The sequence below is a fragment of the Pseudomonas putida genome (genome assembly GCF_028682175.1).
Taxonomy (GTDB): Bacteria; Pseudomonadota; Gammaproteobacteria; order Pseudomonadales; family Pseudomonadaceae; genus Aquipseudomonas; species Aquipseudomonas putida_AD.
Genome location: NZ_JANHKS010000044.1, coordinates 1 through 45274 on the forward strand (window position 1 = coordinate 1; position 45274 = coordinate 45274).

Annotated in this window: 44 protein-coding genes and 1 riboswitch; of the genes, 29 read left to right on the forward strand and 15 right to left on the reverse strand. The window is 62.2% G+C overall.

All coding sequences use genetic code 11. The features are described 5' to 3' along the window. Positions 1–80 precede the first annotated feature (80 nt). The 3 genes from NPS29_RS22960 to purM are packed head-to-tail and all read right to left on the reverse strand — an operon-like array spanning position 81 to position 2550. Positions 81–797 (reverse strand): DUF3108 domain-containing protein, encoded by a 717-nt coding sequence (locus tag NPS29_RS22960; protein WP_274135353.1) that lies wholly within the window; start codon positions 795–797, stop codon positions 81–83. A gap of 32 nt (positions 798–829) precedes the next feature. Then, positions 830–1483, reverse strand: coding sequence for a phosphoribosylglycinamide formyltransferase (gene purN / locus NPS29_RS22965; protein WP_274135354.1), 654 nt, complete (start codon positions 1481–1483; stop codon positions 830–832). Positions 1484–1491: 8 nt separating this feature from the next. Next, positions 1492–2550, reverse strand: a complete 1059-nt coding sequence (gene purM / locus NPS29_RS22970) for a phosphoribosylformylglycinamidine cyclo-ligase (protein WP_274135355.1) — start codon at positions 2548–2550, stop codon at positions 1492–1494. Positions 2551–2852: 302 nt separating this feature from the next. Between purM and NPS29_RS22975 the strand changes: the two genes are divergently transcribed. From NPS29_RS22975 to NPS29_RS23000, 6 genes are all read left to right on the forward strand, one after another. Further along, positions 2853–3908: a DUF2066 domain-containing protein gene (locus tag NPS29_RS22975; protein WP_274135356.1), complete on the forward strand. Its 1056-nt coding sequence runs from the start codon at positions 2853–2855 to the stop codon at positions 3906–3908. 55 nt (positions 3909–3963) lie between these two features. Continuing rightward, positions 3964–5037 carry an AI-2E family transporter gene (locus tag NPS29_RS22980; RefSeq protein WP_274135358.1) on the forward strand — a complete coding sequence of 358 codons (1074 nt, stop codon included), beginning with the start codon at positions 3964–3966 and terminating at the stop codon, positions 5035–5037. A 263-nt stretch (positions 5038–5300) separates the two neighbouring features. Further along, a complete protein-coding gene (gene hda / locus NPS29_RS22985; protein WP_274135360.1) occupies positions 5301–6005 on the forward strand; it encodes a DnaA regulatory inactivator Hda in 705 nt (234 codons plus the stop codon). Further along, on the forward strand, positions 6002–6787 hold the full coding sequence (locus NPS29_RS22990) for an NAD-dependent deacylase (protein ID WP_274135361.1): 786 nt from the start codon (positions 6002–6004) through the stop codon (positions 6785–6787). The genes hda and NPS29_RS22990 overlap by 4 nt, the downstream gene beginning before the upstream one ends. Positions 6788–6854: 67 nt before the next feature. Beyond that, positions 6855–7544 (forward strand): C40 family peptidase, encoded by a 690-nt coding sequence (locus NPS29_RS22995; protein WP_274135362.1) that lies wholly within the window; start codon positions 6855–6857, stop codon positions 7542–7544. A gap of 91 nt (positions 7545–7635) precedes the next feature. Then, positions 7636–8172 carry a C40 family peptidase gene (locus NPS29_RS23000; RefSeq protein ID WP_274135364.1) on the forward strand — a complete coding sequence of 179 codons (537 nt, stop codon included), beginning with the start codon at positions 7636–7638 and terminating at the stop codon, positions 8170–8172. Positions 8173–8295: 123 nt separating this feature from the next. Here NPS29_RS23000 and NPS29_RS23005 read toward each other — a convergent pair whose 3' ends face one another. After that, a complete protein-coding gene (locus NPS29_RS23005) occupies positions 8296–9642 on the reverse strand; it encodes a PQQ-dependent sugar dehydrogenase (protein ID WP_274135365.1) in 1347 nt (448 codons plus the stop codon). 122 nt (positions 9643–9764) lie between these two features. Continuing rightward, positions 9765–9982: riboswitch (cobalamin riboswitch) on the forward strand. Between the two features lie 109 nt (positions 9983–10091). On the opposite strand from NPS29_RS23005, the gene cobO reads away from it, so the two are divergent. From cobO to NPS29_RS23055, 10 genes are all read left to right on the forward strand, one after another. Continuing rightward, positions 10092–10703 (forward strand): cob(I)yrinic acid a,c-diamide adenosyltransferase, encoded by a 612-nt coding sequence (cobO, locus tag NPS29_RS23010; RefSeq protein WP_274135367.1) that lies wholly within the window; start codon positions 10092–10094, stop codon positions 10701–10703. Further along, complete coding sequence (locus tag NPS29_RS23015; protein WP_274135368.1) at positions 10700–11995, forward strand: cobyrinate a,c-diamide synthase; 1296 nt, start codon at positions 10700–10702, stop codon at positions 11993–11995. Before cobO ends, NPS29_RS23015 begins: the two co-directional genes overlap by 4 nt. A gap of 160 nt (positions 11996–12155) precedes the next feature. Continuing rightward, complete coding sequence (bluB, locus tag NPS29_RS23020) at positions 12156–12806, forward strand: 5,6-dimethylbenzimidazole synthase (RefSeq protein WP_274135369.1); 651 nt, start codon at positions 12156–12158, stop codon at positions 12804–12806. A 10-nt stretch (positions 12807–12816) separates the two neighbouring features. Beyond that, entirely contained in the window at positions 12817–13725 is a 909-nt protein-coding gene (gene cbiB, locus NPS29_RS23025) for an adenosylcobinamide-phosphate synthase CbiB (RefSeq protein WP_274135370.1), read from the forward strand. After that, positions 13718–14710, forward strand: a complete 993-nt coding sequence (gene cobD, locus NPS29_RS23030; protein WP_274135371.1) for a threonine-phosphate decarboxylase CobD — start codon at positions 13718–13720, stop codon at positions 14708–14710. The genes cbiB and cobD overlap by 8 nt, the downstream gene beginning before the upstream one ends. 20 nt (positions 14711–14730) lie before the next feature. Next, positions 14731–16200, forward strand: a complete 1470-nt coding sequence (locus NPS29_RS23035; RefSeq protein WP_425312548.1) for a cobyric acid synthase — start codon at positions 14731–14733, stop codon at positions 16198–16200. Beyond that, on the forward strand, positions 16200–16721 hold the full coding sequence (gene cobU / locus NPS29_RS23040) for a bifunctional adenosylcobinamide kinase/adenosylcobinamide-phosphate guanylyltransferase (RefSeq protein ID WP_274135374.1): 522 nt from the start codon (positions 16200–16202) through the stop codon (positions 16719–16721). The genes NPS29_RS23035 and cobU overlap by 1 nt, the downstream gene beginning before the upstream one ends. Next, entirely contained in the window at positions 16718–17770 is a 1053-nt protein-coding gene (gene cobT, locus NPS29_RS23045) for a nicotinate-nucleotide--dimethylbenzimidazole phosphoribosyltransferase (protein ID WP_274135375.1), read from the forward strand. The genes cobU and cobT overlap by 4 nt, the downstream gene beginning before the upstream one ends. Beyond that, on the forward strand, positions 17767–18348 hold the full coding sequence (gene cobC, locus NPS29_RS23050; protein ID WP_274135376.1) for an alpha-ribazole phosphatase family protein: 582 nt from the start codon (positions 17767–17769) through the stop codon (positions 18346–18348). Before cobT ends, cobC begins: the two co-directional genes overlap by 4 nt. After that, positions 18349–19086: an adenosylcobinamide-GDP ribazoletransferase gene (locus tag NPS29_RS23055; RefSeq protein ID WP_274135378.1), complete on the forward strand. Its 738-nt coding sequence runs from the start codon at positions 18349–18351 to the stop codon at positions 19084–19086. A 130-nt stretch (positions 19087–19216) separates the two neighbouring features. Here the strand turns inward: NPS29_RS23055 and NPS29_RS23060 are convergent, their stop codons facing one another. Beyond that, positions 19217–19894 (reverse strand): type 1 glutamine amidotransferase domain-containing protein, encoded by a 678-nt coding sequence (locus NPS29_RS23060; protein WP_274135380.1) that lies wholly within the window; start codon positions 19892–19894, stop codon positions 19217–19219. Between the two features lie 159 nt (positions 19895–20053). Here NPS29_RS23060 and NPS29_RS23065 point away from each other — a divergent pair, with 159 nt between their 5' ends. Then, a complete protein-coding gene (locus NPS29_RS23065; protein ID WP_274135382.1) occupies positions 20054–20605 on the forward strand; it encodes a glutathione peroxidase in 552 nt (183 codons plus the stop codon). Between the two features lie 249 nt (positions 20606–20854). Here the strand turns inward: NPS29_RS23065 and NPS29_RS23070 are convergent, their stop codons facing one another. From NPS29_RS23070 to NPS29_RS23080, 3 genes are all read right to left on the reverse strand, one after another. Beyond that, positions 20855–22153 carry an OmpP1/FadL family transporter gene (locus NPS29_RS23070; RefSeq protein WP_274135383.1) on the reverse strand — a complete coding sequence of 433 codons (1299 nt, stop codon included), beginning with the start codon at positions 22151–22153 and terminating at the stop codon, positions 20855–20857. A 139-nt stretch (positions 22154–22292) separates the two neighbouring features. Then, positions 22293–22784, reverse strand: coding sequence for a hypothetical protein (locus NPS29_RS23075; RefSeq protein ID WP_274135384.1), 492 nt, complete (start codon positions 22782–22784; stop codon positions 22293–22295). Positions 22785–23062: 278 nt separating this feature from the next. Continuing rightward, positions 23063–23287, reverse strand: coding sequence for a hypothetical protein (locus tag NPS29_RS23080; RefSeq protein WP_274135385.1), 225 nt, complete (start codon positions 23285–23287; stop codon positions 23063–23065). Between the two features lie 1102 nt (positions 23288–24389). Here NPS29_RS23080 and rmuC point away from each other — a divergent pair. The 3 genes from rmuC (at position 24390) to NPS29_RS23095 (ending at position 27883) form a co-directional block, all read left to right on the forward strand. Continuing rightward, positions 24390–25754 (forward strand): DNA recombination protein RmuC, encoded by a 1365-nt coding sequence (gene rmuC / locus NPS29_RS23085; protein WP_274135411.1) that lies wholly within the window; start codon positions 24390–24392, stop codon positions 25752–25754. Positions 25755–26111: 357 nt separating this feature from the next. Further along, a complete protein-coding gene (locus tag NPS29_RS23090; RefSeq protein ID WP_274135387.1) occupies positions 26112–27563 on the forward strand; it encodes an NCS1 family nucleobase:cation symporter-1 in 1452 nt (483 codons plus the stop codon). Positions 27564–27757: 194 nt separating this feature from the next. Then, positions 27758–27883 carry a PA1414 family protein gene (locus NPS29_RS23095; RefSeq protein ID WP_256601618.1) on the forward strand — a complete coding sequence of 42 codons (126 nt, stop codon included), beginning with the start codon at positions 27758–27760 and terminating at the stop codon, positions 27881–27883. Positions 27884–28042: 159 nt separating this feature from the next. Here the strand turns inward: NPS29_RS23095 and NPS29_RS23100 are convergent, their stop codons facing one another. From NPS29_RS23100 to speB, 3 genes are all read right to left on the reverse strand, one after another. Continuing rightward, positions 28043–28327 (reverse strand): hypothetical protein, encoded by a 285-nt coding sequence (locus NPS29_RS23100; RefSeq protein WP_274135390.1) that lies wholly within the window; start codon positions 28325–28327, stop codon positions 28043–28045. 255 nt (positions 28328–28582) lie between these two features. Then, positions 28583–29962, reverse strand: coding sequence for a sodium:solute symporter (locus tag NPS29_RS23105; protein ID WP_274135391.1), 1380 nt, complete (start codon positions 29960–29962; stop codon positions 28583–28585). Positions 29963–30136: 174 nt separating this feature from the next. Next, complete coding sequence (speB, locus tag NPS29_RS23110; protein WP_274135393.1) at positions 30137–31087, reverse strand: agmatinase; 951 nt, start codon at positions 31085–31087, stop codon at positions 30137–30139. A gap of 164 nt (positions 31088–31251) precedes the next feature. Between speB and NPS29_RS23115 the strand changes: the two genes are divergently transcribed. Continuing rightward, a complete protein-coding gene (locus NPS29_RS23115) occupies positions 31252–32145 on the forward strand; it encodes a LysR family transcriptional regulator (RefSeq protein ID WP_274135395.1) in 894 nt (297 codons plus the stop codon). 13 nt (positions 32146–32158) lie between these two features. Further along, positions 32159–32749 (forward strand): tRNA-uridine aminocarboxypropyltransferase, encoded by a 591-nt coding sequence (locus NPS29_RS23120; RefSeq protein ID WP_274135397.1) that lies wholly within the window; start codon positions 32159–32161, stop codon positions 32747–32749. Between the two features lie 3 nt (positions 32750–32752). Here the strand turns inward: NPS29_RS23120 and NPS29_RS23125 are convergent, their stop codons facing one another. The 3 genes from NPS29_RS23125 to NPS29_RS23135 all read right to left on the reverse strand — a co-directional run bounded on the left by NPS29_RS23125 (position 32753) and on the right by NPS29_RS23135 (position 35265). Next, the gene (locus tag NPS29_RS23125) at positions 32753–32971 is read right to left on the reverse strand and encodes a DUF6316 family protein (protein WP_274135398.1); all 219 of its coding nucleotides are present in this window, start codon (positions 32969–32971) and stop codon (positions 32753–32755) included. A 292-nt stretch (positions 32972–33263) separates the two neighbouring features. Then, complete coding sequence (locus NPS29_RS23130; RefSeq protein ID WP_274135400.1) at positions 33264–33878, reverse strand: NAD(P)H-dependent oxidoreductase; 615 nt, start codon at positions 33876–33878, stop codon at positions 33264–33266. Continuing rightward, positions 33871–35265 carry a class II fumarate hydratase gene (locus NPS29_RS23135; protein ID WP_274135402.1) on the reverse strand — a complete coding sequence of 465 codons (1395 nt, stop codon included), beginning with the start codon at positions 35263–35265 and terminating at the stop codon, positions 33871–33873. The genes NPS29_RS23130 and NPS29_RS23135 overlap by 8 nt, the downstream gene beginning before the upstream one ends. A gap of 261 nt (positions 35266–35526) precedes the next feature. On the opposite strand from NPS29_RS23135, the gene NPS29_RS23140 reads away from it, so the two are divergent. From NPS29_RS23140 to NPS29_RS23170, 7 genes are all read left to right on the forward strand, one after another. After that, positions 35527–36060, forward strand: a complete 534-nt coding sequence (locus NPS29_RS23140) for a DUF2059 domain-containing protein (RefSeq protein WP_274135404.1) — start codon at positions 35527–35529, stop codon at positions 36058–36060. Positions 36061–36072: 12 nt separating this feature from the next. Beyond that, positions 36073–36369, forward strand: a complete 297-nt coding sequence (locus NPS29_RS23145; protein WP_274135406.1) for a BolA family protein — start codon at positions 36073–36075, stop codon at positions 36367–36369. Positions 36370–36672: 303 nt separating this feature from the next. Further along, positions 36673–37659 (forward strand): rhodanese-related sulfurtransferase, encoded by a 987-nt coding sequence (locus tag NPS29_RS23150; protein ID WP_274135407.1) that lies wholly within the window; start codon positions 36673–36675, stop codon positions 37657–37659. 36 nt (positions 37660–37695) lie between these two features. Further along, the gene (locus tag NPS29_RS23155; protein ID WP_274135412.1) at positions 37696–38298 is read left to right on the forward strand and encodes a DsbA family protein; all 603 of its coding nucleotides are present in this window, start codon (positions 37696–37698) and stop codon (positions 38296–38298) included. A gap of 10 nt (positions 38299–38308) precedes the next feature. Then, positions 38309–40132 (forward strand): ABC transporter ATP-binding protein, encoded by a 1824-nt coding sequence (locus tag NPS29_RS23160; protein WP_274135413.1) that lies wholly within the window; start codon positions 38309–38311, stop codon positions 40130–40132. Positions 40133–40403: 271 nt separating this feature from the next. Next, positions 40404–42869: an EAL domain-containing protein gene (locus NPS29_RS23165; protein WP_274135408.1), complete on the forward strand. Its 2466-nt coding sequence runs from the start codon at positions 40404–40406 to the stop codon at positions 42867–42869. A gap of 36 nt (positions 42870–42905) precedes the next feature. Then, the gene (locus NPS29_RS23170) at positions 42906–43703 is read left to right on the forward strand and encodes a TenA family transcriptional regulator (RefSeq protein ID WP_274135409.1); all 798 of its coding nucleotides are present in this window, start codon (positions 42906–42908) and stop codon (positions 43701–43703) included. Positions 43704–43709: 6 nt separating this feature from the next. Here NPS29_RS23170 and NPS29_RS23175 read toward each other — a convergent pair whose 3' ends face one another. Then, positions 43710–44636 carry a GGDEF domain-containing protein gene (locus NPS29_RS23175; RefSeq protein WP_274135410.1) on the reverse strand — a complete coding sequence of 309 codons (927 nt, stop codon included), beginning with the start codon at positions 44634–44636 and terminating at the stop codon, positions 43710–43712. Positions 44637–45274 lie beyond the last annotated feature (638 nt).

Here is a 45274-nt window from a genome sequence, read left to right on the forward strand (position 1 = left end):
CCATTCGACGCAGGTTTGCATCGGTCATAAAAAACCCCGCCAAAGCGCGGGGTTTTCTGTACAGCGTTCGATCAGCGCAATCAGCTGCCCTTGACCGACTTGCCGTTCACCGTGCCGTCTTGCAGCATGATGTTGTATTCCTTGCCGTCAGTCTCGACCTGTTGCAGGCGAACCAGCAGGTAGTCGAAGTCCTTGGCGAACCACATCACGGTGATGCGTTTGTTCTGCGTCGGGTCACGCACGCGCTCGACCTTGATGGCATCGACCGAGCCGACCTTGGTCTCGACCTTTTCCGGGCCCAGTACGCGGAAGTCATAGGTGTCGACTTCGTCGCCATCGACCACCTGATAGCTCATGCTCTTCTTGCCGGCGGCCACGTCGTGCTGCAGGGCCAGCTGGTAAGTGGATTTGTCCAGCACGCCGGTGTTCAGCGGGATTTTCACCGCATCGTTACGGTCGGTGCCGGTGATGAACTTGGTGGGCCAGTCGAACACCAGGTCAACGGTCTTGCTCTTGCCCAGGCCGCCACGTTCGAAGTGGTAGGTCTGTGGCAGCAGCGTGTCCTTTTCGGATTTCAGGGTGCTGACTTCGGTCAGGCTGGCGATCATCATCGACGCCTTGAAACTCAGGGTCCAGCTGCCGTTGGCGTTCTTTTCCAGGCTGCGGGTAGCGCTGCCGCCGCCGACAGGGAGCTGTTTGAAATCAGCGGTGTAGCTGGCGGAGAAGGGTTGAAGGTCTGCCGCGTTGACCGCAGGAAGTGCGAACAGTGCGAAAGCGAAGAGCAAAGCGCGACGCATAATATCTCCTGACTTTAATTTAAAGGGCCAATTCAATTGGCCTGAATCACGTGGCCGCTGGGCCCCAGTGGCTGGCCGTCCAGCAGTGCGCCATCTTCGCCCAAAGCCAGTCGGCCCTCGGCGAACCAGCGAATTGCCAGCGGGTAGATCAGGTGTTCCTGGGTGTGAACCCTTTGCGCCAAGGTCGCAGGCGTGTCGTGCAACTCTACCGAAATAACTGCTTGTACGACCAGAGGCCCCCCATCGAGTTCCTCGGTGACGAAGTGCACGCTGCAACCGTGCGCCACATCGCCAGCCTCGATCACCCGCTGATGGGTGTGCAGGCCTTTATACCGTGGAAGCAGTGACGGATGTATGTTCAGCAGGCGGCCGTGGTAATGACGCACGAACGCAGGGGTGAGAATGCGCATGAAGCCGGCGAGTACCACCAGCTTCGGCGCGAAGGCATCGATCGCTTCGATCAGCGCCGCATCGAAGGCTTCGCGACCTTCATAGGCGGTGTGGTCGAGAACGCGGGTGTCGATCCCCGCGTTTCTGGCGCGCTCGAGCCCGTAGGCATCGGCGCGGTTGGAAATCACCGCGCGAATGCGAGCCGGGCCCGAACTGTTCTGGAGGCGGTCGATCATCGCCTGCAGGTTGCCACCGGTGCCGGACAGCAGCACCACTACGTCACAAGGTTGGGGCATGTCAGGCATCAATGTGCCTTGACGTTCTTCAGCTCGACTTGTGCAGCGCCTTCGGCAGCAACGCCGATCTGGCCGATGACCCAAGGCTGTTCGCCGGTTTCACGCAGCACCTTCAGGGACGCCTCGACGTGCTCCTGGGCCACGCAGATGACCATGCCGACGCCGCAGTTCAGGACACGGTGCATTTCGTGCTCGTCGACGTTGCCTTTCTCTTGCAGCCAGTCGAACACCGCAGGACGGGTCCAGCTAGCCACGTCGACCACCGCCTGCGCGCCTTCCGGCAGCACGCGCGGGATGTTGTCCAGCAGGCCGCCGCCGGTGATGTGGGCCATGGCCTTGACCGCGCCGGTGTCCTTGATGAGCTTGAGCAGTTGCTTGACGTAGATGCGGGTCGGCGCCATCAACAGGTCGGTCAGTGGCTTGCCGTCCAGCTGGATGGATTCGATGTCGGCACCGGACACTTCGATGATCTTGCGGATCAGCGAGTAGCCGTTGGAGTGCGGGCCCGAAGATGGCAGGGCGATCAGGGCGTCACCGGCAACGACCTTGGAGCCGTCGATGATCTCGGCCTTTTCCACTACACCGACGCAGAAGCCGGCCAGGTCGTAGTCTTCGCCTTCGTACATGCCAGGCATTTCAGCGGTTTCGCCGCCGACCAGCGAGCAGCCAGCCAGTTCGCAGCCAGCGCCGATGCCGGTCACGACCTGGGCGGCAGTGTCGACGTTCAGCTTGCCGGTGGCGTAGTAGTCCAGGAAGAACAGCGGCTCGGCGCCGCAGACCACCAGGTCGTTCACGCACATGGCAACCAGGTCGATGCCGATGCTGTCATGCTTGTTCAGGTTCAGTGCCAGGCGCAGCTTGGTGCCGACGCCGTCGGTGCCGCTGACCAGGACCGGTTGCTTGTAGCCAGCCGGGATTTCGCACAGCGCGCCGAAGCCCCCCAGGCCACCCATCACTTCCGGGCGCTTGGTGCGCTTGGCGACGCTCTTGATGCGTTCGACCAATGCTTCACCGGCGTCGATGTCTACACCGGCGTCTTTGTAGCTCAGGGAGGGTTGCTTGCTCATTATCCAGGCCTTTAGGGGGGATTCGGGGTAACGACCGAGGTCGACGGCTCATGGCCGTGTCATCGCCGGTCTGCGAAGGCGCGCGATTTTATCAGGATTGGACCCAAGCGGCCATCCTTGGGCCGACGGGCAGGGCCATAGATGAAGAAAAAATAACGCGTCTGTTCAGGGTTTTGCCGTTCGTCGGCAGCTATAAAGGGTGTAACTTCATCTTCAGAGTGAGCGATTCGCGCCGTGCTGCGGTCAGAGTCGAGCCAGCCATTTTTATGCAGCTATTTATAAGCATCGTTTGGGAATTTTCTATGCGCCTGAAAAACTGTCTGTTCGCGGGCTGTCTGTCCCTCTTGAGCCTCCCGGCCCTGGCCGAGACGGTGAACAATCTTTATCAGGTGCGCGAGCCGGTCAGCGGGCAAACGCCGGACGAAAGAACCCGCGCGACCCAGGCTGCGCTGGAGACGCTGGTGATTCGCCTGACCGGTGATGCCAAGGCCGCGCAGAGCCCGGCCCTTGCCGAAGTGCGCAAGGATCCGCAGCAGATCATCAGTCAGTACGGCTATGACGCAGGTCCGCCCGAGTCTTTGCAGGTGGATTTCGATCCGGCCAGCACCGAGCGCGCGCTGCGTCAGGCCGGGCTTTCGCTGTGGGGCTCCAATCGCCCGGTGATCATGGCCTGGTGGCTCAATGATGCAACCGACGGCGCCAACCTGGTGGGCGACGGTCAGGCCTCGGCCGAGCCCCTGCGCCGCGCCGCCCGCCATCGCGGACTGCCGCTGCGTCTGCCGCTGGCGGACCTGAGCGAGCAGGGTATCGGCAACGCCAAGACCCTGGACGGCAACGACGTCGCCCCGCTCAAGCAGGCCTCCGAACGTTACGGCTCCGATGCGATTCTGGCGGTGCACGCCCAGGAAAACGGCGGTCAGTGGCAGGGTAAATGGCACCTGTGGCTGGGCGACAAGTCCGAGCAGGGCAGCGCTACTGGCGCCAGCCAGGCGGAACTGGCCGATGCGGTATTGCTGGCGGTGAGTCAGCGCCTGGCCCCGCGCTTCGTGGTCAAGCCGGGCGCTTCGTCGAGCATGGCGCTGGAAGTGCAGGGCATGAACCTTGAGCGTTATGCGCAACTGGGGCGCCTGCTGGAACCCTTCGGCGGTCGTCTGAAATCGGTCGATGCCGATCGCGTTGTATTTGATGTCAGTGGCAGCCCGGATCAACTGCGTTCGCAACTGTCCCTGGCCAAGTTGCAGGAAGTGCCTGCCGGTGAAGTGGCCAGCGCGCCGGTCGATGCCGGGCAAGTGCCTGCTGCGCCTGGTGCGGCGCCGGTGCCTGCGCCTGCCGCGCAAACATTGCACTTCCGCTGGTGAGCGGGTTCATAACGACGTTGCATGAAGCAATTCATTTCGGGTTCAAGGGGCAGTAATGACTGATACGCGTCGTTGGTTCTGGCTGGGCGGGGTCGTCCTGCTGTGCCTGTTCGTCTGGCTGCTGCACGCCATCCTCACGCCGTTTCTGGTGGCGTTGCTGCTGGCGTACATGGGCGATCCGCTGGCGGACCGGCTGGAAAAACTCAAGATGTCGCGCACCTGGGCCGTGGTCACGGTATTCGTGTTCTTCACCCTGATCTTCATGGGCCTGCTGCTGGTGCTGGTGCCGATGCTCGCCAAGCAGCTGTATCGCCTGTATGAACTGGCGCCGCAGATCCTCGACTGGCTGCAGCACACCGCGCTGCCGTGGACCCAGGCCAAGCTTGGACTGGCGGATGGCTTCTGGAAGTTCGACAAGGTCAAGGCGGCGATTTCCGAGCACATGGGGCAGACCGGCGACATCGTCGGCATCGTGCTGGCCCAGGCCACCACTTCAACGCTTGCGCTGATTGGCTGGCTGACCAACCTGGTGCTGATCCCGGTGGTGTGCTTCTACCTGCTGCGGGACTGGGACGTGATGATGGCCAAGGTGCGCAGCCTGCTGCCACGCCATCGCGAGAAGAAAATCGTCGCGCTGGCCGATGAGTGCCACGAAGTATTGGGCGCATTCATTCGCGGGCAGTTGCTGGTGATGGTGGCGCTGGGCGTGATCTACGCCGCGGGCCTGATGCTGGTGGGCCTGGAGCTGGGGCTGTTGATCGGTGTGATCGCGGGGCTGGCGGCCATCGTGCCTTATATGGGCTTCGTGATCGGTATCGGTTCGGCGATTCTGGCGGGGTTCTTCCAGTTCGGCGGCGATCTGTATCCGATGCTGGCCATTGTCGGGGTGTTCATGGTCGGCCAGGCGCTGGAAGGCATGGTCCTGACGCCGCTGCTGGTGGGCGACCGGATCGGCCTGCACCCGGTGGCGGTGATCTTCGCGATCCTGGCCGGCGGCGAGCTGTTCGGCTTCACCGGCATCCTGCTGGCGCTGCCGGTGGCGGCGGTGATCATGGTCCTGGTGCGTCATGTGCACGATCTGTACAAGGATTCGGACATCTACGGCGGGATGGAAGATCCGGATTTGTAAACGTTCATTGTAGGAGTGAGCTTGCTCGCGATTGCGGTGTGTCTGTGGCGAAATTGTCGGATGACACACCGCGATCGCGAGCAAGCTCACTCCTACAGGGTCCCTGTGCGAGCCCCGTAAATCACCGCGTAACTCCGGGCCAGACGCAACCCTTTGATTTTGCAGGTCGTCTGGCGCATTGTGCGGTCCGCTTTGCGGGTATAAACTTTGCACACTTTACACAGAGGCCCCTTGGCGGTTTGTTTTCGAACCGTTTAGCCAGCATGAAACCAGTTCAGCTGCCCCTGAGTGTGCGTCTGCGTGACGACGCCACCTTCATCAATTACTACCCAGGCGCCAATGCCGCTGCACTCGGCTATGTGGAGCGCCTGTGCGAGGCCGACGCCGGCTGGACTGAAAGCCTGATCTACCTCTGGGGCAAGAACGGGGTGGGGCGCACCCATCTTCTGCAGGCCGCCTGCCTGCGCCTGACGCAACTGGGCGAACCTGCCGTCTACCTGCCCATGGCCGAACTGCTCGAAGAAGGCGTCGAACTCTTCGACCATCTCGAACAATACGAGCTGGTGTGCCTGGATGACCTGCAAGCGGTCGTCGGCAAGCCCGAGTGGGAAGAAGCGCTGTTCCACCTGTTCAACCGCCTGCGTGACAGCGGCCGCCGCCTGCTGATCGCCGCCTCCTGCTCGCCTCGCGAACTGCCGGTCAAGCTGGCCGACCTCAAGTCGCGTCTGACCATGGCCCTGGTGTTCCAGATGCGCCTGTTATCCGACGAAGAAAAACTCCGCGCCCTGCAATTGCGCGCCTCGCGTCGCGGCTTGCACCTGACCGATGAAGTCGGCCATTTCATCCTGACTCGTGGCAAGCGCAGCATGAGCGCCTTGTTCGACCTGCTCGAACAACTCGACCAGGCCTCCTTGCAGGCCCAGCGCAAACTGACCATTCCCTTCCTCAAAGAGACGCTGGGCTGGTGAACGCGCCTGCGGTCGATCCAGCCCTGGTGCTGCAGACGGCCGCGGCGCTGCGTCACGCCAAACGCATCTTGATCATCACCGGCGCCGGGCTTTCAGCCGATTCGGGGTTGCCGACCTATCGCGGGGTGGGTGGCCTGTACAACGGCCACACCGACGACGGCCTGCCGATCGAGATGGCCCTGTCCGGGCCGATGCTGCGCCGTGATCCGGCACTGTGCTGGAAGTACATTGCACAATTAGGCAGCGCTTGCCTGGGCGGACAGCCCAATGCGGCGCATTATGCGATCGCTCAATTGCAGCGCCACAAGCCCGAGTGCTGGGTGCTGACGCAGAATGTCGACGGCTACCATCGCGCTGCGGGCAGCCCGCTCGAGCGTCTGATTGAAATCCATGGCAACCTCGCGCCGCTCTATTGCCAGTCCTGCGGCGCCGAGGACCCTCAATTGAGTGAACACCTGCAGCGACCGCTGCCGCCTTTGTGCAGGCAATGCCAGGGCGTGTTGCGCCCGCCGGTGGTGTTGTTCGAGGAAATGTTGCCAGAACTGGCACTGAACGTGCTGTACGAAGAGATGGCGAAAGGCTTTGATGCGGTATTGAGCATTGGAACCACCGCCAGCTTCCCGTATATTCACGAGCCGATGCTGCGCACGCGGGTCGCGGGAGGCTTTACCGCCGAGATAAATCCCTCTTCGACCGACCACTCCATGCAGATGGACGCTTTTCTGAGGTGTAAAGCCTTAGATGTCATGGAGTCACTGGTAAGTCACATTTGTGTCGATTGAATTTGCAAATGATGACGATAGAGGGCATAGTCTCGCCTTCTTTACAAAATACGCCACGGTCGTGCCCATGCTGAATCGCTTCGCACCCCTCGTGCCTCTCGCACTCGTTACGCTGCTGTTCGGCTGCGCGGCCCAGATGCCAGCGTCGCAACAGTCGCAGAATCCTCAGATGAAGGATTCGGTCACTGCTCAAACTGCTGCCAAGCGTGCCGATTATTCGGGCTCCGTACTGGACGACGAAATCGCCACCGAAGACGAACTGGCCCAGTTCTCGGACAACAAGCCGTATCAGTTGCCGGTGCTGGCTGACAGCATCCTGGAACGTGGCAAATCGCTGATCGGTACGCGCTACCGTTTCGGCGGCACTTCGACCACTTCCGGTTTCGATTGCAGCGGTTTCATCGGCTACCTGTTCCGCGAAGAGGCTGGCATGAGCCTGCCGCGTTCCTCGCGTGAAATGATCAACATCGATGCCCCTCTGGTCAAACGCAACGACCTCAAGCCTGGCGACCTGCTGTTCTTCAGCACCGCTGGCCGTGGTCGCGTCAGCCATGCCGGTATCTACCTGGGCGATGACCAGTTCATCCACTCCAGCAGCCGCCGCAGCGGTGGTGTGCGTGTCGACAGCCTCGACGACGCCTACTGGGCCCGGACTTTCATCGAAGCCAAGCGCGCGTTGGCCATGGCACCTTCCAAGGATGCGGAAACGACGACTGCGATGACTTCGACTACAATCAAGCGCCAACACCGCAAATAACCGTTCTACCGGGCGTGCAGTCAGGGAAACCCTGATTGCACGCAGTCCCGGCTCCCGGCACAGTAAGCATCCTATAAAGGTTGTTGTGTTTATGTCGTTTACGGTTCGCCTGGCTGTTGCTTCACTGGCTGTATTGCTGGCCGCTTGTTCCAGCAATCCACCGCCAGCCCCTCCCAAGGTCGTTTCCAGGCCTGTGGTATCCGCTCCCTCGCAGTTTTCTTCGCCTCTGGCTGATGACGTGCTTTTGCGTGCCATCGGGCTGGTCGGTACGCCCTATCGTTGGGGCGGGAACACGCCTGACTCGGGTTTCGATTGCAGTGGATTGATCGGTTATGTCTACCAGGGCGCTGCCGGCATCAGCCTGCCGCGTTCGACCCGCGAGATGATCAATCTGCGTGGCCCGGACATTGATCGTAGCCAGTTGCAGACGGGTGATCTGGTGTTCTTCGCTACCAGTGGTGGCTCGAACGTCAGCCATGCCGGGATCTACGTGGGAGAAGGGCGTTTCGTGCATGCGCCGGCCACGGGTGGCACCGTCAAGCTCGACAGCCTGGACAAACCGTATTGGCAGAAAGCCTGGCTCAATGCCAAGCGGGTGATCCAGCCTTCGAATCTGGCGCAGCAGTAGTTCATGACGATTCCCGGTTCCTGTAGGAGTGAGCTTGCTCGCGATGGCGTAGTGTCAGGCGACTGATTCGTAGCAGGCACATCGCAATCGCGAGCAAGTTCACTCCTACAGGATTGCGTGGTGTCAGGGATTGGTGTTGGATGCCTGCACCGTCCGCGCCGCCGTCACCCGCCAGATCTTGTTGCCGACGTCATCGGCCACCAACACCCCGCCTTTATTATCGTTGACCACACCCACAGGCCGCCCCTGGGCTTTTTCGTCGGCATTGAGGAAACCTGTCAGCAGATCCACCGGGGTGCCGCTTGGCTTGCCGTCCTTGAATGGCACGAACAGCACTTTATAGCCGCTGTGGGGCTTGCGGTTCCACGAGCCGTGCTGGCCGATGAACAAGCCCTCGTTGAACGGCGCCGGCAATGATTTGCCATCGGCGAACGCCAGGCCCAGTGAGGCGGTGTGCGGTCCGACGGCAAAATCAGGGGCGATTGCCTTCTGCACCAGTTCGGGATTTTGCGGCGACACGCGAACGTCCACGTGCTGGCCGTAGTAGCTGAACGGCCAGCCGTAGAAGGCGCCGTCCTGCACCGAGGTGACGTAGTCGGGCACCAGGTCGCTGCCGATCTCGTCACGCTCGTTGACCGCCGTCCACAGTTTGCCGGTTACCGGGTCCCAGTCCATGCCGTTGGGGTTGCGCAGCCCGGAGGCGAAGATGCGGTGATTGCCCGTCGCGGCGTCCACTTCCCAGATCGCCGCGCGGCCCTTTTCGGCCTCAAGCCCGTTTTCGCCGACATTGCTGTTGGAGCCCACGGTCACGTAGAGCTTTTTGCCGTCCTTGCTGGCGATGACGTTCTTGGTCCAGTGGTGGTTGAGGGTGCCGCCGGGCAGGTCGGTGACTTTCAGCGGTTCGCCCTTGATCGAGGTTTCGCCCGCTACATAGTTGAAGCGCAGCAGGCGGTCAGTGTCGGCAACGTAGAAATCATTGCCCACCAGCACCATGCCGAAAGGCGAATTCAGGTGGTCGATGAACACCGTGCGGGTTTCGGCGACGCCGTCATGATCCTTGTCCCGCAGCAGAGTGATGCGGTTCGCGCTGGGCACACCGGCGCCTGCGCGGCCCATGACTTTCTCCATGACCCAGCCGCGAATGCCCTTGCTGTCGTCAGGTTTGGGCGGCGCATTGGTTTCGGCCACCAGCACATCGCCATTGGGCAGCACATACAGCCAGCGTGGATGGTCGAGGTTTTCGGCGAAGGCCGCGACTTGTGTGCCCGGCGCGGCTACCGGTCTGGCACCGGCAGGCCAGCCGACGGCCGGGGCGATGTTCACGGTGGGAAACAGGGTTTTGTTCGGTGCCGGCAACTGGGGCGAGGGGCCCGTGCCGTCCGACACCTGCAAGGTGGACGTCTCGCCGCAGGCGCTGAGCCCTGCGACCACCACCAGCACCATCACAACCTGGGGTTTGAGCGTGAACATGGTCTGTCTCCATTTGCGGGCAGTCATGCAAGGGCATGTAATGAATAGAGGCGCTGTGCGGCGCGGGGTTCAACTGCACAACAAACGCCTGTTCGATTGACGCTCCGGGGTCAACCCTCTAACCTTCGCCGATTGTTTCAGGTGCCCGCGATCTTGATCGGTCGACCGGGTGAAACAGGGAAGCCGGTGCGAACGTTCTGCGATCAATTCCGGCACTGCCTCCGCAACGGTAAATGAGTCAAGGCTGCGCACGATGCCACTGTGTCCACGGGCATGGGAAGGCGCGTAGCCCCGGTTGTCGCTCATGAGTCCGGAGACCGGCCTGATCCATCCAAACAGCATCACGGAGGGCGATGCTCTGCGCAGGCCCGGACCATTCCGGTGCCTGCTGTCAGTCCTTGCCTGCGTCCTTCGTCTGTCCTATCTGCCCCTCAAAGCGGAGAGCCGAGATGAGCGAATCCCCCGAACGTGACCAACGGCACCTGGCGCGCATGCTGCGCAAGAAAGCGATCATCGATGAGCGCATCGCCAGCGCACCCAATGAATGCGGCCTGCTGGTGGTCCTGACCGGCAACGGCAAAGGCAAGAGCAGTTCGGCCTTTGGCATGCTGGCCCGAGCCATGGGCCACGGCATGCAGTGCGGTGTGGTGCAGTTCATCAAGGGGCGCAACGCCACGGGCGAAGAACTGTTCTTCCGCCGTTTCCCGGAACAGGTGCGTTACCACGTCATGGGCGAAGGTTTCACCTGGGAGACCCAGGACCGACAGCGCGACATCGCCGCAGCGGAAGCTGCCTGGGTGGTGACTCGGGAGTTGCTGCGCGACCCGGACGTCGGTCTGGTGATCCTCGACGAGCTGAACATCGCCCTCAAGCACGGCTATCTGGATCTGGACAGGGTGCTCAGCGACCTGCAAGCCCGTCCGCCCATGCAGCATGTGGTGGTCACCGGGCGTGGCGCCAAGCAGGAACTCATCGACCTGTCGGATACCGTTTCCGAGATCGCCGTGGTCAAGCATGCGTTCCAGGCCGGAATCAAGGCACAGAAGGGCATCGAGTTGTGAGTGAGCCGCGTCGCTGTCCTGCGGTGCTGATCGCCGCGCCTGCCTCCGGGCAGGGCAAGACCACCGTCACCGCCGCACTGGCCCGGTTGCATCGCAACCAGGGGCGCAAGGTGCGGGTGTTCAAGTGCGGGCCGGATTTCCTCGACCCGATGATTCTGGAGCGCGCCAGCGGCCACCCGGTCTACCAACTGGACATGTGGATGGTCGGCGAGGACGAGAGCCGGCGCCTGCTGTGGGAAGCGGCGGGCGAGGCCGATCTGATTCTGATCGAAGGCGTGATGGGGCTGTTCGACGGGACGCCGTCCAGCGCCGATCTGGCGCGCCACTTCGGCGTGCCGGTGCTGGGTGTGATAGACGGCACGGCCATGGCCCAGACCTTCGGTGCCCTGGCGCTGGGCCTGGCGCGCTATCAGCCGGACCTGCCGTTTGCCGGTGTACTGGCCAACCGCGTGGGCACCGTGCGTCATGCGCAACTGCTAGAAGGCAGCCTGACCGAAGGTTTGCGCTGGTACGGCGCGCTCTCCCGGGAAACCGGGATCGAGCTGCCGAGCCGCCACCTGGGGTTGGTTCAGGCCAGCGAGCTGAACGATCTGGACGTGCGCCTGGATGCGGCCGCAGCCGCCTTGGCCAGCACCTGCGACGCGACCCTGCCGCCTGCCGTGACCTTTGCCGCTCCTGACGTCAAACCCGTTGAGCGTCTGCTCGACGGCGTGCGCATCGCCATCGCCCACGACGAAGCCTTCGCCTTTACCTACGGCGCCAGCCTGGATCTGTTGCGGGCGATGGGCGCCGAACTGTCATTCTTCTCGCCGATCCGCGACCGGCAATTGCCCGAGGCGGACAGCCTGTACCTGCCCGGTGGCTACCCTGAATTGCATCACCTGGCGCTGGGGCAGAACGTTTCGATGCTCAATGCCATTCGCGCGCACCACCGCGCCGGGAAACCCTTGCTGGCCGAGTGTGGCGGGATGCTCTACCTGCTCGACGCCCTGACCGATGTGGACGGCCAGCGCGCCGAGCTGGTGGGCCTGCTGGCGGGTGAAGCGGTGATGCAGAAGCGCCTGGCGGCACTGGCGCTGCAGTCGGTGGAGCTGCCGGAAGGCACATTGCGCGGGCACACCTATCATCATTCGCTGACCAGCACCGAACTGACCCCGATTGCCCGCGGCGTGAGCCCCAACGGCGGGCGCGGCGCGGAGGCGGTGTATCGGGACGGACGGATGACAGCCTCCTATGTGCACTTCTATTTCCCGTCCAACCCCCAGGCGATGGCGGCGCTTTTGTTGCCATGAATAGCCCGGAATGCCAATCCGCCTTATCGCGATCCTGTGGGAGCGAGCTTGCTCGCGAAAGCGGCGCGTCAGGCGAAGTAGAGGGTTGGGTGTGCGGGTCTCTTCGCGGGCAAGCCCGCTCCCACAGGTTTAGCGTATGCCTGGATATGGAGAGCGTCCCATGACTGACCACGCCTTCAGCCCCGATGAGCGCGCTGCGGTTTACCGGGCCATCGCCGAGCGGCGGGACATGCGCCACTTCAGCGGCGGTTCGGTCGCCCCCGAATTGCTCGCCCGGCTGCTGGAGGCTGCCCATCAGGCGCCCAGCGTCGGCCTGATGCAGCCCTGGCGCTTCATCCGCATCAGCGACCGGGCCCTGCGCGGGCAGATTCAGGAGCAGGTGGAAGCCGAGCGCGTTCGCACGGCCGAGGCACTGGGTGAGCGTTCCGATGACTTCATGAAGCTCAAGGTCGAGGGCATCGGCGACTGCGCCGAGGTGCTGGTCGCGGCCTTGATGGACGATCGCGAGAAACACATCTTCGGGCGCAGGACCCTGCCGGAAATGGACATGGCGTCTTTGTCCTGCGCCATCCAGAATCTATGGCTGGCCGCCCGCGCCGAAGGTCTGGGCATGGGCTGGGTGTCACTGTTCGAGCCGCAGGCACTGGCGGACCTGTTGAAGATGCCCGAAGGCTCCAAGCCGCTGGCGATTCTTTGCCTGGGCCCGGTGGAAGGATTTTACCCGGCACCGATGCTGGTGCTGGAGGGCTGGGCCCAGGCCCGCCCATTGCAAGAACTGGTATTCGAGAACACATGGGGAGTGGCTACATGAGCGTGGCGGTATGAGCGTGGCGTTGTTGAGCGTCGCCGGGGTTGCGCTGGATGCGCTGCTGGGCGAGCCAAAACGAAACCACCCGCTGGTGGCGTTCGGCCGGTTTGCCGAGCGCATCGAGCAACGTTTCAACGGCGCCGGTCGTGGCTGGCGCAGCCATGGCGTCACGGCCTGGTTCATCGCGGTGATTCCGCTGACTGTGCTTGCAACCTTGCTCAGTTGGCTGCCCTACATCGGCTGGCTGATCGAAGTGCTGGCGCTTTACTGCGCGCTGGGCCTGCGCAGCCTGGGCGAACACGTCGAGCCGGTCGCCCAGGCGCTGCGCTGCGACAATCTGGATGAGGCGCGCCGGCGCGTGGGTTATCTGGTCAGCCGCCAGACCTCTGAGCTAGACGCCACCGAAGTCGCCCGGGCGGCCACCGAGTCGGTGCTGGAAAACGGCAGCGATGCGGTGTTTGCCGCGATCTTCTGGTTTGTCGTGCTCGGCGCGCCGGGCGTGGTGCTCTATCGCCTGAGCAATACGCTGGACGCCATGTGGGGCTATCGCAACGAGCGCTTCGAGCGTTTCGGCTGGGCGGCGGCCAAGATCGACGATCTGTTGAATTACATTCCTGCACGCCTGGTGGCGTTGACCTACGCGCTGCTGGGCAAAACCCGACTGGCCCTGCGCTGCTGGCGCACGCAGGCGCCGAAGTGGGACAGTCCCAATGCCGGTCCCGTGATGGCGGCCGGTGCCGGTGCGCTGGGCGTTGAGCTGGGCGGCGCGGCGATTTATCACGGTGAACTGCATCAGCGTCCGCAACTGGGTGAAGGCCAGCCTGCGGACGCCAATTCCATCGATCGCGGCTGGCAACTGGTGCAGCGCGGCGTGTGGCTGTGGCTGCTGATTCTGTGTCTGGGGGTTGAGTTCTATGCTTGAGCACGGCGGACGTTTGCGGGGCGCAATCGCGAAGTACGGCATCGACGAGGCCGACTGGCTGGACCTTTCCAGCGGCATCTCGCCGTGGTCGTGGCCGATTCCGCCGATCCCTGAATCGGCCTGGGCGCGGCTGCCGGAAACCGATGACGGCCTTGAGCAGTCCGCGCGCCTGTACTACGGCGCGCCCGACGTGCTGCCCGTGGCCGGCTCCCAGGCGGCGATTCAGGCGCTGCCGCGTTTGCGACAGGCGGGCAAGGTGGGGGTGCTGTCACCTTGTTACGCCGAGCACGCCGAGGCCTGGCGCAGCAACGGGTTCCTGGTGCGTGAGGTGCTGGAGCACGAGGTCGAGCGGTTTATCGACGTGCTCGACGTGCTGGTCGTCGTCAACCCCAACAACCCTACCGGCCTGAGCCTGAAACCGACGCTGCTGCTGGAATGGCACGCGCGACTGGCCGAGCGCGGCGGCTGGCTGGTGGTGGATGAGGCCTTCATGGACAACACCCCCGCGCTGAGCCTGGCGGCTGAAACCCAGCGGCCGGGGCTGATTGTGCTGCGTTCGTTCGGCAAGTTCTTTGGCCTTGCGGGTGTGCGCCTTGGGTTCGTGCTGGCCGAATCGCGGTTTTTGAAGGTGCTGGCGCGGCAGATCGGCCCGTGGTCGGTCAGCGGCCCGACGCGAATTCTCGGTCAGGCGTGCCTCGACGATGTAGAGGGCCATCGCCTGCAACGCCAGCGCACCGAGCAGGCCAGCCAGCGACTGGTCGAGCTGCTGACCCGCCATGGCCTGGCGCCCCAGGGTGGCTGCGCGCTGTTTCAGTGGCTGATGACGCCACGGGCGGCCGAGCTGCACGAATTCTGCGCCCAGCGCGGCATTCTGCTGCGCATCTTCACCAGCAACAGCAGCCTGCGTTTCGGCCTGCCTCGCGACGAAGTCCATTGGCAGCGCCTTGAACAGGTGCTCGGCGAATTCCCACGGGAGCAGGCATGACCGTAAAGGGCGCAAGTCTCATGGTGCAGGGCGCGACGCTTATGGTGCAGGGCACCACCTCCGACGCCGGCAAAAGCACGCTGGTGACGGCGCTGTGCCGCTGGCTGACCCGCCAAGGCGTGCGCACCGTGCCGTTCAAACCGCAGAACATGGCGCTCAACAGCGCCGTCACCGCTGACGGTGGCGAGATTGGCCGGGCCCAAGCGGTGCAGGCTCAGGCCTGTGGGCTGGAACCCCACACCGACATGAACCCGGTGCTGCTCAAACCCAACAGCGACACCGGCGCTCAAGTCATCATTCATGGCCGCGCCGTCACCACCATGAACGCAGTGGCCTATCACGACTACAAGGCCATCGCCATGCAGGCCGTGCTCGCGTCACACAAGCGGCTCAGCGAAGGCTGGCCAGTGGTGATGGTCGAGGGCGCGGGCTCCCCCGCAGAAATCAACCTGCGTGCCGGCGACATCGCCAACATGGGCTTTGCCGAAGCCGTGGACTGCCCGGTGCTGCTGGTGGCCGATATCAATCGCGGCGGGGTGTTCGCCCATCTGGTGGGCACGCTGGAACTGTTGTCGCCCAGCGAACAGGCGCGGGTGAAGGGCTTCATCATCAACCGTTTCCGCGGCGACATCGCCTTGCTGCAACCGGGCCTGGACTGGCTGGAGGCGCGCACCGGCAAACCGGTGGTGGGCGTGCTGCCCTACGTGATGGACCTGCATCTGGAGGCCGAAGACGGTCTCGATCAGCGCCAGACCGACAAGGCCGAGCAGGTGCTCAACGTGGTGGTGCCGGTGCTGCCGCGCATCAGCAATCACACCGATTTCGACCCGCTGCGCCTGCACCCGCAGGTCAACCTGCAATTCATCGGGCCGGGCCAGCCGATTCCGTCTGCTGACCTGATCATCCTGCCGGGTTCCAAGAGCGTGCGCAGCGACCTCGCGTACCTGCGCGCCAATGGCTGGGACACGGCCATCCAGCGCCACCTGCGCTACGGCGGCAAGCTGCTGGGGATTTGCGGTGGCCTGCAGATGCTCGGCGAAACCCTGCACGATCCGCTGGGCCTCGAAGGCGCGGCGGGCTCGAGCGCCGGGTTGGGGCTGCTGGCCATGAGCACGGTGCTGGAGAAAGAAAAGCAGCTGCGCAATGTCAGCGGCCGCCTGACCCTGGAAGACGCTGACGTCATGGGCTACGAGATTCACGCGGGCGTGACCACCGGCCCTGCGCTGGAGCATCCGCTGGTGCAGCTCAGCGATGGCCGTTGCGATGGCGCGCGCAGTGCCGACGGCCAGGTGCTGGGCACCTATTTGCACGGGCTGTTCGAGAACCCGGCGTCGAGCAGCGCATTGCTGCGTTGGGCGGGGCTGGAAAACGTGCAGCAGGTGGATTACCACGCCCTGCGTGAGCGCGATATCGAACGTTTGGCGGACCTGGTGGAGAAGCACCTGGACGGCAAGCTGCTGCGTGAACTCTGCGGGCTGGAGAGCGCCTGATGCTGCAATTGATCCTGGGGGGCGCGCGCTCCGGCAAAAGCCGGCTGGCTGAAAAGCTGGCGAGCGAAAGCGCCCTTGATGTCATCTACATCGCCACCAGCCAGCCGCTGGATGGCGAAATGAACGAGCGGGTGGCGCTGCACCGAGAGCGTCGCCCGGCCAGTTGGGGCCTGGTCGAGGAACCGCTGGAACTTGCCCGCGTCTTGAAGCAAAACGCAGCACAGGGCCGCTGCCTGTTGGTGGACTGCCTGACCCTGTGGCTGACCAATCTGCTGATGCTGGACGATCAGCCGCGACTGGCGCAGGAGCGCGACGCCTTACTCCAATGCCTGGCGACACTGCCGGGTGAAATCATTTTCGTCAGCAACGAAACCGGGCTGGGCGTGGTGCCCCTCGGCGAGCTGACCCGTCGGTATGTCGATGAAGCCGGCTGGCTGCATCAGGCGCTGGCCGAACGCTGCCAGCGCGTGGTGTTCACGGTCGCCGGACTGCCCATGACCCTCAAAGGATCCGCACTATGAGCAATGCCTGGTGGCTCGCGCCTGCCCGTGAAATCAACCCTGAGATCAGCGAGCAAGCGCTGGCCCGACAGCAGCAACTGACCAAGCCCGCCGGTTCTTTGGGCCAACTGGAAGCCGTCGCCGTGCAACTGGCGGCGCTGCAAGGGCGGGTCAAGCCCAAGGTGGATAAGGTCTGGATCGCGATCTTCGCCGGTGACCATGGCGTGGTGGCCGAAGGTGTTTCGGCCTATCCGCAGGCGGTCACCGGACAGATGCTGCACAACTTCATCATGGGCGGCGCGGCGATCAGCGTGCTGGCGCGGCAACTGTCGGCGCAACTGGATGTGGTGGATCTGGGCACTGTGTCGCCGCTCAATCTGGCAGGGGTGCGCCACCTGAACCTGGGCGCAGGCACCGCCAACTTCGCCAAAGGCGAGGCGATGGCCCCTGAGCAACTGGAAGGAGCGCTGGCCGGTGGGCGCGACAGCGTGCTGCGGGCCAAGGCTGCGGGCACCGAGCTGTTCATCGGTGGCGAGATGGGCATCGGCAATACCACGGCCGCCAGTGCGGTGGCCTGCTCGCTGCTGAACTGCCCGGCACCGTTGCTGGTCGGGCCCGGTACCGGGCTGGATGCACAAGGGATCAATCACAAGGCTCAGGTCATCGAGCAGGCGCTGGCGCTGCACGCGCAGGTGTCGGGTGATGCGCTGGGCAGCCTGCGCGCCCTTGGCGGTTTCGAAATTGCGGCGCTGGCGGGGGCTTATCTGGCCTGTGCCCAGGAAGGCATCCCGGCGCTGGTCGACGGTTTCATCTGCACCGTCGCCGCGCTGGTGGCGGTGCGACTCAATCCATCGTGCCGCCCGTGGCTGTTCTTCGGCCATCGCGGCGCCGAACCGGGCCATCGCCACGTGCTGGAAACCCTGCAGGCCGAGCCGCTGCTGGAACTGGGCCTGCGCCTGGGCGAGGGCAGCGGCGCGGCGCTGGCGGTGCCACTGCTGCGCCTGGCGTGCGAGCTGCACAACGGCATGGCGACCTTTGCCGAAGCAGCCGTGGCGGATCGCCCGGCATGACCTTGCGTCTGGACTTGCTGCGCCATGGCGAAACCGAACTTGGCGGCGGCCTGCGCGGCAGTCTCGATGACGCACTGACCGACCTGGGCTGGCAGCAGATGCGCTCGTCGGTGGCCGAGCTTGCCCTTGAGTCACCCTGGGATCGCATCGTCAGCTCGCCTTTGCAGCGCTGTGCGCGGTTTGCCGAGGAGCTGGCCTTGAAACTGTCCCTGCCGTTGCAACTGGAGGCCGGGATTCAGGAACTGCACTTTGGTGACTGGGAAGGAATTGGCACCGCGCAATTGATGGAAACCGACGCCGAAGGCTTGGGGCGGTTCTGGGAAGACCCGTACAGCTTCACCCCGCCCAAGGGTGAGCCGGTGCTGGCGTTTGCCTCCCGCGTGCTTGGCGTGATTGAGCGTCTGCAGCAAAGCTGCGACGGCGAGCGGATCCTGCTGATCAGCCATGGCGGGGTGATGCGGCTGTTATTGGCGCAGGCCCGTGGGCTGCCCCGCGAGCAACTGCTGCAAGTGGTGGTCGGCCATGGCGGGCTGTTCGGTCTGGCCGTCGAGGCCGATGGCCAACTGACGGAGGTGTAGATGCTGCCGTTCTGGATCGCCCTGCAATTTCTCGGCAGCCTGCCGGTTCGTCTGCCCGGCATGCCGTCGCCTCAGGAGCTGGGGCGTTCGCTGCTGTTTTATCCGTTGGTGGGGGTGCTGTTCGGCTCGGTGCTGATGGCGTTGAACCTGCTGCTCGAAGGTACGCCGCAGTTCCTCCATGCCGCGCTGTTGCTGGCGGCCTGGGTGCTGCTCAGCGGCGGCTTGCACCTGGATGGCCTGGCTGACAGTGCCGACGCCTGGCTGGGCGGTTTTGGTGATCGCGAGCGCACGCTGACCATCATGAAAGACCCACGCAGCGGACCGATTGCGGTGGTGACCCTGGTCATCGTGTTGCTGCTCAAGTTTGCGGCGTTGCTGGCGCTGATCGACACCCGGCACGGCATCGCGCTGTTGCTGGCACCGGTCATTGGCCGCGCGGCGATGCTGGGGCTGTTCATCAACACGCCTTACGTGCGCGCAGGCGGGCTGGGGCAGGCGCTGGCGGACCATTTGCCACGCCCCCTGGGTGTTCAGGTGCTGGGCGTGACCGCACTGGGTTGCGTGCTGGTGTCGGGCTGGCCTGGGCTGTGGGCCGTACTGATGGCGACGGTAGGCTTTTTCTGGCTGCGGCAGGTGATGATCCGCCGCCTGGGCGGCTGCACCGGCGATACGGCCGGGGCGATGCTGGAGTTGCTCGAAGTGCTGGTGTTGGTGGGGTTGGCGCTGATCCAGCGTTGAATCCATATAGATGATTCTGTCTCGGTACGAACTGTGGGAGCGAGCTTGCTCGCGAAAGCGGACCATCAGTTATTGATGCTGTGTCTGACACGACGCTTTCGCGAGCAAGCTCGCTCCCACAGAAGCTCCGTCACTTCAATCGGGCGATCAGTGCCTTGGCTGCTGCTTCCGACGAGGCCGGGTTCTGGCCGGTGATCAGCAGGCCGTCTTCGCGGACGTAGGAGGCCCAGTCAGGGCCTTTTGAATAGTTGGCGCCTTTTTCCTTGAGCATGTCTTCCACCAGAAACGGCACGACGTCTGTCAGGCCGACGGCATCTTCCTCGCCATTGGTAAAACCCGTGACGTCCTTGCCCGCCACCAGCGGCTTGCCATCGGCGCCCTTGACGTCACGCAGCACCCCCGGCGCGTGGCACACCAGGGTCACCGGTTTGCCAGCCGCATAGGTGGTTTCGATCAGGCGTATCGAGTGGGCATCGCTGGCCAGGTCCCACATCGGACCATGGCCGCCGGGATAAAAGATCGCGTCGAAGCCTTCGTGCGTCACCTCGCTCAGCGTGCGAGTAGCGGCCAGTTGCGAGGTAGCAGCGCTGTCCTTCTGGAAGCGGCGAGTGGCCTCGGTCTGGAAGTCAGGCTCGTTGCTCTTGGGGTCCAGCGGCGGTTGTCCGCCCTTGGGGGAAGCCAGTACCAGTTCGGCACCGGCGTCCTTGAACACGTAATAGGGCGCGGCCAGTTCTTCGAGCCAGAAACCGGTTTTCTTGCCGGTGTTGCCCAGTTGATCGTGAGATGTCAGCACTATCAGGATTTTCATCGCGTGGCCTCCTGTCGGTGGGGCGTTGCTTTGGGACGTTTGACTATAGTTGCCCCGCGTGGCCGCGACGGACTATCTGCTGTGCGGCTAGGCATCCGTCGTGGCAGGGAGCAGCGTGTGTGGCTATCAACCGATTTCCTGCATTGAATGGATGCCGCCATGAGAACTCGCTGGATCTGTCTTCCTCTGCTTCTGCTCGCCGCCAGTGGCGCGGCCATGGCGGCCGATTGCCCACCGTTGCTTGAGGGGCAACTGCCCAAGCTTCGCGCCAAACAGGATATCGACCTGTGCAAGCAGTTCGCGGGCAAGCCGATGCTGGTGGTCAACACGGCCAGCTTCTGTGGTTTCGCGCCGCAGTTCAAAGGGCTGGAAGCGCTAAACCAGCGGTTCAAGGGGCAGGGCCTGGAGGTGTTGGGCGTACCGTCCGATGACTTCAAGCAGGAATCCAACGATGCGGCCGAGACGGCCAAGGTCTGTTATGTGAATTACGGCGTGACCTTCACCATGACCGAACCGCAACCGGTGCGAGGGTCGGATGCGATTCATCTGTTCCGGGTGCTGGCCGAGCAGAGCAATGCACCGCGCTGGAATTTCTATAAATATGTGGTGGATCGCAAGGGTAATGTGATTGCCAGCTTCAACAGCAGGATCACGCCGGACGATCCCGAGCTGATTTCGGCGGTAGAAAAGGCGATTGCATCGAAGCCTTGATCACTAGTACACCAATCACCCGTAGCAGCACGGCTTGCCGGCGGGAGCGATCTCAAGGCCGCCGTCGCGGGCAAGCGCGCTCCTACAGAGCAGGCGCCACATTCCCGTAGCAGTCCGGCTTGCCGGCGTCGGCGATCTTGAGGCCGTGGCGATGCTGTATGCGATGCATAAACGAAAAACCCCGCATCCATCGCTGGCTGCGGGGTTTTCTGTCTGGCGAACCGGTGTTGGCCGGTTCCGCCAACTGCATCAGAAGCGGTAGGTCAGGCCCAGGCCGAAGCCGTTGGCGCTGTTTTCGTACTTGGCGTTGTACGTTTGACCCAGTGCACTTGCGTTGCGAACCTTGACGTCTTCTTCTTTCAGGTACGAGTACGCCACGTCGATGGTGATGTCTTCGGTCGGGCTGTAGCCGGCACCCAGGGAGAAGATGGTGCGGTCGCCAGTCGGGATACGTGGCGAGCGGTTTTCGTTGTTGGTTGGCGACTGGTCGAAGGTCAGGCCGGTACGCAGTACCCACTGCTTGTTCAACTGGTACGAAGTACCCAGGGCGTAGGCCCAGGTGTCGTGCCAGTTCTGCTCTTCGGTGATGGTGCCGAACAGGCGAGGGGCCAGGGCACCGCCGCTGACGCCGGAGTTCTTCACGGTGATGTCTTCCAGACGGCTCCAGCGGGTCCAGGTAGCGCCTGCGTAGACTTTCCACGCATCGTTCATCGCCTGGGTGACCGAGAAGTCCACCGACTCAGGGGTGTCCAGGTTCAGCTTGGCGTCGTAACGGCCGGCGCTCAGCAGGGCAGGTGGAACGCCCGAGCCTGGGTTGATCTCGGTGTGGCCCTCGAGCTTGTAGGTCACTTTGGAGTGGTAGGTCAGGCCGACGGAGGTGCTGTCGGTGGCCTGGACGAGGATGCCGGCGTTGAAGCCGTAGCCCACGTCGTCGCCCTTGACCTGAACGCGGCCGTCACCGGCGCCACGGCCTGTGATCGGGGCGGTCACGCCGCTGAGGTTCAGGGTCGATTCCAGCGCACCGGAAATACGGTTGATGGTTGGACCGAAACCGATCGAGACCTTGTCGTTGAAGGCATAGCTGACGGTCGGCTGGAAGGTCACGACCTTGACGATGCTCTTGCTGCCGAAGTTGCGGCCCTGGAAGCCGTTCTCGTAGTCGGTGACCAGGCCGTACGGCGCATAGACGCCCAGGCCGAATGCCCAGTGCTCATCGACCGGGTTGACGTAGAAACCCATAGGCACGGCGGTGAAAGGCACCATGTCGCCTTTGTTGGAACCGCTGCTCCGGCCGCTGGTGTCGGAGATGTCAGTCTTGGCGTCAATCGCAGCCACGCCCACAGTCACTTGCTGGCGTTTGAGGCGCGACATGCCCGCCGGGTTGCCATAGACCGTGCTTGCGTCGTCGGCGGCAGAAGAACGACCCGCATAACCGGTACCCATGCCGCTGATGCTTTGCTCGTTAAGGGCAAAACCGGAAGCGAAGATTTGGGTGGAGGCGAGAGTGATGGCGAGACTGAGGCTGGATTTGATCATTGTTTTTTTCATTGTTAGAACTCCTTGTTGATCACCGCGCGAAAATTACCAACATTTTTCATAACGCGCTATAGGCTGGATCACCCGAGATAGAGCAGTTTTTGTAGGACAATCCGGGAAAAGTGTCGCGATCTCCAGCGAAACCGCCGGGTCACAAAATGGCTGGTTCGGCCTGATACAAAGGGCGAACCGAGGTTTGCCAGGCGGTGGTGAATTGCTGCAGGTTGCCACCGGGTTGAAATATCCTGCGCCAAATGCGGGCCATGCCCAGCAGGTCGTCTTCAGCCGGCAGGGTGAGGTGGCTGGCTTCGACCATCAGCCAGGCGATTGCAGTGGAGTAACGCAGGTTCACGGTCAGTTCCAGGTCAGGCCCGCTGAGGAATGCGTGCTGGCTGGCGAGCCCGCGGACCAGGCTGGCCAGGTCGGGGTCTCGCGCCAGGTAGCTGTCCCAGAGTTTGTAATGGAGCGTGTCGGAGATGCTGTAGAGGCCGTGGCCGCGCTGGCTGTCGAGTTCGGCGCCCAGGGCAGACTGGCTGGCGGCCACGGCGAGCAGGAAGAACTCCGCGCCTGGCGTATGGCGGCCGAGATAGACCAGCGTGGGGCGGATCACATATCGGCACAGTTCACTGGCAGCAATTCCCATGACACCCTCGGGAAGTAAATGAGCCGGCGGACCCTGGTGCTTGGCAGCGGTGATGGAATCGGGCCCACCGGAAGCGGCTCAGACCGCTTGACTTGAAGTGTAGTGTCATATTTGCGGTGTAAAGGGCTGTTTTTACAATATTTCCCGATTTCGACCTGTGCCCATATAGCGGACAGCGATTAGCCGTGACAGATTTTCATAAGGAAAACAGACACAAAAAAGCCCCACCGTTTGAGGGTGAGGCTGGGGGGCGTCTGGATTTTCGCCGACGAACGGTATCAGGCGGTCAGTGCCTGGCGCGTCCGGTCAATCACGGCCTGCAGCGGTTCTGCGCTGGAGTACTGATCCGGGTACAGGCGTTCGCTGTGTCGGGCGATGCCGTGTTCATTGACGATGGTGAAGCTGAAGCAGCCTTTGCGCGCGGCCATGATCAGGCAGTTCATTGGAGCAAAAGCGTTGGTGAGGGTGCGGATGGCATCCTGAGTCTGGATATGAGTAGTCATGTAAGTGTTCCTGAATCGACACGCAATAGAGGCGTGCAAAATGAAAACGTTCCAGTAAACGCGGGCCGATGCTCGAATGCGAGTCAGGGCAGGGCGCAGAACCTGTCTGGAACAAAAACAGCGAGTTCAGGCGCGCTTGTCATATGGCGCCGGGCTAGCTGGTAGGTACTTCGGAGGGCAGGCGACACAACAGGAGCAAAGGTTCGATGCTCGGGGTGAGGATCCTGATCAATTTGCAGGCTGGTTTGAGCAGGCCACGTTGAACTCGACGCCTGCAATCAGAAGGCAGTGCGTGAGTGAGTGTCTGGAAACCATCGAGGTGGTCGATCCCTTTTCTTGACCCGTTTGCTCAACCGGCAAAGCGTGATCGGGGATTTGTTCGACCAGAATTGACTTTCAGCTTGGTACTAACGGGGCGCACTTTATCCACCCACTGGCACAATTGCAAGCTTTAATTGGAACCCTTTGTCAACCCGGGCATGAGAATTGTGTCGTTCAGTTGTGATTCAGCGCCCAGGTCGTACCTTCATTTTGAAGCGCCAGCGGCAGCTTGGGATGGCATTTTGCCGGTTTTGCGCTGCGCAAGAGCTGAAACGCACTTTTTTCCACAGGCTTTATAGCGATTGGAAATTGACTTGTGCACATTAACGCGATTAGCTGCCATCTCACTGTCACATTCCGTCCTAACAGCTTGATTTCAAGCGGCGAAATATTAAGTCAATGAAAATCATCGCTTTTTTTCGTTGGTGAAAAAATCGTCAGTTTGAACGCAGGCCCCATTCTGCCTGCGTTTGCGGGGGTTAAAGGGGCGTTGTCCACTGAGTTATCCACAGCTTCTGTGGATTGTCCCAAGCGCTTGCTCTAGTACGCACCTTTGCGCAGTTGTACTAAGCTTTTTTCCTTCCTCCCAAGATCATCAATCAGAATCTGACGCCAACGCAGCTTCTGCGCATAATGCCGCCAGCGTAATCGTGAGTTGGGGAATTTTATGGCTTTGGACCTCACCAGCCTGTTGCTGGGATTGGGGGCGGCGGCGTTGCCGTTGCTGGGGTTGGCGTGGCAACTGCAGCGCAAAGTAGCGCAACGCGAGGCAGAGGCTGCGCTGCTAGACGAGCGCTTGAGCAATGCGCAGATGGCCCAGGATGGGCTCAACGCCCAGCTGGACGCCTGCCGTGACGAGATCAGCGACCTGGGCCAGGCCAATGCGGTCAAGCAGGCCGATCTTGCGGCGCTGCGCCGGGAGGCCGAATTGCTGCGTCAGCAGCACGAACACGCGCGCCAGGCCCAGGAAAACTGGGGGCAGGAGCGCAGCCACAAGGAAGCGGAACTGCGGCGGCTGGACGCCCAATGCGCCTCTCTGGGGGCCGAGTTGCGCGAGCAGCAGGAAAGTCACCAACAGCGCCTCAATGACCTGCAGGGCTCTCGCGACGAGTTGCGCGCCCAGTTCGCGGAGCTTGCGGGAAAAATCTTCGACGAGCGCGAGCAGCGCTTCGCCGAAACCAGCCAGCAGCAATTGGGTCAGTTGCTCAATCCGTTGAAAGAACGCATCCAGTCTTTCGAAAAGCGCGTCGAGGAAAGCTATCAGCAGGAAGCCCGTGAACGCTTCTCGCTGGGCAAGGAGCTTGAGCGTCTGCAACAGCTCAACCAGCGCCTGAGCGATGAGGCGACCAACCTCACTCGCGCGCTGAAAGGCCAGAAGACACAAGGCAACTGGGGCGAGCTGATCCTTGAGCGTGTGCTCGAGCATGCAGGGCTGGAAAAGGGCCGCGAGTATCAAACTCAGGTCAGCCTCAAGGGCCCCGATGGCGAGCGTTTCCAGCCCGATGTGCTGATCATGCTGCCCGGCGACAAACAGGTGGTGGTGGACGCCAAGGTCAGCCTGACTGCCTACCAGCAGTACGTTTCGAGCGATGACACGCTGATCGCCCAGAATGCGCTCAAGCAGCATGTGCAGTCGTTGCGCAGCCATGTCAAAGGCTTGTCCGGGAAGGATTACAAACGCCTGGAAGGGCTGCACAGCCTGGATTTCGTGTTGTTGTTCGTGCCTATCGAGGCGGCGTTTTCGGCGGCGTTGCAGGCTGAGCCGACGCTGTTTCAGGAAGCCTTCGACCGCAACATCGTGATCGTCAGCCCGACTACCCTGCTGGCGACCCTGCGGGTGATCGACAGCCTGTGGAAGCAGGAGCGCCAGAGCCAGAACGCCCGGGAAATTGCCGAGCGGGCAGGGTGGCTGTACGACAAGTTCGTGCTGTTCATCCAGGACCTTGACGAGGTGGGCAACCGTTTGCAGCAACTGGACAAGGCCTATGGCGCGGCGCGCAACAAGCTGGTCGAGGGCCGTGGCAATCTGGTCAGCCGCAGCGAACAGCTCAAGTTGCTGGGTGCGCGAGCGAGCAAGAATCTGCCGGCCGACTTGCTGGAACGGGCGCTGACGGATGAAGAGGGGCTGGTTCAGTTACCTGAATGATCCCCCATCCCCCCGTAGCAGCACGGCTTGCCGGCGGGGGCGGTGTGTCAGTCACTGATGAGTTACCTGACACACCGCTCCCGCCGGCAAGCCGTGCTGCTACGGTTCGCGGGGTTGTATACATTTCTGTAATGCACCTCGATCAGGCATTCGTGCACTGTCAGCGGGCATTTACCGTGATATTCGCTGGCGACTCATTCTTTCAAGGCCTTTTGCGACGCGGGTTCTGGCTCGCTGAAATAGCAATGGCACGCATTCTGCCTATTGGTTCGTATACAACCCATACCTGCTCCCGTACGCAGTGTGGTCAGCCAGTACGCTTCGGGAGCCGGTTTCGTCCGATCAGGGAGAAATGCGATGACCGAGCCATTGCCCAAGGGATACAGCCCGCGCCTCTATAACCGGGATCTGGGGCCGCTGCCGCAGAAGTGGAGCTGGTACAACATCTTTGCCTTCTGGATGAGCGACGTGCACAGCGTCGGCGGCTATGTGTTCGCCGCCAGCCTGTTCGCCCTGGGACTGGCGAGCTGGCAGGTGTTGATCGCCTTGCTGGTGGGCATCTGCATCATCCAGGTGATCGCCAACCTGCTGGCAAAACCGAGCCAGCAGGCCGCCGTTCCGTATCCGGTGATCTGCCGCCTGGCGTTTGGGGTATTCGGGGCAAACATTCCTGCGGTGATCCGCGGCCTGATTGCCGTCGCCTGGTACGGGGTGCAGACCTACCTGGCTTCCAGCGCGCTGATCATCGTGGTGCTGCGATTCTTCCCACAGATGTCGGTGTATGCCGAGCCGCATTTTGCAGGTTTGTCCTACCTTGGCTGGTTCGGTTTCCTCGCACTGTGGCTGGTACAGGCGGCGGTGTTCTGGACCGGCATGGACTCGATCCGCCGCTTCATCGATTGGGCAGGGCCGGTTGTGTATGCGGTGATGTTCCTGCTGGCAGGCTGGATTGTCTGGAAAGCCGGTTGGGCCAATATCAGCTTCACCCTGTCGGAAAAGTCGCTGACAGGCTGGGAAGCGGTGTCCCAGGTCATCATGGCAACGGCGCTGGTTGTGTCGTATTTTTCCGGCCCTACGCTCAACTTCGGCGATTTCAGCCGTTACTGCCGCAGCATGTCCGAGGTGCGTCGCGGCAATTTCTGGGGGTTGCCGGTCAACTTTCTGGCTTTCTCCCTGGTCACGGTGGTCATCGTCTCGGGCACCTTGCCGGTGTTCGGCGAAATGCTGCACGACCCGATTGCCACCGTGGCCCGCATCGACAATGACGTCGCGGTGCTGCTGGGGGCATTCGCCTTCGTCACGGCCACCATTGGCATCAACATCGTCGCCAACTTCGTTTCCCCGGCCTTCGACTTCGCCAACGTGGCGCCGAGCAAGATCAGTTGGCGGGTGGGCGGGATGATCGCCGCCGTGGCCTCGATCTTCATCACGCCGTGGAACCTGTTCAACAACCCGGCCGTGATCCATTACACCCTCGATGTGCTGGCGGCTTTCATCGGCCCGCTGTTCGGGATTCTGCTGGTGGATTACTACCTCATCAAAAAGCAGCAGATCGACGTCGATGCGCTGTTCAACGACGGCCCCACCGGGCGCTACTGGTACAGCGGCGGGGTCAATTACACCGCCGTCAAGGCGCTGGTGCTGGCCACCCTGGCCGGAATCGCGATTACCTTCGTTCCGGCGTTGCAGTCCATGGCCAATTTCGCCTGGTTTACCGGGTGTTTCCTGGGTGGTGCGTTGTTCTATCTGTTTGCCCGTCGCAGTCAGGCCCATGAAGGCAGCGTGCTGACGCCTGCGGTCTCGGGATAAACAAAGCGTTACAAATGCACCGCCGTTGGTCGGGTAAAACCACGGTTAACGGCGGTTTGAAATGTCTGTTCATAAAGAAGGAGAAATTTTCTGCCGCGACACTCGGTAGCAGGCGTAAAGTGCGACTTAGCACTATGATCTGCCTTAAGCGGACCAGAAGTTGGCTGCCGGCATTTCCCTGAAGGGGGCGTTATATGAACAGCAAACTGCAAGAATGGCTTCACGATGTGGGCGTTGCATTGGGTCTGATCGAGCGGCCGAAGCTGCAACCCATTCCCGTGCGAACCGATGATGACGAGCGTCGTCGCCCTCGCCGCTAACGCTGGACGGCTTTCGCCCTGAACCGGATGAAAGTCCAGTCGTAAAAATAGCGGTGCTATCGCCCGATAGCCCGCTTTGTCGTTTACCGCCTCGATGCCCGACCGGCAACGAGACATCCGCGCAACCACGTCCCGGACAGTAATCGAACGCATCTGCGTTCAATGTTGCTTGCGTCCTTTCATCTGCACCAGAATCAGGTCGACCAGGCCTTGCAAGGTCAGTTGCTGATAGGGCGATGGGCCCGGCAGGTGGGAAATCTGACTTCTGATCTTGCCCGGCACCACGATGCCGAATTCCGATTGCAGGTGGCTGAAGAACTCGCTGAAGTCTTCTTCGTCCAGTTCAAGATCGGTGAGCAGGGCATCATCCTGGATCGGATCCTTGTCTACCAGAATGATCCCGAGTGTATCGAAAACGTGCTGCTGGATTTCATGACGGTCCATGACAAGCCTCGGCTGTGACGTGTTCGAAAATCACCCCGACGGCATGAAACCAGAGGATTGTCGTAAGACAGCCGGCTGCAACTCACTCCCTGAAATACATCGCCATTGCGGCCTCTTGGCGCGGTGCTGTCCTGATTAAGGCTAGCCCAACTTTGTCCTGGGCGATTGCCTCCCCGCTGGCGATTATTTGTAACCGGACACAAAAAAGAGCGCCCGAAGGCGCCCTTGATCTGTTGCGACAGCGTTACAGCCGGATCAGGCGGCGCTGGTGGCGACCGCGCGCTGTGGCGACACCAGGCTGACCACCACGAAGCTGACCAGGCCGACGGCCAGGCTGTAGTAGATCGGCGTGTTGGCGTCCAGGCCGTCCTTGAACATGAACACCAGGGCAGTGATGAAACCCAGTGCCATGCTGCTGATGGCGCCAGCGGTGGTCGCGCGTTTCCAGTAGATCGCACCGATCAGCGGAATCAGCATGCCGCCGACCAACAGGTTGTACGCCAGGGTCAGGGCGCTGATCACGTCGTTGACCACCAGAGCGATGGCCAGGACCACGATGCCGGTCAGGGCAGTGAACAGGCGGTTGATGCCCAGGCTCGACTGCTTGCCGCCGCGCAGCTTGGGCAGCAGGTCTTCGGTCAGGGTGGTCGAGGCGGCCAGCAGACCGGCGCTGGCGGTGGACATCATGGCGGCCAGGGCGGCGGCGATGACCAGGCCACGAATGCCGTCCGGCAGCGACGCTTTGACGATTGCGGCGAAGGCGGTGTTGGGGTTGGCCAGGTCAGGCAGCAACACATGGGCAGCCATGCCGATCAGCGCGCAGGCCAGGCCATAGATGATGCAGTAGATGCCGGCGACGGAGCCTGCCACCTGGGCAACTTTCTCGGTGCGGGCGGTGAAGACGCGCTGCCAGATGTCCTGACCGATCAGGATGCCGAAGAAGTAGATCAGGAAGTAGGTGATGATGGTGTCCCAGCCGATGGTGGTCCAGCTGAAGCTCGTCGCTGGCAGCTTGGCGACCAGTTCGTCCCAGCCACCGACGCGGTACAGGCAGATCGGCAACAGGATGAACATCAGGCCGACAGTCTTGATGATGAACTGCACGATGTCGGTCAGGGTCAGCGACCACATGCCGCCGATGGCCGAATACACCACCACGACACCACCGCCCAGCAGCACCGACACCCAGAACGGCAGGTCGAACAGCACTTGCATGACGGTGCCGATGGCCAGGATCGAGGTCACGCCGATCATCAGCGCATAGGCGAGCATGATCACCGCGCTGGCCTGGCGGGCCATCGGGTTGTAACGGCGTTCGAGGATCTGGGTGACGGTGAAGATGCGCAGCTTGAGCAGCGGTTTGGCGAGGAACAGGTTCAGGGCAATGATGCCCAGGCCCAGCGCGGCGCAGAGCCAGAAGCCCGAGATGCCGTGCACATAGCCCAGGCGCACGGTGCCTACGGTCGAGGCGCCGCCCAGTACGGTGGCGGCCATGGTGCCCATGTACAGGCTCGGGCCCAGGTTGCGGCCGGCGACCAGGTAGTCTTCGTGGGTCTTGGCCTTGCGCATGCCGTACCAGCCCAGCACCAGCATGCCGGCTGCGTAGATCAGCACGACGAAAATATCTAAAGCCATGGAGTGTCTCCAATCATTGTTTTTATAGTGAGTCGCAAGGTTTCAGGGGTCGCATTGATCCGTAGCAGCGCGGCTTGCCGGCGGGAGCGGTGAATCAGTCAATGATGATTTGCCTGACCCGACGCTCCCGCCGGCACGCCGTGCTGCTACGGGAAATATGCTTATGCGTTGTGTCTAGCGGTGGGTAACCCCCGGCAGCACGCAGAGCATCTCGTACAGCAGGTTGGCGCCCAGCAGCGAGGTGTTGCCGGTGGTGTCGTACGGCGGGGAGACTTCCACCAGGTCGCAGCCGATCAGGTCCAGGCCCTGGCAGCCGCGGATGATTTCGATCGCCTGAATGGTGGTCAGGCCGCCGATTTCCGGGGTGCCGGTGCCGGGTGCCCAGGCCGGGTCGATGCCGTCGATGTCGAAGCTCAGGTACACCGGGCCGCCACCGACTTTCTCGCGCACTTCAGCCATCAGCGGCGCCAGCGACTGGTGCCAGCACTCTTCGGCCTGGACCACACGGAAGCCCTGCTTGCGGCTCCAGTTGAAGTCTTCGGCGGTGTAGCCCTGGGCGCGCAGGCCGATCTGCACCACGCGGTCGCAGTCCAGCAGGCCTTCTTCGACGGCGCGGCGGAAGGTGGTGCCGTGGGCGATTTTCTCGCCGAACATGTGATCGTTGACGTCAGCGTGGGCGTCGATGTGGATCAGCCCGACCTTGCCGTGCTTCTTCTTGATCGCCCGCAGGATCGGCAGGGTGATGGTGTGATCGCCGCCCAGGGTCAGCGGGATGATGCCGTGCTCGAGAAAGCCGTCGTAGGCCTCTTCGATGATGCGCACGGCGTCCAGCAGGTTAAAGGTGTTGATGGCGACGTCGCCGATGTCGGCAACCGACAGCGAGTCGAAGGGCGCGGCGCCCGTGGCCATGTTGTAAGGACGGATCATCACCGACTCGGCGCGGATTTCACGTGGGCCGAAACGGGTGCCAGCCCGCAGCGAAGTGCCGATGTCCAGTGGCACGCCAATGAAGGCGGCATCAAGGCCCGCGGCCGATTGCAGGTGTGGCAGACGCATCATGGTTGCGATGCCGGCGAAGCGCGGCATTTCGTTGCCGCCCAGTGGTTGGTGGAAAATCTTGTCCACGGGATTGCCTCATCGGTTGATTATTAATATGAGTAGACCTGTGGCGATTCTGCGAACCGCGCGGCCTGCAAAGAATCGCTGGGGCAAAATACTTAGTTCAGAGATTTCTGAACTATCGTGAAAATCAGGTTAAGCTTTCGCCGATCCCGTTTTCCGGATGCATCATGGCCAACGCACTGCCCGATCTGAAACTGCTGAGAATCTTCGTCTGTGTGGTCCGCCACCAGGGGTTTGCCAGCGCCCAGCAGGAGCTGAACCTCTCGACCTCGGCGATCAGCACCTACATGAGCCAGCTTGAGGCGGCGCTGGGCATCGTGCTGTGCCATCGTGGCCGTGGCGGTTTCAGCCTGACCAGCAAGGGCGAACTGTTTCATCAGGAAACCCTGCGCTTGCTCGGCGAACTGGAAGGCTTCGAATTATACGCAGCAGCGCTCAAAGGCGAACTGCGCGGCACCCTGAACCTGGGTGTGCTCGACTCGACGGTCAGTGACCGGGCGCTGCCGTTCGCCGAAGTGATTGGCGCCTACAGCGAAGAGCACCCCGCAGTACATTTGCATCTGTCGGTCATGAGCCCTTACGAATTGCAGTTGGGCGTGCTGGACAATCGCCTGGACCTGGCCATCGGATCGTTTTCCACGCGCATGAACGGCCTGCTCTACCAGCCGCTGTACCGCGAACAGCACTGGCTGTATTGCAGCAGCCGGCATCCACTGTTCGCCGAGCGGCGCATTCCGGAACCGGTGATTACCCAGCAGCGCATGGTCGGCCGCGGCTACTGGAGCCAGGCGGAACTGGCGCGCCATGGCTTCAAGCACAGCGCGGCAACGGTGGAAAGTATGGAGGCGCAGCTGATTCTGGTGCTGTCCGGTGCCTACATCGGCTACCTGCCGGAGCACTACGCGCAGTCCTGGGTGGACTCCGGGCACCTGCGGGTGCTGTTGCCGGCCACCTTCGGCTATCAGGCGCCGTTTTCGATGATCCTGCGCCGGGGTCGCAGTCGCGAGCCGCTGATTCAGACTTTCCGCGACCTGCTCAAAGCCCAGTTGAACCCGCTCTAGGAGGGCGCTCGTCATGTCCCGTGCCCGCTGCGAACGTTGCCATCGCCCGGAAAACCATTGCCTGTGCGGGTTGATTCCGCAACTGGACAGCCGCACCCGCGTGCTGATTCTGCAGCACCCCAGTGAAGTCAATCATGCGCTGAACACTGCTCGCCTTGCCGCGCTGGGGCTGACCAACGCACAGCTGGTAGTGGGCGAGGTGTTCGAGGATCTGGCCGATCTGCTCGATGAGCCGGGCTATCAGCCAAGGCTGTTGTTTCCGGGAGAAGAGGCGCAAGCCCTGGTCAGCCAAAGCGCTGATGATCGTCCGATCCTGCTGGTGGTGCCTGACGGAACGTGGCGCAAGGCGCGCAAGCTGCTGCACCTGAACCCGCTGCTGGCGGCGTTGCCTCGGGTGACGCTGGATAACGCCCCAGGCTCGCGCTATCGGCTGCGCAAGGCGCCGGGGCCGGATGCGTTATCCACCCTTGAGGCCATCGTCCATGCGCTGCACACACTTGAACCGCAGCACTCATTCGACGCACTGTTGCGTCCCTTCGATGCCCTGATCGATGGGCAGATCAAGGCCATGGGCGAGGAAACCTTTCGCCGCAATCATTCCTGAAGGTCAGCCGTTGTGGGAGGAGGGGGTGTGCGCGGCGAACTTGCCCGCCTGCATGCGGCGGATGTACGCCTCGGTTTCCCGCTCGGCGTCTTCCTTGGTGAAGAAGGGGCCTTCGAGGGTGTTTTCCCGGGTGCTGAAGAAATACATGCCATTGACGCGGGAGACGCGGTCACTGCGAAAATGCACGGCGGTTTCGGGGTCTTTCTCACGCTTGCTCAACATAGCCTGCTCCGGACGGGGGAGTCGGGTGGGACGATTCAGGACGGCTAAACCTGGTTGGGGCCAGCGCGATCGGCTTTCCACAGCGTGAGACGGAAAGATGGGCTGGCTGATTGATACTGTACCGCAAAAGAGCGCGCCAGACAGGGGGATTTCGCAGCTGCGCGCCGCCATACAAAACCCGTAGCAGCACGGCTTGCCGGCGGGAGCGTCGTGTCAGGCAACGCAAGGTCAACTGATCCACCGCTCCCGCCGGCAAGCCGTGCTGCTACGGGGAAATAGTTGCGTTAGCCTGTCAGCGCTTGCCCAGATCCTGCGCCTGATGAATCCACTGCTGACGCTGCTCTTCGGTCGAACCACGCACCGGCGAGAACTCCGTCAGGCGGCTCACTTTGATCCCGCAAAACTCCAGGATGGTGTGGGTCATCTGCCGATGCGCCGGCGCCTTGAACACCCAGCGGAAATACCGCGAAGGCGTGTCCATGGTCACCAGCAGCTCGGCGGTACGGCCCTTGAGCAGTTCGTTGGAGGGATGATGCCGACCGTGGGCCTTGAAGGCGAAACCGGGCATGAACACCCGGTCGAAGAAACCACCGAGCAGGCTCGGCAGCCCGCCCCACCAGACCGGGTACACGAACACCAGATGCTGCGCCCAGTGGATTTCCCGCTGGGCCTGCAACAGGTCATGTTCCAGCGTCTGGCTTGATTCATAACCGCCGCGCAGCACCGGGTCGAAGTCCAGTTCTTCAAGCTTGAGCACACGCACCACATGGCCCTGGCTGCGCGCACCCTGGGCGTATGCATCGCCCAGTGCGTGGCAGAAGCTGATGGTCTTGGGCGAGCCGATGACCATCAGGATGCGTTTGCCGTACCCTTCCAGTGGGGTGGCGCCGCTGATCGGCTCAGCCATCGCTGCCGGCCTCGAGCATTTTTTCCGGCCGTACCCAGGCGTCGAACTCGGCATCGGTCAAAAAGCCCAGTTGCAACGCCGCTTCACGCAAGGTCAGGCCTTCGCTGTAGGCCTTCTTGGCGATCTGTGCGGATTTGTCGTAGCCAATATGCGGGTTCAGCGCGGTCACCAGCATCAGGCCGCGTTCCAGGTGCTCGGCCATCTTGCCGGCATCCGGTTCCATGCCCGCGATACAGTGCTCGTTGAAGTTGCGGCAGCCATCGCCCAGCAAGCGGATCGATTGCAACAGGTTATGAATGATCACCGGCTTGAACACGTTCAGTTGCAGATGACCCTGGCTTGCCGCGAAGGAGATGGTGGTGTCGTTGCCCATGACCTGGCACGCCAGCATCGACAACGCCTCGCACTGGGTCGGGTTGACCTTGCCCGGCATGATCGAACTGCCCGGCTCGTTGGCGGGCAGCTTGACCTCGGCCAGGCCTGCGCGGGGGCCGGAGCCCAGCAGGCGCAGGTCGTTGGCGATCTTCATCAGGGTCACGGCCAGCGTCTTCAGCCCGCCAGACAGCGCCGTCAACGGCTCATGCCCGGCCAGTGCGGCGAATTTGTTGTGGGCCGTGACGAAGGGCAGGCCAGACAGCGCCGCCAGCTCAGCGGCCACCGCTTCAGCGAAACCGTGGGGCGAATTGAGGCCGGTGCCGACCGCGGTGCCGCCCTGGGCCAGCTCACACACCGCAGGCAGGGCTGCGCGGATGCTCTTCTCGGCGTAATCGAGCTGTGCAACGTAGGCCGAGAGTTCCTGGCCGAAAGTGATAGGCGTGGCATCCATCATGTGGGTGCGCCCGGTTTTCACCAGCTTCATGTGACGCGAAGACTGCTCGGCAATGCCGGCGGACAGCTCGGCGATGGCCGGCAGCAGGTGCTCCTTGACCGCCTGGGCCGCGGCGATGTGCATGGCCGTGGGGAAGCAGTCGTTGGAGCTTTGCGAGCGGTTGACGTGATCGTTGGGGTGCACCGGCGTCTTGCCGCCGCGGCCCTTGCCGGACAGCTCGTTGGCGCGGCCTGCAATCACTTCGTTGACGTTCATGTTGCTCTGGGTGCCGCTGCCGGTCTGCCACACCACCAGCGGGAACTGGTCGTCGAGCTTGCCGCTGAGCACTTCATCGGCGGACTGTTCGATCAGGCGGGCGATCTCCGCTGGCAAATCGCCGTTACGGTCGTTGACCCGCGCCGCGGCCTTCTTGATCAGCGCCAGGGCATGCAGCACCGGCAGCGGCATGTGTTCCTGGCCGATGGCGAAGTTGATGAGCGAACGCTGGGTCTGCGCTCCCCAGTAAGCGTCTTCGGGGACTTCGATCGGACCAATGCTATCGGTTTCGGTACGGCTCACTGGACTCACTCCTTAAACGTCGTTTAGCGCAGTTTAGTACCCAGAGAACCGATCCGGTTCCCGGGAACCGCTGCCAGGGATGAACATGTCCCCACAGTGTGCGACAAAATGTACGAGCCGGTCGTGCGAAACATTCAAGACAGCCCGTCAAACAGCCTCCCTTGTAACCGCTCGTAGGGTCGGGGGTTGAGCGCGAGGTGAAAAGGAGCGCAGAATGTTCGGCCTTGGGGTTCAGCCTCGCTTGCTAGATAAGGAAACTCGATGACCCGTCTTCGCGCCATCTGTGCTGCGGTCGCTCTGGTATGCGCCAGCGGCCAGGCTCTCGCCGCCACCCCCAGCCATGAGGCCAGTGCCGTAGCCTTCCTCAAACTGGCTCACGCCGATCAATTGGGCGCACCGATCTACATGCAGGCGCAGCAGATGTTTGCCCAGCGTTTTGCCGAAACCAAAGCCCCGGATTCCAAGAAAGCCGTTCTGGAAAAGTACCAGGCCCAGGCCAACGCCGCGCTGGACAAGGCCATCGGCTGGGACAAGCTGCAGCCTGACATGGTCAAGCTGTACACCGACAACTTCAGCGAGCAGGAGCTCAAGGACCTGGTCGCGTTCTACCAGTCGCCGCTGGGCAAGAAAGTCCAGTCCAAGATGCCGCAGATCAGCCAGCAATCGTTCCAGATGACTCAGGAAAAACTGCAACCTGCAGTGCCTGTGGTCACCAAGCTGCTGGCCGACATGACCGACGAGCTGGCCCCGGCCGCCAAGAAAGGCGCGGCGCCTGCCCCGGCCAAGAAGCCATAAGCGAAGCCTGACATGAGCATGCAACAGCGTATCGAATCCGCGTTGGCGGTCTTTCAGCCCGAGTACCTGCAGGTGCTCAATGAAAGCCACATGCACAGTCGCGGCACGGATACTCACTACAAGGCCGTGGTGGTCAGCGAGCAATTCGCCGGCCTCAACGCCGTCAAGCGCCACCAGAAGGTCTATGGCCTGCTCGGTGGCCTGATGGGTGAGTTCCATGCCCTGGCGCTGCACACCTATACCCCGGACGAGTGGGCGAAACTGGGCGCAGCCCCTGCATCGCCGACCTGCGCCGGGGGGCATGACTGAATTCCCGCCCGGGAATGATGTTGCCCTGATCGCGAGCAAGCTCACTCCTACAGGATCGCGTAACCCCTGTAGGAGCGCGCTTGCCCGCGACGCGATCTGCCTGCGCCATCGTTGTTGACTGACACCCCGCCATCGCGGGCAAGCGCGCTCCTACAGGCCGATGCCGTAGCGAATTCGACACCGGCCCGCCTGCACCCCGCCGATTTTTGCTAGAATCCGCGCCGCGTTGCCTGGTCGGCACGCTTTTACCTGAAATTTTCATCCGGTAGGCCCTTTGCGAGGGTCACCACCTGGAGACGCAACATGACCCAAACCGCACCCATCGTTGTCGCGGCGCTGTACAAATTCGTCACCCTTTCGGACTACGTCGAGCTGCGCGAGCCGCTGCTTGAGGCCATGGTCGAAAACGGCATCAAGGGCACGCTGCTGATCGCCGAAGAGGGCATCAACGGTACCGTTTCAGGCACTCGCGAGGGCATCGACGGCCTGCTGGCGTGGCTGCGCAACGACCCGCGCATGATCGACATCGATCACAAGGAATCGTACTGCGACGAGCAGCCGTTCTACCGCACCAAGGTCAAGCTCAAGAAAGAGATCGTCACCCTGGGCGTGCCGGGCGTGGACCCGAACAAAAAGGTCGGCACCTACGTCGAGCCGCAGGACTGGAACGCCCTGATCACCGACCCCGAAGTGCTGCTGATCGACACCCGCAACGATTACGAAGTGTCCATCGGCACCTTCGAAGGCGCCATCGACCCGAAGACCACGACCTTCCGCGAGTTCCCTGACTACATCAAGGCCAACTTCGACCCGTCGAAACACAAGAAGGTGGCGATGTTCTGCACCGGCGGGATTCGCTGCGAAAAAGCCTCGAGCTACATGCTCGGCGAGGGTTTCGAGGAGGTGTATCACCTCAAGGGCGGCATTCTCAAATACCTCGAAGAAGTCCCCCAGGAAGAAAGCCAGTGGCGTGGCGACTGCTTCGTGTTCGACAATCGCGTGACCGTGCGCCATGACCTCACCGAAGGCGACTACGATCAATGTCATGCATGCCGCACGCCGATCAGCGTTGAAGACCGCGCCAGCGAGCACTACTCGCCGGGTGTCAGCTGCCCGCATTGCTGGGAGACGCTGAGCGAGAAGACCCGCCGCAGCGCCATCGATCGCCAGAAGCAGATCGAACTGGCCAGGGAGCGCAACCAGCCGCATCCGATCGGGCGCAACTACCGTCTGCTCGATGGCCAGAAGAACGAGCAGGCTGACACCGACACGCACACCCACGAGGCCTGAACCATGAACGCCCGCCTGCTTTATGTAATGGACCCGATGTGTTCCTGGTGCTGGGGATTCGCCCCGGTGGCGGATGCACTGGTCGAGCAGGCGAGGGCGGCGGGCGTCGAGCTGCACCTGGTGGTGGGCGGTTTGCGCACCGGCAGTGGCGCGGCGCTCGAGCCTTCCACCAAACGCTACATTCTCGAACACTGGCACGCGGTGCAGGACACCACGGGCCAGGCGTTCAAGTTCGAAGGTGCCCTGCCAGACGGTTTCGTCTACGACACCGAGCCTGCCTGCCGCGCCATCGTGGCCGCGCGCAGCCTGGCGCCGGACATCGCCTGGAAGCTGGTCCGGGAAATCCAGCAGGCGTTCTACCTGCATGGCCGCGACGTGACCCAGGCCCAGGTGCTGGCCGAACTGGCCGAGCGCGCAGGCTTGCCGCGCATCGAGTTCGCCGAGGCGTTCGACAGCCCCGAGCAGCACGCGGCCACTGCTTCGGACTTCTCCTGGGTCCAGGACCTGGGCATCGCCGGCTTTCCGACCTTGCTTGCCGAGCGCAACGGCCAACTGGCCTTGCTGACCAACGGCTACCAGCCTCTGGAAGAACTCGCGCCGTTGCTCAGCCGCTGGCTGGAGCGCGCGGCCTGTGCGTGATTCCGTCGACATCGAAACCCCGGGCAAACTCGCTGCCGACGACCACCTTGCCCATGTCGATCGCCTGGACTGGACGCAAATCCGCCGTCTGGCCCTGACCCACAAGAAAGCCCTGTGGATCGCCAATGGCGTCGCGTTCCTCGCGGTGCTGTGTTCGGTGCCGATCCCGTTGCTGCTGCCGTTGCTGGTCGACGAAGTGCTGCTGGGCAAGGGCGATGCGGCATTGCTGTTCATGAACCACTTTCTGCCCGAAAGCCTGCACAAGCCGGTGGGCTACATCGCCCTGATGCTGATGGCCACCTTGTGCCTGCGCCTGGGCGCCTTGCTCTTCAACGTGATCCAGGCGCGGCTGTTTGCCGGGCTGTCCAAGGACATCGTCTATCGCATCCGTGTCCGGCTCATCGAACGGCTCAAGCGCATCTCGCTGGGTGAATACGAAAGCCTGGGCAGCGGCACGGTGACCGCCCACCTGGTCACCGACCTGGACACGCTGGACAAGTTTGTCGGCGAGACCCTGAGCAAATTCCTGGTCGCCATGCTTACGCTGACCGGCACCGCCGCGATCCTGGTGTGGATGCACTGGCAACTGGCGCTGCTGATCCTGCTGTTCAACCCGCTGGTGATCTACGCCACGGTCAAGCTGGGCAAGCGAGTCAAACACCTGAAGAAGCTGGAAAACGACAGCACTTCGCGTTTTACCCAGGCGCTGACCGAAACCCTGGACGCCATTCAGGAAATCCGCGCGGGCAATCGTCAGGGTTACTTTCTGGGGCTGCTCGGCGGGCGTGCCAAAGAGGTGCGCGACTACGCCGTGGCTTCGCAGTGGAAGAGTGACGCGTCGGGCCGTGCCAGCGGGCTGCTGTTCCAGTTCGGCATCGATATCTTCCGCGCGGCGGCGATGCTCACGGTGCTGTTCTCCGACCTGTCCATCGGCCACATGCTCGCAGTGTTCAGCTACCTGTGGTTCATGATCGGCCCGGTGGAGCAGCTGTTGAACCTGCAATACGCCTTCTATGCGGCCGGCGGCGCGCTGACCCGTATCAATGAGCTGCTGGCCCGCGCCGACGAGCCGCAATATGAAGGCCGTCTCAACCCGTTTCTGGGCCGCGAAACCGTCGGCATCGATGTACGCGGCCTGTGCTTCGGCTACAACGAAGAGCCAGTGCTCGATCACCTTGACCTGTCGATCACGCCGGGCGAGAAAGTCGCCATCGTCGGTGCCAGCGGCGGCGGCAAGAGCACCCTCGTGCAGCTGCTGCTCGGGCTGTACAGCCCCAAGGCGGGCAGCATCCGCTTCGGCGGCGCTACCCTCGAAGAGATCGGCCTGGAAACGGTTCGTGAAAATGTCGCGGTGGTGCTGCAACACCCGGCATTGTTCAACGATACCGTGCGGGCCAACCTGTCGATGGGCCGCGAGCGCAGTGACGAGGCCTGCTGGCAGGCACTGGAAATCGCGCAACTGGACGCCACCATCCGCGCCTTGCCGCAAGGGCTGGACAGTGTGGTGGGCCGCTCTGGCGTGCGCCTGTCAGGAGGCCAGCGCCAGCGGCTGGCAATCGCGCGCATGGTCCTGGCCGATCCCCGGGTGGTGATTCTCGACGAGGCCACCTCGGCGCTGGACGCCGCCACCGAGTACAACCTGCACCAGGCCCTGAACCGGTTTCTCACGGGCCGGACCACGCTCATCATCGCCCACCGTCTGTCGGCGGTGAAGCAGGCTGACCGGGTGCTGGTGTTCGACGGCGGCAGCATTGCCGAGGATGGCGATCACCAGCAACTGATTGCTGACGGTGGCCTGTACGCGCGCCTCTACGGGCATCTGCAACAACTCTGATACAGCTTGTCGGTTTTTTTCGCGACAACCCCTAAATGGCGTTTCGCCAGTGGAACACGTCAATTCTTGGGCTATGCTTGAGCCGTGAAATACCGGATTCTGTGAAAAGCGTCATATTTACGTCTCGACTTTCCCGTATTAACACTCAAGGTCGTGTACAAGGTGTGAGAAGCAACCCGCTGCATCGTGGAAATTAGCCGAGTCCCTATAGGCCAGGAAGGTCGCCTGCGCTTGGGGAGCGAGTACTGGCAGTGCTGATGAAAGGGACACCATGAAGCAAAAGCGGATTCTCGAGAAGCCTCGTCTTCTCGGCATCGTCTGGCCGTTTATCGCGGTGGTGCTGTTACAGGCACTGCTGGGTTGCATCAGCCTTTATATGATGTCGGCCGTGCGCAGTTACGTAGGCGGGGAAAGCCTCTGGTCCAAAGGCCAGAAAGACGCTATTTATTATCTGAATCTGTACGCCAACAGCCGCGACGAGATCGACTACCTGAAGTACCAGCAGGCGATTGCCATCCCTCAGGGCGGCCATGACCTGCGCATCGCCATGGATCAGCCGGTCCCGGACATTCCACGCGCCACTGCGGGCATCCTGCAGGGTGGTAACCATCCCGACGATGCGCGGGGCATCATCTGGCTCTACCTCAATTTCCGTCATTTCAGCTACCTGGAAAAGGCCATCGACCTGTGGAAGATCGGTGACAACTACCTGGTGCAGCTCGACGAAGTCGCCCGGGACATGCACAAGCGGATCCTCGACGGCAGCGCCACCAATGGCGACGTGCTGGGCTGGCGGCAGCGAATCAACGCCATCAACGAAGGGGTGACGCCGGCGGCCATGGCGTTCAGCGATGCATTGGGCGAAGGCTCGCGCGTCATCCTGCGGATTCTGTTGGTGGTCAACCTGACCACCGCCGTGCTGCTGATCATCCTGGCGCTGCTGCGTACCCATAAATTACTGGAACAGCGCCACGCCTTCGCCACGGCCCTGCAAATGGAGAAGGAGCGGGCGCAGATCACCCTGGAATCCATCGGGGACGGCGTGATCACCACCGATGTCGACGGCTCGATTGCCTACATGAACCCGGCCGCCGAGCAGATGACCCACTGGAAGAACGAGCAGGCGTCCGGCCTGCCGCTGGCGGCGCTGTTCAACCTGCTGGACGAGAACGACCAGCGCGACAGCTCGACCCTGATCGAACACGTGCTGAGCGGCAAGCTGGGTGGCGGCAGCGAGAATTCCAAGCTGATCCAGCGCCTGGACGGCAGTACGGTGTCGGTGGCCCTGGTGGGCTCGCCGATCCGCACCGAAGGCAAGGTCAGTGGCGCGGTGCTGGTGTTGCACGACATGACCCAGGAGCGCCAGTACATCGCCAACCTGTCATGGCAGGCGACCCATGACGCGCTGACCGGCCTGGCCAACCGCCGGGAATTCGAGTATCGGCTGGAGCTGGCGCTCAACGGCCTTGGCCATCAGCCAGGACGCCATGCGGTCATGTTCCTGGATCTGGACCAGTTCAAGCTGGTCAACGACACCAGTGGGCATGCCGCAGGCGATGAGCTGCTGCGGCACATCTGCGCCCTGTTGCAGCAGGGTATTCGCGAGGGCGACACCCTGGCGCGGCTGGGAGGCGACGAGTTCGGCATCCTGCTGGAGCACTGCTCGCCCGAGGCTGCGGAGAAGATCGCCGAAGGCTTGCGCCAGACCGTCGAAACCCTGCATTTCGTCTGGAAGGGCAGGCCGTTCGTGACCACCGTCAGCATCGGCCTGGTGCACGTTTCCACATCGCCTACCACTCTTGAGGCCTCGCTGCGGGCCGCCGACATGGCCTGCTACATGGCCAAGGAGAAGGGCCGCAACCGGGTGCAGGTCTATCACGACAACGACTCGGAACTGTCCACCCGCTTCGGCGAAATGGCCTGGATCCAGCGCCTGCACATGGCCCTGGAAGACAACCGCTTCTGCCTGTACTCCCAGGAAATCGCCTCGCTGGGCCGCGATCCGGAGAAACACCACGGGCATGTGGAAATCCTGCTGCGCCTGCGCGACGAGTCCGGCCGGCTGATCCTGCCCGACAGTTTCATCCCCGCCGCCGAGCGCTACGGGATGATGACCACCCTGGACCGCTGGGTGGTGCAGAACGTCTTCAAGATCATTGCCGACTGCCTGAACGACAACCACGCACCAGGGCCGCTGGCGGTCTGTGCGATCAATCTGTCGGGCAGCAGCATCGGCGACGATGCTTTTCTCGAATATTTGCGACAGCAGTTCCAAATCTACGCAATACCTCCTGAACTTATCTGTTTCGAGATCACCGAAACCAGTGCGATCGCCAATTTGGGCAGCGCCATTCGTTTCATCAACGAACTCAAAAGTCTGGGATGCCGCTTTTCACTGGATGACTTCTGTGCAGGCATGTCGTCATTCGCTTACTTGAAACACTTGCCTGTGGATTTCCTCAAGATTGACGGCAGTTTCGTCAAAGACATGCTCGACGACCCGGTCAACCGGGCAATGGTGGAAGTGATCAACCATATCGGGCACGTCATGGGCAAACAGACGATCGCCGAGTTCGTCGAAAGCCCCCAGATAGAGCAGGCGTTATTGGAAATCGGTGTGGACTACGCTCAGGGGTACGTTATCGAGCGACCGCAATTATTCACCTGTGAATGTCTGCACGCACGGCCCGCGAGGCAGACCCCAATGCTGTTCAGCGCACCTGGGACTTTTCGCTGAACGGCCCCATGGCAACACAACTTAAGGAGCTACACAGTGATCGATATGTTCATAAGAACCGGTCCGCTGATGGATGCCAGCAGTTACCCCGCTTGGGCACAGCAATTGATCAAGGATTGCAGTGAGGCCAAAGCACGCGTGGTAGGGCATGAACTGTATCAACGTATGCGTGATGGGCGACTCAGTACCAAAACCATGCGCCAGTATTTGATTGGCGGATGGCCTGTGGTCGAACAGTTTGCAGTCTATATGGCGCATAACCTGACCAAGACCCGTTTCGCCCGTCATCCGGGTGAAGACATGGCGCGTCGCTGGCTGATGCGCAACATTCGGGTAGAACTCAATCATGCCGATTACTGGGTAAACTGGAGCGCGGCCCATGGGGTCACGCTGGAAGACCTGCAGGCGCAGCGGGTACCGTCAGAGTTGCACGCACTGAATCACTGGTGCTGGCACAGTTGTTCGTCGGAGCCTCTGGTCGTCGCCATCGCAGCCACCAACTACGCCATTGAAGGGGCGACCGGCGAATGGTCGGCAGTCGTGTGCTCGCAAGAGACATACGCGGACATGTTCCCGCCGGATATCCGCAAGCGCGCCATGAAGTGGCTCAAGATGCATGCGCAGTACGATGACTCGCACCCCTGGGAAGCCCTGGAAATCATCTGCACGCTGGCGGGCAACAACCCCAGCGAGCAGTTGCAGGCTGACCTGCGAATGGCGGTGTGCAAGAGTTACGAGTACATGTATCTTTTTCTGGAACGTTGCATGGTTCTGGAGCGGCCTCAGGAAGCCAACGCACCGCTGCGCGAGCATCGGTTCGCGGTTCGCGCCTGAGTTCGCTCAGCCGGCCATTTCCAGACGGTTGCGGCCCTGGCGCTTGGCGGCGTACAGGGCCGAATCGGCACGACGCAACAGGCTGTCGGGGGATTCCCCCGGCAGCAGCGTCGAGCAACCGAGGCTGACGGTCAGTTCCACCGCCCGTCCGTTGACCGGATAGGTGAGCTGCAGTGCCGCATTGCGCAGGCGCTCGCCGACGAGTGCGGCCGGGTCCCGTGCCGTGTTGGTCAGCACGATCAGAAATTCCTCACCGCCAAACCTGAACACCTGGTCGATGTTGCGCAAACGATCCTTGATCGAATCGGCCACCATCCGCAGTACTTCATCGCCCGTGGCATGGCCGTGGGTGTCATTGATGCTTTTGAAATGATCGATGTCGAGCATCAGCACCGATAGCGGCTGCTGCTGGCGTCGGGCAATTTCGATTTCCCGGGTCAGGGACTGTTCCATCGCGATGCGATTGCCCGCGCCGGTCAGGGGATCGCGCAGCGCGCTGAGGTTCGCCTGACGGTAAAGCAGGGCATTGCGAAGCGGGTACAGCAGGCTGACCAGCAGGGATTCGAGCTGTGAAAGCTCTTCTTCGCTGAAGCGTCGGTCACGCTGGAACTCCAGTTCGCCGACCTGGACGCCTTCGTGGGTCATCGAGTAGCTGGCGTGGTGGCGCGAGCGCTCGCCCAGTTCCAGTTTCAGGTCGGTGCCGGCGTGCTGGTAGTGCAGGGCTCTGAGCGGGATCAGGTGTTGTACGTAGTTGAAGAACATCCCCAGGATCTTTTCGGCTTCCAGGCTGGTCTGCAGGTGCAGGCCGAGTCTGCGCTGCAGTTGCTCGAAGTCCATGGGTTGTTGCGCGCAGCTGTCAGCCTTGGCGAAGCCAAAGCGCTGCAGTCGTGCGGTGTCGAATTCAAAGGCATTGGCCCGTGTCGGAAAACTCATGTTTTCGCTCCTTCGCCTCTCATCGGGCTTGTGTAGGACAAAGCGAAAGATGTGCCAACTTGGTCATTTGAATGGATAGTCATAGGAATCAAGCAGTTAGCGCACGCAGGTGAGTGATCGGTGGCGGGTGGTGCCTTGGAATTGACTAACGTACCGTTTTGCAGGCCAAGGGGCTACAAAGAAGCGACGGAAAACCGCCGAGGGGACGGGAGGCTTGGGATCCGCGGTTGATCGTTTGATCGTTCCCACGCTCCGCGTGGTAACGGCTGGTTCGACGCTCCGCGTCGCTGGGTGACTTTGGGATTGGGGGTTGATCCGTTTTCGCGGCGGTTGAACTCTAGGGTTTCGCCCCTTACGGGCGACCTACTTTCTTTCGGGAAAGTAGGCAAACCATTTGCTCCTGGCTGGGCCTCGACTTCGTCTCGGTTCCCTCGCTCCGGCGACGTTCCGGGGGCACGCCGTGATGGGCCGTCCCTGGCCCGCACGGCTTTCGCGGCTTCCTGCCGCTCATCCCCCTACACGACGCCTGCGCTCGGCCTAGCGCCTTGACGTCGCGTTCGGCGGCGTCTGCACCATCGCGCACGAAGATCAAAATCAAAAGCACACCGCCGACCCGTAGCAGCACGGCTTGCCGGCGG

Coding starts and splice junctions, on each gene's coding strand:
- cobO (WP_274135367.1), top strand. CDS start 10,092: ATGAGCGAATCCCCCGAACGTGACCAACGGCACCTGGCGCGCATGCTG.
- NPS29_RS23070 (WP_274135383.1), bottom strand. CDS start 22,153: ATGAAAAAAACAATGATCAAATCCAGCCTCAGTCTCGCCATCACTCTC.
- NPS29_RS23130 (WP_274135400.1), bottom strand. CDS start 33,878: ATGGCTGAGCCGATCAGCGGCGCCACCCCACTGGAAGGGTACGGCAAA.
- cobU (WP_274135374.1), top strand. CDS start 16,200: ATGCTGCAATTGATCCTGGGGGGCGCGCGCTCCGGCAAAAGCCGGCTG.
- NPS29_RS23105 (WP_274135391.1), bottom strand. CDS start 29,962: ATGGCTTTAGATATTTTCGTCGTGCTGATCTACGCAGCCGGCATGCTG.
- NPS29_RS23005 (WP_274135365.1), bottom strand. CDS start 9,642: ATGTTCACGCTCAAACCCCAGGTTGTGATGGTGCTGGTGGTGGTCGCA.
- NPS29_RS23000 (WP_274135364.1), top strand. CDS start 7,636: ATGTCGTTTACGGTTCGCCTGGCTGTTGCTTCACTGGCTGTATTGCTG.
- NPS29_RS23165 (WP_274135408.1), top strand. CDS start 40,404: ATGAAGCAAAAGCGGATTCTCGAGAAGCCTCGTCTTCTCGGCATCGTC.
- NPS29_RS22995 (WP_274135362.1), top strand. CDS start 6,855: ATGCTGAATCGCTTCGCACCCCTCGTGCCTCTCGCACTCGTTACGCTG.
- NPS29_RS23150 (WP_274135407.1), top strand. CDS start 36,673: ATGACCCAAACCGCACCCATCGTTGTCGCGGCGCTGTACAAATTCGTC.
- purN (WP_274135354.1), bottom strand. CDS start 1,483: ATGCCCCAACCTTGTGACGTAGTGGTGCTGCTGTCCGGCACCGGTGGC.
- purM (WP_274135355.1), bottom strand. CDS start 2,550: ATGAGCAAGCAACCCTCCCTGAGCTACAAAGACGCCGGTGTAGACATC.
- NPS29_RS23155 (WP_274135412.1), top strand. CDS start 37,696: ATGTGTTCCTGGTGCTGGGGATTCGCCCCGGTGGCGGATGCACTGGTC.
- NPS29_RS23140 (WP_274135404.1), top strand. CDS start 35,527: ATGACCCGTCTTCGCGCCATCTGTGCTGCGGTCGCTCTGGTATGCGCC.
- bluB (WP_274135369.1), top strand. CDS start 12,156: ATGACTGACCACGCCTTCAGCCCCGATGAGCGCGCTGCGGTTTACCGG.
- NPS29_RS23125 (WP_274135398.1), bottom strand. CDS start 32,971: ATGTTGAGCAAGCGTGAGAAAGACCCCGAAACCGCCGTGCATTTTCGC.
- NPS29_RS23065 (WP_274135382.1), top strand. CDS start 20,054: ATGAGAACTCGCTGGATCTGTCTTCCTCTGCTTCTGCTCGCCGCCAGT.
- NPS29_RS23060 (WP_274135380.1), bottom strand. CDS start 19,894: ATGAAAATCCTGATAGTGCTGACATCTCACGATCAACTGGGCAACACC.
- NPS29_RS23035 (WP_425312548.1), top strand. CDS start 14,731: ATGGTGCAGGGCGCGACGCTTATGGTGCAGGGCACCACCTCCGACGCC.
- cobT (WP_274135375.1), top strand. CDS start 16,718: ATGAGCAATGCCTGGTGGCTCGCGCCTGCCCGTGAAATCAACCCTGAG.
- NPS29_RS23080 (WP_274135385.1), bottom strand. CDS start 23,287: ATGACTACTCATATCCAGACTCAGGATGCCATCCGCACCCTCACCAAC.
- NPS29_RS23175 (WP_274135410.1), bottom strand. CDS start 44,636: ATGAGTTTTCCGACACGGGCCAATGCCTTTGAATTCGACACCGCACGA.
- cbiB (WP_274135370.1), top strand. CDS start 12,817: ATGAGCGTGGCGTTGTTGAGCGTCGCCGGGGTTGCGCTGGATGCGCTG.
- NPS29_RS23120 (WP_274135397.1), top strand. CDS start 32,159: ATGTCCCGTGCCCGCTGCGAACGTTGCCATCGCCCGGAAAACCATTGC.
- NPS29_RS23100 (WP_274135390.1), bottom strand. CDS start 28,327: ATGGACCGTCATGAAATCCAGCAGCACGTTTTCGATACACTCGGGATC.
- cobC (WP_274135376.1), top strand. CDS start 17,767: ATGACCTTGCGTCTGGACTTGCTGCGCCATGGCGAAACCGAACTTGGC.
- NPS29_RS22980 (WP_274135358.1), top strand. CDS start 3,964: ATGACTGATACGCGTCGTTGGTTCTGGCTGGGCGGGGTCGTCCTGCTG.
- NPS29_RS23075 (WP_274135384.1), bottom strand. CDS start 22,784: ATGGGAATTGCTGCCAGTGAACTGTGCCGATATGTGATCCGCCCCACG.
- cobD (WP_274135371.1), top strand. CDS start 13,718: ATGCTTGAGCACGGCGGACGTTTGCGGGGCGCAATCGCGAAGTACGGC.
- NPS29_RS23115 (WP_274135395.1), top strand. CDS start 31,252: ATGGCCAACGCACTGCCCGATCTGAAACTGCTGAGAATCTTCGTCTGT.
- NPS29_RS22960 (WP_274135353.1), bottom strand. CDS start 797: ATGCGTCGCGCTTTGCTCTTCGCTTTCGCACTGTTCGCACTTCCTGCG.
- NPS29_RS23055 (WP_274135378.1), top strand. CDS start 18,349: ATGCTGCCGTTCTGGATCGCCCTGCAATTTCTCGGCAGCCTGCCGGTT.
- NPS29_RS23145 (WP_274135406.1), top strand. CDS start 36,073: ATGAGCATGCAACAGCGTATCGAATCCGCGTTGGCGGTCTTTCAGCCC.
- hda (WP_274135360.1), top strand. CDS start 5,301: ATGAAACCAGTTCAGCTGCCCCTGAGTGTGCGTCTGCGTGACGACGCC.
- NPS29_RS23095 (WP_256601618.1), top strand. CDS start 27,758: ATGAACAGCAAACTGCAAGAATGGCTTCACGATGTGGGCGTTGCATTG.
- NPS29_RS22975 (WP_274135356.1), top strand. CDS start 2,853: ATGCGCCTGAAAAACTGTCTGTTCGCGGGCTGTCTGTCCCTCTTGAGC.
- NPS29_RS23090 (WP_274135387.1), top strand. CDS start 26,112: ATGACCGAGCCATTGCCCAAGGGATACAGCCCGCGCCTCTATAACCGG.